This window comes from Sphingomonas sp. OK281, from assembly GCF_900115295.1.
GTDB lineage: Bacteria > Pseudomonadota > Alphaproteobacteria > Sphingomonadales > Sphingomonadaceae > Sphingomonas.
Window position 1 is genome coordinate 1 of sequence record NZ_FOVZ01000004.1, and the last position, 56519, is coordinate 56519.

Consider the following 56519-nt stretch of genomic DNA (forward strand, 5'->3'; position numbering starts at 1 on the left):
TCTTAACCTACAATGTCAAAGAGCCGACAAAAATACCGACACTCGCATAACCTCTTCGCTAGAAGAAGCTTGGAGCATCTGGTTTTTTGCGACCGTAGCAACCAGACCGTGTGGCCGTTCGCTGCGGTGACACCCCTCTAGGGCCACCTCCCCACACCGTCAAACACTATTTTACAGTTTGAGGTCACTTTTCGGAAAAATTACCCAGAAGCGCCCAGCGAGGCTCGGCGCCATGCCTCGTATGGTATTGTCGCAGCGCCCGATCGATACCGCCTCTCCCTGGAAGTAGCGAAGAGCTGGTCCTCGCAACGGGGACCGGCCAACCACCAGGCTACCTCGGGACGGAACTCAACGGCCGCCAAGCTACAGTTGGTAGAAAGGTGAACTGGGAAAGACGGCAGCGGCGACGACACCTCAACCGAGGGTGCATCAGCTCGGGGATGGCGTACCCACCAGCGCTTCGAACGCAGCGGCCGGAAGGGGTGTCTGGAACTTGCAGCCCGCGGTGTAGTCGTCGGCCCACATCACTTCGGCGACGACCTGCCCGATCTGCGGAAGGTTGAGCCAGATGCTGGTGCCGCGCTTGAGCGCCGAATAGGTTTGGAGTCGTGCGCCGTGGATCGAAATGTCGACCACTCGGCACAGGGTGCGGCCGGTCTTGCCGATCCGGACATCGAGCGAAACGGGAGCGCGTGGTGCACTTCGCCGGGACTTGCGCTCTGCGGGTTCGAAGTCGGCGGCGAACATGGGGTCCTCGTCCTTGCGAGCCCAAAATCTAGCCGTCGATACCTAACGCCATCTTAATTAAAGCACCCGGAATGGATTAGTATCAATCCATTCCGGGACTTAGGCTTACTTGCGGAGCGTGAGACCGCCACCGAAACGCTTGTTGAAGCGCGCGACCTGGCCGCCGGTGTCGAGCATCGTGCCGCGGCCGCCGGTCCATGCCGGATGCGCGAGCGGATCGATCTCGAGCGTCATCACGTCGCCTTCCTTACCCCAGGTGGTGCGAGTCTGGTACTTGCTGCCATCGGTCATCTGGACGGTGATCATGTGGTAATCGGGGTGCGTATCGGCCTTCATGGGATGTCTCCGGTATGTGGCTGGTTCCAACCAGCCTGAAAAGGAAGGCGCGCCCGTACACGGACGCGCCCGAATTTACAAGATTGCCGGGCCTTGAGCCCCGCCTTCAGGCTTTCGGCGGATCGGCGATCATCGCTGTGAAGTTCGCCTCGGCTACCAGTTGTCCGTCCACCAGCGCGCGGCCGGCAAACTTGCAGACCGAACTGCGCTTCTGGACGAACGTCACCTCGAGCTTGAGCAAGACGCCCGGCTCGACCGGCTTGCGGAACTTCGCCCCGTCGATCGCCATGAAATAGACGAGCTTGCCCGAGCCCGCGAGCCCGAGCGACTCGACGGCGAGGATCCCCGCCGCCTGCGCCATCGCCTCGACGATCAGCACGCCCGGCATGATCGGGCGCCCGGGGAAATGCCCCTGGAAGAACTGCTCGTTCATCGACACCGCCTTGATCGCGGTGATCGACGTGTCGAGGATCAGATCCTCGACACGGTCGACCAGCAGCAACGGGTAGCGATGCGGCAGCGCAGCCATCACGCGCCCGATATCGAGCGGACCCATCCCGGTCTTCACAGTATCGATCTCGCTCATCGGTGCGACTTAGCGACCCTGCGGGGTGCGAGTCGCGGCAGGCGCACGACCGGCTGGAGCCGGAGCGGCACCCTGCTGCTGGCCACCCTGCTGGTTCGGCTGCCAGTTCGCCGGAACGGCGGTGCTGACCGAGGGCACCAGACGGTCGAGCTCGGTCGTGATTGCCGCGGTGATGTCCGCCGCCGGCTGTGCGAACAGCGCAGCCTCGGGACGCAGCAACAGGCTGACATTCTTGGCACGAACCGCGGCCGTCACGGCGTCGCTGAGCTTCGCCTGGATCTGCTCGATCGCGTATTGCTGCGCGCGCTGCGCAGGCTGCGTCAGGCGGGCGAGTTCCTGGTTGGCGGCGTTTTCACGCGCCTGGATCGCCTGGGCCTGCGGACGCAACGCCGCGTCGGTCGCGCCAGGTGCACGCTGTGCGGTCTGGAACGCGGTGACCAAAGGCTGAAGCTCGCGCGCGACGGCCTGGCGACGCGTCTCGGCCTGGTCGAGCTGAGCCTTGTAGGTCGTCTCGATCTGGACCCGGGCGGCGTTCCAGGCCTTCGAGTTGGCGATCGCACCCTGCGCGTCCGCGACGGCGATACCCGAAACCTGCGCATCGGCAGCGGTCGCGGTCATGGCAGCCGGCGCAACGAGCGCAGCGGCGAGGAGAAGCGTCTTGAACGTCGTCATCAGAACTGTGTCCCTACGTTGAAAGTAATGAGTTTGGGGTCGTCACCCTTCTGGGTGAGCAAGGCTTTGGCGAGATCGATACGAAGCGGACCGAACGGCGAGTTCCAGTTCACGCCGACACCCACCGACAGACGCGGCTTGGCCGAGTTGCCGAGGAAGCTTTCGACGAACGGGGTCTGCTCGTTCAGGGCCCGTGGATTGGCGGCCGTCCCGACACAGGCACCGGTCGTATCGGGCGTACCGGCTGCGCAGGTCGTGTTCGCGGTTACCGTCGCACCGGTCGTATCCACCGTCGAGTAGGTATAGAGCGCCGCACCCGCGGAGTTGCTCGCCGGCGTGAAGGTCGAACCGACATACTCCTTGCCGGTCGTCGGATCGATCAACGTCGGGAAGGTTGCCGACGGCCCCGGCTTGGTGATCCCGAACAGGCTGCCGACCTGCGCATAGATCGACGGGCGCAGGCCAAGCTCGCGAGCGCCGGAGCCCAGCGGAATCTCGATTTCCGCCCGCGCAAGGTAATAGGCGCGCCCACCAAGTGCGTCGTCCTGGATCGTATTGCGGTCGGTCGCCAGAACCTGGGTCGGCGTTCCGTTGCTGTAGGCAGCGCGCAGAATGCGGGGCCCGACGCCGCGGATATCGAAACCGCGGAACTGCGGCTCGCCGAGATAGAAGCGATCGGTGATCCGGACTGCGTCGGACCCTGCCCGCGGCGACTTCTCGAGCGCGTGGATATAGCCGCCTTCCGCGACGATCGAACCGATAAAGCCGCTGCCGAGGTTCTGATACTTCGACCCTTCGAAGCGCGTGCGGATATACTTCACGTCGCCGCCCAGCCCGGCAAAGTCCTGGCTGAACGAGAAGCGCGAGCCGGCCGTGGGACGAAGGCGGCTGTTCAGCGTGTCGCGACTGAGCGAATATCCGACCGAAGACGTCCAGCGATTACCGATCGCGTCGCACAGATACCGCCCGGCAACGAGCGTGTTGCACGTCCCGTCGGCGTTCAGATACTGGGAGTCGAGCGTCACCTGGTCATATGACAGACCGTATCGGCCCGACAGCGACCAGAATTCGGTCAGCGGCACGCCCGTGCGCAGCTGGAAGCCGGTCGATACCTGCGAATAGTTGGTCTGGCGATCGTTGCCGACATAGTTGAACGAGTTGTAGTCGCGGCGGAAGATGTCGCCGCCGAGCGCGATGTTCTTGTCGAACAGGTAAGGCTCGGTGAAGCCAAGCTCGACCGACTTCGAATAGCTCGAGTAATTCACGCCGGCGCGCAGTTCCTGGCCCTTGCCGCGGAAGTTGCGCTGCGTGATGTTCGCCTGGATGATGAAGCGCTCGAGGCTCGAATAGCCAGCCGACAGCTGAAGCTCGCCGGTCGACTTCTCTTCGAGGTTGGTCTCGAGGATCACGCGATCGGGCGCCGATCCCGGCAGCTGCTTGATCTCCATCTTGTCCTGGAAATAGCCGAGCGAGTTGATGCGATCCTGCGAACGCTTCACCTGGAAGCTGTTGAACGCATCGCCCTCCGCCAGGCGGATCTCGCGACGCACGACCTTGTCCTGCGTCTGCGTGTTACCGTTGATCTCGATCCGCTCGACATAGGTACGCTTGGCTTCGGCGATGTTGAAATTAATCCCCATCGTCAGCGTTTCGGCGTCCTTGGCGAACTCCGGGTTCACCTCGGTGAAGGCGTATCCGAACAGGCCTGCGGTCTGGCTCAGATTGTCGACCGAATCCTCGACCAGCTTGGCATTGTACCAGTCACCCTTCTTCAGGGGCAGCGAGGCGGCGAGCTTGTTGTTGTCGAAATCGCGGATCTGGCTGTCGACGGTGACGTCGCCGAACTTGTAGCGCTTACCCTCTTCCACCACGTACGTGATGATGAAGTCCTTCTTGTCCGGCGTCAGCTCGGCGACGGCCGACGTCACGCGGAAATCGGCATAGCCCTGCGTCAGGTAGAACTGGCGGAGCTTCTGCTGATCGTAGGACAGGCGATCCTGGTCGTAACTGGTGGCCGACGACAGCAGGCGGAACAGCCGCGACTGCTTGGTCGCCATCTGGCCGCGGATCTGGTCGTCGGAGAACACCTCGTTACCGAGTATATTGATCTGGCGGACCTTCGACTTCGGACCTTCGCTGATCTCGAACACCACGTCGACGCGGTTCTGGTCGAGATTGACCATCTTCGGATCGATCACCGCGGCGAAGCGCCCCTGGCGACGATACAGCTCGATGATCCGAGCGATGTCCTGCCGGACCGCGGTACGCGTGAAAATCTGGCGCGGCGCGAGCTTGATCTCTTTCGTGATCTTGTCGCTCTTGAGCGCCTTGTTGCCCTCGATGATCACGCGGTTGATGATCGGATTCTCCCGCACGCGGAGAACGATGTTGCCGTCCTCGACGCCCGCGATCGAATAATCCGCGAACAGGTCGCTCGCCTGGAGATCCTTCAGCGCCTGATCGAGCGTCTCAGCCGTATAGGGGATGCCGATGCGGAGCTTGGTGTAGCTCAGCACGGTCTCGGGTTCGATGCGCTGCGACCCCTCGACTCGCAAAGTCTTGATCGTCCGCACGGATACGGGTGCCGCTACGGACGTTACAGCCTTCGCAGTCGTCCCCAGCGGTGCATTGACCGCGTTTACGGTAGGCCGCGACGGTGCCGGGTTCGTCTGGGCAAAGCCCGACGTGCTCGACAGTATCGTGCCGGCTAGCAGCAGCGCGCCCTTGCCCGCGAAATCGTAACCGTTGATCGCTGTCACCAAACCCACCCTAAAAACGTGCACATACAAGGCGCGCCCGCCCTGCCCTATCGCCGTCAACCGATCAAGCCGGCGAGATTCTTCCAGAGCCCGAAATTGCCGAGGTCGTTGAAGGTCACGAGCAGCATCAGCGCCAAGATCGCCGCCAGCCCACCACGGAACGCCCATTCCCGAACCTGCGGCTCGACCGGACGCCTGCGTACCGCTTCGATCGCGTAGAAGAACAGGTGACCGCCATCGAGCATCGGCACTGGCAGCAGGTTGATGAACCCGAGATTGATCGAGACCAGGGCGATCAGGAAGACATACGCGTCGAGCCCGAGCGACATTTGCTCACCCGACACCTTCGCGATGCTCAGCGGGCCGCCAAGCTCCTTGACCGAACGGCGGCCCGTGATGACCTGCCCCAGCGTCTCGACCATCATCGACACGATCTCGCCGGTGCGCTTCACCGCGACGACCGGCGCTTCGATCAGGCTGACCGGGACGATGATCGGCTTGGCTCCAGCAATACCGAGGCGGCCGATCCGGTATTCGTTGCCGAAGCGATCGCGCTGCAATTCGGTGCCGATGACGACGTCGCGCGATACCGTCTGACCGCCGCGGACGGCATCGATCCGCGTGCTTTCGCCGGCGCGGATACGCGCGAAGCGCGAGAGATCGTCGAATGTCTCGACCGAGCGTCCGCCGATCGCGACGATCCGGTCGCCTGCCTGCAACCCAGCCGCAGCGGCCGCACTACCCGGCACCGTGCCGCCAACGATCGCCGGCATGCGGATGTCGCCATAGGCAAAGGCGAAGCCCGCGAGGATCAGGATCGCGACGACGAAATTCACGACAGGGCCTGCCGCGACGACGATCGCGCGCTGCCAGACCGGTTTCGACTGGAAGGTGCGCTGGCGCTCGTCGGCAGGTAGCGACAGCCATTCGGCCGACGGCTGGCTGGCCGGGTTCATGTCGCCAGCGAACTTCACGTAACCGCCGAGCGGGAGCCAACCGAATTTCCACCGCGTGCCGCGCTTGTCGGTGAAGCCTGCGATCTCGTGGCCGAAGCCGATCGCGAAGGCGTCCGCCTTGATCCCGAAAAAGCGTCCGGCGAGGTAATGTCCCATCTCGTGCACGAACACGAGGGGGCCGATCACCGCGGCGAACGACAATATGGTCAGCAGGACACCGGGTGTTTCGATCAAACCGCGTAATCCTTCACACGCTCGCCCGCCAGGATCCGCGCCTCGGCATCGATCGCCAGCACGGCATCGACGCTGTCCGGCGCGGCGGGGTCATAACATGATAACGTATGTTCCACGATTGCGGCAATTTCGAGGAAGCCGATGCGTCGTTGCAGGAACGCCTCGACCGCTACCTCGTTGGCCGCGTTGAGAATTGCCGGCCGCGCACCGCCTGCGTCGAGCGCCTCGCGGGCCAGCCGCAACGCGGGGAAGCGGACCGGATCGGGGGCCTCGAAGTCGAGTCGGCCGATCGCGACGAGATCGAGCGGTGCCATCGGCGTCGCCATCCGGTCCGGCCAGGCGAGCGTGTGCGCGATCGGCGTCCGCATGTCGGGGGGCCCGAGCTGCGCCAGCACCGACCCGTCGACATGATCGACGAGGCTGTGGATCACCGATTGCGGATGGATAACGATCTCGATCCGGTCGTGCGCAATCGGGAACAGCCGTGCGGCCTCGATCAGCTCAAGGCCCTTGTTCATGCAGGTCGCCGAATCGACCGAGATCTTCGCGCCCATCGACCAGTTGGGATGCTTCACCGCCTGTTCGAGCGTCACGCCGCGCATCTGCTCGGTCGTCCAGTCGCGGAACGGTCCGCCGCTGCACGTCAGGATGATCCGACGGACACGTTCGGGCCGAGTCGCGTCAAAGCACTGGAAGATCGCGTTATGCTCGGAGTCTGCTGGTAGCAGCGCCGCGCCAGTCCGCTTGGCGGCGGCGAGGATGACGTCGCCGGCGGAGACCAGCGGCTCCTTGTTGGCGATCACGACGGTACCGCCCTGCTCGATCGCAGCCATCACCGGCTTCAGCCCTGCGCAGCCGACGATCGCGCCCATCGTCCAGTCCGCGCCCGATGCGGCGGCTTCGGCGATCGCCTCGGCACCACCGCCCGCGCGGATCGCCGTACCGGCAAGCGCCTCACGCAGCTCCGGCAGGCATTTTTCGTCGGCGACTACGGCGAACTCGGCGTTGGTCCGGATTGCGGCGGCGGCAAGCTTGGTTACATCGCAATTGGCGGTCAACGCGACGACGCGGAAGCGATCGGGCTCCCGCTCGATCAGGTCGAGCGTCGAGGTGCCGACCGAGCCGGTAGCCCCCAGAATCGTAACGCTCTTCATGCGTAGAAATGCGGCAACAGGACGAGGAACGCCGCGACCGGCGCGACCGGGACCAGCCCGTCGAGCCGATCCATCACGCCGCCATGCCCCGGCAGGATATTGCCACTGTCCTTCACCCCCGCCACGCGCTTCAGCCAGCTCTCGTAGAGATCGCCCATCTGCGCGAGCATCGCGAGCACCGGCGTCGCCAGCGTCATCCGCAGCGGCAGGCCGTATTGCATGTGGAGCACCGCCGCGACCGCACTCGCGAGCACGACGCCACCGATCAACCCCGACCACGTCTTGTTCGGGCTGATCACCGGCGCGAGCTTCGGCCCGCCCAAGCTCCGTCCGGTGAAGAACGCGCCGATATCGCACGCCCACACCAGCGACAGCGCCCACAGCGTGAAGAGGATGCCCTCCTCCTGCCGCCGGATGATCATCAGTGCGAACACGGGGAGACCGCAATAGATGATACCCAACGCCAGCTTGGGTTTGCGCGTGGTGATGACGACGAAGAACGCGGCGCCCGCAAGCAGCCCCAGCGTGAAGAAATCATGGATCACGAGGATCAGCGACGCCGGCGCCATCAGCGCGAGCGGCACCGACAGCGCGAACTGCGTCATCCGCTTGGTCTTGGCGTCGACGCCCTGGAGCATCGACCATTCCGCCATCATGAACAGCGCGGCGACCACGCCGAGCACCCAGAACGCGATCCCGCCAAGCGTCAGCGCAAGGCTCGCCACCGCGATCATGCCGACGCTGGCGATCATCCGGAGCTGGAGATTGGACGGCGTACGCAAAGCCTGGTCGGGCGCCTTTTCAGGGTCGGTAAGGCTCACAGACCACCGTAGCGGCGCTGACGCTGACCGAACGCCGCGACCGCATCGGCGAGCGCGGCCGCATCGAAGTCGGGCCAGAGCGTGTCGACGAACAGGAGCTCCGCATACGCCGCCTGCCACAACAGGAAGTTCGAAAGACGCTGCTCGCCCGACGTCCGGATCATCAGATCCAGCGGCGGCAGGTCATGCGTATCGAGCTCCGCCTCGATCGTCGCCTCGTCGATGCTGGCAGGGTCGAGTGCACCATCGCGCGCGCGTTCCGCCAGTCGCCGTGCGGCGGTCACCAACTCGGCATGGGCGCCATAATTCAGTGCGATCGCGAGGATCGGACCGCTATTCCCCGCAGTCCGCGCAATGGCGTCGTCGACCATCGCGACCAGATCGGGTGAGAAGCTGTGGTAATCGCCGATCACCCGCAGCCGGACGTTCTCGCGCGCGAGTTCGTCCAGGTCGCTGCGGATGAAATGCCGCAGCAGCCCCATCAGGTCGCTGACCTCTTCGGCCGGACGCCGCCAGTTCTCCGACGAGAACGCATATAGCGTCAGCGCCTCGATCCCCATCGCGCGCGCCGCGCGCGTCACCTTGCGCACCGCCTCGACGCCGGCCTTGTGCCCGGCGAAGCGCGGGAGGAACCGCTTCTTCGCCCAGCGGCCATTGCCGTCCATGATGATCGCGACATGACGCGGCACCGCGCCGCCCGCAGGAACGGCGACCAGCGGCGCGGCAGAGGTAGCCCCGGCCGAAGCCCCCGCCGATGCAGCGCCGAATGCCCTCACTTGCCCAGGATTTCCTTTTCCTTGGCGGTCGCGGTCGCGTCGAGCTCGGCGATGATGCTGTCGGTCAGCTTCTGGACTTCGGTCTCGTGACGCTTGCGTTCGTCCTCGCCAAACACGCCCTTCTTCTCGTCGACCTTGAGCGAATCCATCCCGTCGCGGCGGACGTTGCGGACCGCGATGCGCGCCTTCTCGGCGTACTGGCCGGCGAGCTTGGCGAGCTCCTTGCGGCGTTCCTCGGTCAGGTCGGGGATCGGCAGGCGCAGCGTCTGGCCGTCGACGATCGGGTTGAGCCCGAGGCCGGCCGAGCGGATCGCCTTGTCGGTCGGGCCGACGTTCGACTTGTCCCAGACCTGCACCGACAGCATCCGCGGCTCGGGCGCCGAGACGGTCGCAACCTGGTTCAGCGGCATCGACGAGCCGTACACCGTCACCATCACCGGATCGAGCAGCGCGGTCGACGCGCGACCCGTGCGAAGCCCTGCGAGATCGCTCTTCAGCGCTTCGACGGCACCCGCCATGCGGCGTTCCAGGTCGGTCTTGTCGTATGCGGCCATCTTAAAGCTCCTGCTCGTTCTGGACGATCGTCGACACGCCATTACCGCTAAGCACCGCGGCAAGATTGCCGGGTTCGCGGATGTTGAAGACGACGATCGGGATGTTGTTGTCACGGCACAGCGCGATCGCGCTCGCGTCCATGACCTTGAGGTCGTCGGACAGCACGCGGCTGTACGTGACCGTTTCGTAGCGCACCGCGTCGGGGTGCGTCTTCGGGTCGGCGTTATACACGCCGTCGACCGAGGTGCCCTTGAACAGTGCATCGCACTTCATCTCGGCAGCCCGCAGCGCGGCGCCCGAATCGGTGGTGAAATAGGGGCTGCCGACGCCCGCCGCAAAGATCACGACGCGGCCCTTCTCCAGGTGGCGCTCGGCGCGACGACGGATGAACGGCTCGCACACCGACGCCATCGGGATCGCCGACTGGACACGCGTGTCAACGCCGATCTGCTCGAGCGCGTTCTGCACCGCGAGCGCGTTCATCACGGTCGCGAGCATGCCCATGTAATCGCCGGTCGCGCGGTCCATGCCGCGAGCGGCCCCCGCCATGCCGCGGAAGATGTTGCCACCACCGACGACGATGCAGATCTCATAGCCCTTCGCTTTGATGTCCGCGATCTCCTGCGCGACGCGCGCGGTGACGGTCGGATCGATCGAAAGACCCGACGGCCCCATCAGGACTTCGCCCGACAGTTTCAGCAGGATACGTTTGTAGCGCGGAGGCGTCATAAATCTCGAATTGTGATTGGCGGGGCGGCGCGGACCTTAGGCGGCGAGGCCCGGGATGTGAAGCGCTGTGCGGCGCGTGCATCGAAACTGGATGGAGATGAGACGGAAAATCGTCGGTCGCAGAAGCGCGCAACGGATAATTACCGTCATTCCCGCGGAAGCGGGAACCCATACTGGCTAATGCCTCGATGGATAACCGGCTCCGGAGTATATGGATCCCCGCCTGCGCGAGGATGACGGAGCAGCACCAAGGCTGCCCCGCGATCCTTCTCCCCTCGGGGAGAAGGTGGCCCGGTAGGGCCGGATGAGGGGGAGTGAGGTTCAAGACCTAGCCACTCCCCTCACCCTTCCCACCGCAAGCGCGGCGGGCCCCTTCCCTCTCCCCGGAGGGGCGAGGGAGAGAAGGTCAGCTTACGCCTGTGGCACGCCGCTCGCAGCAGCAACCTCGGCTGCGAAGTCGGACTGTTCCTTCTCGATGCCCTCGCCGAGCTGGAAGCGGACATAGTCCACCAGCTTGATCTCGGCGCCCGCATCCTTGCCGGCCTTGGCGACGACGTCGGAGATCTTGGTCTTGCCGTCCATCACGAACAGCTGGCTGACCAGAGCATGCTCCTTGCGGTACTTGGCGATACCGCCCTCGACCATCTTGGCGATGATGTCGGCAGGCTTGCCCGACTCGGCGGCCTTCTCGGTCGCGATGGCGCGCTCGCGCTCGATCTCGGACTCGTCGAGGTCGGCTTCGTTCAGCGCCTTCGGGAATGCCGCTGCGATGTGCATCGCGAGCTGCTTGCCGAGCGCCTGGAGAACCTCGTCCGAAGCCTCCGACTCAAGCGCGACGAGCACGCCGATCTTGCCGAGGCCGGGAGCCGCTGCATTGTGGATGTACGGAACGACCGCACCCTTGCTGACTTCCAGCGTACGCGACCGGCGCAGCGACTGATTCTCGCCGATCGTCGCGACGTTGTTCGTCAGGACTTCCTCGACGGTCTTGCCCGATGGCATCGCCTGCGACTTCAGCGCCTCGACGTCGCCGCCGGTTGCCAGAGCGATCTGCGTGACGTCACGGACGAACGACTGGAACTGGTCGTTCTTCGCGACGAAATCGGTCTCCGAATTGACTTCGACCGCTGCACCCTTGGTGCCCGACACGGCGACGCCGACCAGGCCCTCGGCCGCGGTACGGCTCGACTTCTTGGCGGCGGCTGCGAGCCCCTTGGTGCGCAGCCAATCCATTGCCTGCTCCATGTCGCCCGCGGTCTCGCTCAGCGCCTTCTTGCAATCCATCATGCCCGCGCCGCTCTTCTCGCGCAGATCCTTGACCATCGCTGCCGTGATATCGGCCATGTTTCTAATCCTTTTTAGGTCTGAATATGGTTGCGGGCGAGGCAGAGCTTTCGCCCTACCCCGCCCGCATGACGGTTCGGCGACGACGCTTATGCGTCGATCTGGCGCTCACCCTCGGCTGCGAATTCCGCAGCGGTATCGGCATTCGCGGTTGCCTGTGCCGTGTCAGCCGTGGCTTCGACGGTCGGCTCTGCGCTCAATGCTTCTTCCTTCGGCGGCTCGACCATCGCGCCGATGTCGGCACCGGTGCGGCGCTGCTGCTCCTGGCCGCCGCGCGTCGCTGCGATCGCGATCGCCTCGCAGTACAGGCGGATGGCGCGGGCTGCGTCGTCGTTCGCGGGGACCGGGAAGGCGATGCCGTCCGGCGACACGTTCGAATCGAGGATCGCGACGACGGGAATACCCAGCGTGTTCGCTTCCTTGATCGCCAGCTCTTCCTTGTTCGCGTCGATCACAAACATCACGTCGGGAATGCCGCCCATGTCGCGGATGCCGCCGAGCGAAAGCTCGAGCTTGTCCTTCTCGCGGGTAAGCTGAAGGACTTCCTTCTTGGTCAGGCCGACGGTGTCGCCCGACAGCATTTCCTCGAGCGTCTTGAGACGCTTGATCGAACCCGAGATGGTCTTCCAGTTGGTGAGCATGCCGCCCAACCAGCGATGGTTGACGAAGTGCTGGCCCGAACGACGCGCTGCGTCCGCGACGGGCTCCTGCGCCTGGCGCTTGGTGCCGACGAACAGGACCTTGCCACCACCGGCAACCGCCGACGAGACGAATTCGAGCGCGCGCGCGAACAGCGGCACGGTCTGCGAAAGGTCGAGGATATGGACGCCGTTACGGTCACCGAAGATGTAAGGCTTCATCTTGGGGTTCCACCGATGCGTCTGGTGGCCGAAATGCGCGCCCGTTTCGATGAGCTGCTGCATGGAGACGACTGGAGCCGCCATAGGGATATATCCTTCCGGTTGTGCCTCTGGGAAGCGGATGACGTCGTGGCCGAATGACCGTGACGCACCGGGCTATGATGCCTCCCATGCGGGGTTAGAGGCGCGGCCCTTAGCGTGACCTTGCGCGAATAGCAATTGCACAACGTCCGCTTGACTCAAGGAACGCAATGAGAACATAAAGGGCTCAGAGGGGAACAGATGTTCGACTCGGCGCGGAATCACCCCGGCATGACGGGATTCGAAATGCGACGAATGGAACGATGTTTCTGACCAAGTGTTTGCGGATATTAGGAATTTGTTCGCAACTCATAGGAAGGCGGACGTGATGTTGGTTCTGAGCTTCATGGTTTTTGCTGGTGCATTCGCGGTCGCGGGCATGATGATCGTCTCGTCGGTCGCGCCGCAGTGGGACCGTATCGTCCGTCTCGCGATGGGCAACGTCGAATCCGCGTTCCAGCCGCTCCGCACGCTGGCCGTTGCGGAGCGCCGGATTGCGGTCAGGCGCTGGGCTTCGACGTCGGCTCCGGTGCCCGCCCGCCGTTGGAACGCTGCCGCCTGATCTTTGCGTAACTCGCGATGCTGAACGGCATCGAGAGCAGGTAGAGCACGCAGATGATGCTGAGCGTATGCCATGGCGCGCTCACGATGGCGGCGCCGAGCAATACGACGAACGCGATGGCCTCGAACCGGATGTTGCTGCGGAGTTTTACCGAACTCCACGAATAGGTCGCGATACTCGACACCATCAGCAGCGCGACGAACGCGACCCAAGGCGCCACGAAATACGGCGACGCGAATTTGGGTTCATCGGTCCAGAACCAAAAGAACATCGGCATCAGCGCGAGTCCCGCGCCGGCTGGAGCCGGAACGCCGGTAAGGAAACCCGCGGACTTGTGCGGCTGGTGGCTCTCGTCGATCTTGGCGTTGAAGCGCGCGAGGCGCAGCGCGCAGAACACGGCGAGGATTAGCGAGCAGATCCAGCCGATGCGCGGCAACGCCGTGAGCGACCAGAGATAGACGATCAACGCAGGCGCGACGCCGAACGAGATCGCGTCGGACAGCGAATCGAGTTCGGCACCGAACCGGCTCTCACCGTGCAGCATCCGGGCAATCCGACCATCCAGGCCGTCAAGCACGCCCGCGACCATGATCATCGCGACGGCGCTTTCCCATTGTCCACCGATCGCGAACCGAACGCCGCTCAGGCCCGAACACAGGGCCAGCGCGGTAACGGCGTTGGGGGCGACAGCGCGCAATGGGAGCCCGCGCGGTGCCCGACGCGTGCGACCGAACCGCCCACGGCCTCGCTCTTCGATCGAGTCGTCGTCGATCCCGTCGCGATCGATCACTGGGCGATACCACCGACCGGAACGCCACCGACGCGACCGAGTACGGTCTCGCCCGCAATGCTGCGCTGGCCGAGGCAGACCTGCGGCACGACATGATCGGGTAGGTACACGTCGACCCGGCTGCCGAACCGGATCAGGCCGATGCGCTGGCCGACCGCGACCATGTCACCGGCCTTCACGAAGCCGAGGATGCGACGCGCCACGAGACCGGCGATCTGCGTGAAGCCGATCCGCATGCCGTGACGGTCCTCTACCACGAAGTGCTGGCGCTCGTTCTCGTCGCTAGCCTTGTCGAGGTCGGCGTTGAGAAACTTGCCGGAGATATAGACGACTTGCCGGATCGTGCCCGCGATCGGCGTGCGATTGATGTGCACATCAAACACCGACATGAAGATCGACACGCGCACCAGCGGCGCGTCGCCGAGGCCGTTTTCGCCGGCGAGCTCGCGCGGGATCGGCACGCGCTGGATCATCGTGATCAGTCCGTCGGCAGGGGCGACGATCAGGCCTTCGCCTTGGGGGGTGGTGCGGACCGGATCGCGGAAGAACGTCGCGACCCAGATCACGACGCCGACCATCGGCCAGAACAGCACATGGCTGACGATCGTCAGCAGCAGCGTGATGCCGGCCGCGATCGCGACGTATTTGTGGCCCTCCGGATGGACTGCGGGAAATCGCCATTTGACCGTGGAGGTCGTGACGGGCGGCTTGTCGAGCGATGCCATAACCTGCGGGTCTATCCGTGCAGGACGCGCGATACAACGATGAACCGGCTTTTCCTTGCGGGACCAGTGGTTGATCGTGGCGGCATGCTCCCCTAGACGCTCCCCAAACCCCTCCCCCGAAGGACCCGGATATGGCGAAGATCAAGGTAAAGAATCCGATCGTGGAGATCGACGGCGACGAAATGACCCGGATCATCTGGGAATGGATCCGCGAGCGCCTGATCAAGCCGTATCTCGACATCCAGCTCGATTACTATGATCTCGGCGTCGAGCATCGCGACGCGACCGACGACCAGGTCACGATCGATAGCGCGCTCGCCACGCAGAAGCACGGCGTCGCGGTGAAGTGCGCGACGATCACGCCCGACGAGCAGCGCGTGACCGAGTTCGGCCTGAAGAAGATGTGGAAGTCGCCGAACGGCACGATCCGCAACATCCTCGGCGGCACCATCTTCCGCGAGCCGATCGTGATCAAGAACGTGCCACGCCTGATCCCGGGCTGGACGCACCCGATCGTCGTCGGCCGTCATGCATTCGGCGATCAGTACCGCGCGACCGACTATCTGGTCCCCGGCCCCGGCAAGCTGCGCCTCGTCTTCGAAGGCGACGACGGCACGGTCATCGACCGTGAGGTATTCCAGTTCCCGTCGGCAGGCGTCGCGATGGCGATGTACAACCTCGACGATTCGATCCGCGATTTCGCGCGCGCATCGATGCATTACGGCCTCAACCTGAAGTGGCCGGTGTACCTGTCGACCAAGAACACGATCCTCAAGGCCTATGACGGCCGCTTCAAGGACCTATTCGCCGAGGTGTTCGAGGCCGAGTTCAAGGACAAGTTCAAGGAAGCCGGCATCGTCTACGAGCATCGCCTGATCGACGACATGGTCGCATCGGCGCTGAAGTGGAACGGCGAGTTCGTCTGGGCCTGCAAGAACTATGACGGCGACGTCCAGTCGGACCAGGTCGCACAGGGCTTCGGGTCGCTCGGCCTGATGACCTCGATCCTGCTGACCCCGGATGGCAAGACCGTCGAGGCCGAGGCGGCGCACGGCACCGTCACGCGTCACTTCCGCATGCACGAGCAGGGCAAGGCGACCTCGACCAACCCGATCGCGTCGATCTTCGCGTGGACCGGTGGCCTGAAGTATCGCGGCAAGTTCGACGACACGCCCGACGTCACCAAGTTCGCCGAGACGCTCGAGCGCGTCTGCGTCCAGACGGTCGAGAACGGCCACATGACCAAGGATCTCGCGATCCTGATCGGCCCCGACCAGCCCTGGATGACGACCGAGCAGTTCTTCGAGCAGGTGCGGTCGAACCTCGAGACCGAGATGGCCAACTGGGCATAAGCAAGGCGTAAGGGGGCCGTTCTCTCTTGAGAGAACGGCCCCCTTACCTCCGTCATGCCGGGCATGTTCCGGCATCCACCGTGTCGCACAATCGAGAGTATCGGATTTGCGGTGCCGTGAACCCCGGAACCAGTCCGGGGTGACGGAAGGAGCGCAACGCGGCGGACGATGAGTCCGTAGGGTATGGTTCTACCACGTTCCTCCCATCTACACCGGGGAACGGCCCCCCTCGCGAACGCGCAGTATTTCTTCCTGACAAATCCGTCATGCGTCCCCTAAGGTCGCACGCATGGCATTACGGCTCGACAATCAAGGTTTCAGCGACGCGCTCGTCATTCTCGGCGCGGCCGGGCTCGTCATTCCCGCGTTCGCGCGGTTCCGGGTCAGCCCGGTCATCGGCTTCATCCTGGTCGGTCTGCTGGTCGGCCCCGCCGGCTTGGGCTCACTCACCGGCTCTGCTCCGTGGCTCTATTACCTGACCATCTCGAACCCTGAATCGATCGAACCGTTCGCCGAGTTCGGGATCATCCTGCTGTTGTTCTCGATCGGTCTCGAACTCTCGTTCAAGCGCTTGTGGTCGATGAAGCGGCTCGTGTTCGGCACCGGTGCCGCCGAACTGATCGGCTCGGCGCTGATCATCGGCACCGCGCTCCACTTCATCGGCCAGGAATGGGCCGGCGCGATGGGGCTCGGGTTCGCACTCGCGCTCTCGTCCACCGCTTTGGTCCTGCCGTTGGTAGGCACTACCGGCGCGGTCGGGCGGGGTGCGTTCGCGATGCTGTTGTTCGAGGATCTGGCGCTCGTCCCGATCATCTTCGTGCTCGGTGCGCTGGCGCCGACAGCGAGTGCGGACGGCTGGTCGAACATCGCCGGTGTCGCGCTGCGCGGCGGACTGACCGTCGTCGCAATGTATATCGGCGGGCGGGTCGTCCTGCCCCGGCTGTTCGGGCAGGCCGCGCGCACCAAGGGCCCTGAGTTGTTCCTGGCCGCGTCGCTGCTGGTGGTTATCGTCGCCAGCGTCGCGACGACCGCCGCGGGGCTGTCGCCGATCGTCGGCGCGCTGCTGGCCGGGTTGCTGATCGCCGAGACCGAATATCACAGCGAGGTCGAGGTCATCACCGCGCCGTTCAAGGGGCTCGCGCTCGGCGTATTCCTGATCACCGTCGGTATGAGCCTAGACCTACGGCTAATCGCGCAGAACTGGCCGTCGCTGCTGCTCGCGGTGTCGGGCGTGGTGGCGACCAAGGCGATCGTCACGTTCCTGTTCCTGCGCGTCGCCAATTCGCGACGCGGTGTTGCGGCGGAGACGGGCCTGCTGATGGGCAGCCCTTCCGAGACCACGCTGATCGTGCTCGCCACGGCTGCACAGGCGCAGCTGATCCTGCCGTCGACCGCGTCGTTCTGGCAGACCGTTACCGCGATCGGCCTGACGATCACGCCGTTGCTGGCGAAGCTCGGCCGCACCGTCTCGCGCCAACTCGAAAGCCGGTCGGGTGCTGATGCCGGGGATATCGAGATCGACGACGATGGGCCGGGAACGGTCGTCATCGGCTTTGGTCGCGTCGGCCGGATGGTGGCGGACATGCTGGCCGTCCACGGGCAGAAGTACGTTGCCGTGGAGGCGGATATCGATTCGGTCGAAGCCGCGCGGGCGCAGGGGCATCCGGTGCTGTTCGGCGACGTCGCGCGCGCGGAACTGGTCGACCGGCTGAAGCTTCATACCGCCAAGGCGCTGATCCTGACGATGGACGATCCGGTGCTGACGGTGCGGCTTGCACGGCGGGTGCGGGCGCTGGCGCCGGACTTGCCGATCGTGGCGCGTGCGCGGGATACGGCGCATGCTGCGGAGCTGTACCGCGCTGGCGTGACGGATGCCGTGCCGGAGACTTTGGAGAGTTCGTTGCAGTTGGCGGAGGCGGTGCTCGTCGATCTTGGGGTGGCCATGGGGCCGGTGATCGCGTCGATCCATGAGAAGCGTGATGAGCTTCGGCAGGAGATCAAGGCGGCGGCGGATATGATTGCCGAGCCGCGGATTCGCAGGGCCAAGCGGACGCCTCGGGCGGCCTAACCCCCCTTCCCGCGCGGCGTTTGTTCTCCCGCGAAGGCGGGAGACCAGTCTGGGCCCCCGCCTTCGCGGGGGAACACCATTGGCTCAGGCAACCTTACCCCAAATCCTGCCCCCCCGGCGAAGGCCGGGGCCCAGTTGGAAGGGTGGTCGTAACGGAGGGCTGCCCTCCATTATCTTCGTTTTCCCAATTGGGCCCCGGCCTTCGCCGGGGTGTGGCCATGGTGTGATAGCTCTGCGCGCGCGCTCCTCTTGCCCTCACCCTTCTCAAGGCAAAGGCGCCACGGGGCCCTTCCCTCTCCCGGTGGGAGAGGGCCAGGCAAAAGGGAGGTTGGGTAGGGCTAGGCCAACAAGCCGCTACTTCAACCTGCGACTACGGCCTCGCGACTCTTCATCAGCGGCTGGATACGCGTCCCGAATGCTTCAACGCCTTCCAAAAAGTCGTCGAACGTCAGCAACACGCCGCCGGTGTTGGGAACCGCGGCCATCTCGTCGAGCATCCGCGCGACGCTTTCGTACGAGCCGACCAGCGTGCCCATGTTGATGTTGACCGCGCCTTCGGGGGCGGCGAGCTGGCGGACGTTGGTGTCCGTGTTGTGCGTGTCCTTCGCGCCCTGATCGATCAGCCAGGCGATCGCGTCGACGTCGACGCCGGCGTTATAGTGCTGCCACTTCGCCATCGCGTCGTCGTCGGTTTCGGCTGCGATAATCATGATCAGGACGAAGATCTGCACATCGCGGCCGGTTTTCGCGGTCGCTGCGGCTAGCCGCTCGTTGTTAAAGGCGAAGGCGGTCGGGGTGTTGACGCCCTTCCCCAGACAGAACGCGTAGTCGGCCCATTTCGCCGAGAACGCCAAGCCGTCCTCAGACGAACCCGCGCAGATGATCTTCATGTCGCCGGTCGGCTTGGGCCAGACGCGGCAGTCGGTCATCTGGTAATAGTCGCCCTTGAAGTCGGACGTCCCCTCCCCCCACAGCTCGCGGAGGATGTGGGCGTATTCGTCGAGCATCTTGTAGCGATTGCGGAAATGCTCGTCGCCGGGCCACATGCCCATCTGCGTATATTCGGGCGGCTGCCAGCCGGTGATGAGGTTGAGGCCGAACCGCCCGCGGCTGATCGAATCGATCGTGTTGCACATGCGCGCAGCGTAGGCAGGCGGGACGAGCAGCGTAGCGCAGGTGGCGTAGATCTTGATCTTCTCGGTGACGGCGGCGAGCCCGGCCATCAGCGTGAAGCTCTCAAGGCCGTAATCCCAGAACTCGGTCTTGCCGCCGAAACCGCGCAGCTTGATCATCGAGAGCAGGAAGTCGAGGCCGTGCTTCTCGGCGGCCTGCGCGATCGCCTTGTTGAGGTCGAAACTCGGTTTGTATTGCGGCGCGTTCTCGCTGATCAGCCAGCCGTTGTTGTTGATGGGCACGAAGACGCCGACCTGCATATGCCGCTCCTATTCGCCGTCGAGCCAGTCGAGCAGCCACATGTTGAAATGCTCCGCGCGCGTCACGTTGCAGGCGTGCGCCCCCGCCGCCATCCGCGCAAGCTGCGCGCCGGGGATGCCGGCGGCAAGCTTCTCGGACGCGGACGGCGGCACAAGCATGTCGTCGTCGGAGGCCACCACGAGCGTCGGCACGCGGACTTCGTCGAGCCGACCGGCGATGTTGAACCGGCGGACCGCCGCCACGCGCCGCTGGATCATCTCGACGCCGGGGAAATGCGCCAGCATCGCCTCCTCCTCGTCCTGAATCCGGTCATGGTGATCCGATATCCATTGCGGAGGGTATAGGAACAGCGGTTGCGCATGGAGATACGCGCGGGGGCCGCTATCGCGCAGCAACGCGAGACGCGTGTCGAAGCAACGCGCGGTGTGCGGGTCGAGCTTGGCCCAGCCGTTGATGACGACGAGGCGTTCGAGCCGTTCGGGTGCGGCCAACGCCAGGGCCAGGCCGATATGGCCGCCGAGCGCGTGGCCGATGAAGGTGCACGTCTCGAGGCCGATCGTGTCCATCAGCGCGACGACGTCGGCGGCCATCGCCTCCACGGTCAGGTCGCCGGGAACATCGCGGTCGGAACGCCCGGTACCCCGGTGGTCGTAGGTAATGACGCGATGGCGCGTGCCCAGCGCTGCCAGATTAAATTGCCAGTAGCTGCCCAAGCCGCCGAGGCCGCTCGACAAGAGGATCGCCGGGCCGTCGGGCTGGCCGTGCTGCTCCCAGTGGATGCCGCCTGCGATCCCCATCAGGCGAGGTGCGCGATGCTGGCGATCTCAACGAGGCAGTCTGGTTTCACCAGCTCGGTCTTGATGCAGTAGCGCGCGGGCTTGGGGCCGGGGAAATACTCGGCGTAGACCGTGTTGAAGGCGGCGTAGTCGGCGAGGTCCTTCAGGAAGATGTGGTTGAAGGCGACGTCGGCCAGCGTCGCGCCGGCGCCCTCGAGCGTGGTCTTGATGGTGTCGAGGACGGCACGGGTCTGGGCGGCAGCGTCACCGACGTGGAGGACCGTGCCGCCTTCGCCCAACGCCAGCACACCCGACACGTAGACCGTGTTGCCGGCCTTCGCAGCTGCGGAATACGGGGCGATCGGGGTCGGGAACTGGGGTGGGTTGATGGCTTCGAACGGCATCTAATTTCCTTTCACGTCATCGCCGTTCCCCCGCGGAGGCGGGAGTCCAGGGTTGCGGGCGGTATCGTTCGCGATGCCTGGGCCCCCGCGTTTGCGAGAGAACCAGGAAGATTCACTTCGGCAACTGCCCGAACGAGCCGCAGAAATCGCCAACGGTGCTGACCCAGCCGAAGAACTTCTCGACATTGTAGACGGTGGCCGCCTGCATCTCGGGCGGCCCGAGATGGTGCGTCGCGTCCTCCAGCATCACGCCGAAATATTCGAGGTGGAAGCCGTCGCGCAGCGTGCTCTCGACGCAGACGTTGGTAGCGATGCCGACGAAGACGATATTGCGGATGCCGCGCGAGCGCAGGATGCTGTCGAGCTGCGAGTTGAAGAACGCGCTGTAGCGGGTTTTCTGCACGCGGATGTCACCGGGTTGGGGCGCGAGCGCGTCGACGATCTCGTAGTCCCAGCCGCCGCGGGCGAGGAACTGGCCTTGGAGTTCGGGACGAGCGCGCATGGTCTTGAGCGCGTTGGACTTGTGCCAGTTGGGCGAGCCCGGGCCGCCGGCCTCGACATAGTCTGGGTCCCAGCCGTTCTGGAGGAACACGACCGGCATTTTCGCCGCGCGGGCGGTGTCGAGGACCTTGGCGATCTGGGCGATCGTGCCGGCCGAGCCTGCGATGTCGAAGCCCGCCGTGTCGACGTAGCCGCCGGGGGAGGCGTAGGCGTTCTGCATGTCGATGACGACGACCGCGGTTTCGGCGGGATCGAGGCGGAGCGCTTCCGGCCGTGCAGGCAACGTGACGGCGTTCGCCTCGTTTGCGCCGGTACGGATGATCGGGGGGGCGGCTGTCATGGGCACAAGCTGCCGGATCGTGGGAATTGTGCAAGTGCGAAATGAAGGGTGCGGTGTGGAGCATTCTCCCTTTCCCTGGAAGGGAGGGGTTGGGGGTGGGTCGGGTTCCGTATCAGGAGACATTGCACCATGAGCGGGCCGACCCACCCCCGGCCCCTCCCTTCCAGGGAGGGGGGAAGTCAGGCGGCCGCCAGTGCGAAATCCTTGAAGCGTTCGCGCAGGGCGGTCTTCAGCAGCTTGCCCGTCGCGGTGTGTGGCAGGTCGTCGACGAACACGATCGCGTCGGGTAGCCACCATTTGGCGACGTGCTTTGCCAGGTGGTCGCGGATCTCGGCTTCTCCGACGTCGCTGCCGGGTTTGCGCACTACAAGCAACAGCGGGCGCTCGTCCCACTTCGGGTGGTGGATGCCGATCGCTGCAGCCTCCGCGACGCCCTGACAGCCGACCGCGGCGTTCTCCAGGTCGACCGAGCTGATCCATTCGCCGCCGGACTTAATGACGTCCTTCGAGCGGTCGGTGATCTGCATTGTGCCATCCGCGTGAAGCATCGCGACGTCGCCGGTGTCGAACCAGCCGTCCGCATCCACCGCATCTTCGTCGGCGCCAAAATAGCGTTGGACTACCCAAGGGCCGCGGACCTGCAACCGGCCGGCGACCTTGCCGTCACGGGCCAGGACAGTGCCCTCGTCATCGATGATGCGGAGTTCGATGCCGAAGGGGATACTCCCCTGCTTGCCGACGAGGTCGAGTTTCTCGTCGTGGGTCATGTCGTCCCAGTGTGGCGGCGCGAAGCCGGCGGTGCCGATCGGCGAGGTTTCGGTCATGCCCCAGAGGTGCTTGACGGTGGCGCCCATGCCCATGATCCGCTCGATCATCGCGCGGGGGGCCGCCGAGCCGCCGATCGTTACCTGCTTAAGATGGCGCGGGGCATCGCCGGATGCTTCCATGTGGCCGAACATCGCGAGCCAGACGGTCGGCACGCCGGCGGAGTGCGTGACCTTCTCGTCGTTCATCAGCCGGCACAGCACGGCCGGATCGTTGACCGCGGAATAGACGACCTTCGCGCCCGACAGCGCGCAGGCGAACGGCAGGCCCCAGGCTGCAGCGTGGAACATCGGCACGACCGGGAGCACGACGGCGTTGGGCGAGAGATCGAACACCCACGGCGCGACCTCGGCCATCGCGTGGATCATGGTCGAGCGGTGGGTGTAAAGGACGCCCTTCGGATTGCCGGTGGTGCCGCTGGTGTAGCAGAGCATGCAAGGCTCGCGCTCGGGGCCTTCGACCCACGCGTAGTCGCCGTCCTGGGCGTCGAGCAGCGCCTGGAAGCCGTCAGGTCCCAGGTCGTCGAAGCAGATGTAGTGGCGGATGCTGCCCCATTGCCCGCGGAGGCGATCGACGAGCGGCTGGAATGCCTTGTCGTAGAGCATCACGCGGTCTTCGGCGTGGTTGGCGATGTAGACGAGTTGTTCGTCGAACAGCCGCGGATTGATCGTTTGTATCACGCCGCCCATGCCGATCGTGCCGTACCAGGCGACGAGGTGATGCGCGTGGTTCATCGCCAGCGTCGCGACCCGGTCGCCGGGCACCACCCCGAGTTTTTCAAGCGCTTGGGCCAGTTTGCGGGCGTCGCGCGCGATACCGGCCCAGTTGGTGCGCGTCTCGCGACCATCGGCCCAGTAGCTGACCAGCTCCCGCGCGCCATGCTCGCGCGCGGCGTGATCGATCAGCCTGGGAACACGAAGCTCGAAATCCTGCATTCCACCCAGCATTCATGCTCTCCCAAGCAGTTAACCGACCAGAGCGAGCCTCGTTTCCGAGGTCTTCATCTCCACCTTGGCGACACCGTGCAACGACTCGATGTGCTCGACAAGCTCTCCGTCGAGCAGGAAGTCGCGACCCAGCAGGATGCAGACCTCGCCGTCGGGCAGCTTCGCACGGACGCGAACCTCGCCGCGCGCGCCGCGATGCTCCGCGAGCAGCGAGGCGAGGCCGGCAAACGCGCTCATCTCGGAGATCGTCACGACCACCTGGAAGCGCGCGAGGTTGGCGAGGCCTTCGAACGGCTGGATACGCTTGATACTGACGCGCGGCGTGTCCTCGCCGGGCTTGCGATCGAGCTCGACGGTGATGAGCCCGCAGCCGCCGGCCTTTGCTGCCTCTTCGAGATCCTTCGATACCTGGTCGTCGAAGCAGGTCGCCATGAACTGGCCGCTGGCGTCGGAGCATTGCGCCATCATGAAGCGCTTGCCGCGTGCGGACGTGCGATAGCGCGCGTCCTCGACCAGCACCGCCATCGTCGCGCCGGCGCGGCTGCCGTCGTCGGGGATGTTGAGCTCGGACAGTGCGGTGTAGGCGCGGGCGCCATGGCTGACCGCGATGTGGCGATGCCGATCGACCGGGTGTGCCGAGAAATAGAAGCCAAACGCCTCCTTCTCCTGGTCCATGCGCTGGCTTAGCGTCCAGCGGACCGACGGCGGCAGCTTGATCGCGTCGCCTGCGGGCTCGGCGTCACCGAACAGGCCGCCCTGCCCGCTGGTCTTCTGTTCGTGCGTGCGGGCGGCGATCGCGAGGATCGTCTCGGCGGTGGCGTGGATGCCGGCGCGGTTCTGGTCGAGACCGTCGAAGGCACCGGCGGCGGCGAGAGTTTCGAGCTGGCGCTTGTTGAGTAGGCGCGGGTCGACTCGCTTGGCGAGGTCGTCGAGGCCCGCGAACGGGCCGTTCTGGACGCGCTCGACGATGAGCTTCTCCATCGCGCCTTCGCCGACGCTCTTGAGGGCGCCTAGCGCGTAGCGAACAGCAAGATTGTTTCCCCGCGAAGGCGGGGACCCAGTCTGGGCACCCGCCTTCGCGGGTGAACACTCTGCTGGTTGGGCGTCAGCATCCGCCAAGACCTCGACGTCGAACTCGGCTTGGCTCGCGTTGATGCAGGGCGGCAATGCGGTGATCCCGAGACGGCGCATGTCATCGGTGAAGATCGCGAGCTTGTCGGTCTGGTGCAGGTCGTAGCACATCGAGGCGGCGAAGAATTCGTGCGGGTGGTGCGCTTTCAGCCACGCGGTCTGGTAGGCGAGCAGCGCGTAAGCCGCCGCGTGGCTCTTGTTGAAGCCATAGCCGGCGAACTTGTCGATCAAGTCGAACAGCGCGTTCGCCTCGGCCTTCTTGATGCCGTTGACGCTCAGGCAACCCTCGACGAACCCCGCGCGCTGCGCGTCCATCTCGGCCTTAACCTTCTTGCCCATCGCGCGCCGCAACAGATCCGCGCCGCCGAGCGAGAAGCCGGCCAGCACCTGCGCGGCCTGCATGACCTGCTCCTGATAGACGAAGATCCCGTAGGTCTCGGACAGGATCGGTTCGAGCAGCGGGTGGGGGTAGTCGATCGCCTCGGTGCCGTTCTTGCGGCGGCCGAACGACGGGATGTTGTCCATCGGGCCCGGTCGATAGAGCGACACGAGCGCGATGATGTCGCCGAAATTGGATGGGCGGACGGCCGACAGCGTGCGGCGCATGCCCTCCGACTCGAGCTGGAACACGCCGACCGTGTCGCCCTTTTGCAGGAGCGCGTAGACACCCGCATCGTCCCATTCGAGCGCCTCGAGATCGACCGTAACGCCGCGCTTGGCGAGCAGTTGCACCGCCTTCTGAAGCACCGACAGCGTCTTCAGCCCGAGGAAATCGAACTTCACGAGGCCGGCGCCCTCGACATATTTCATGTCGAACTGCGTGACTGGCATGTCGGACCGCGGATCGCGGTAGAGCGGGACGAGCTGTGCAAGCGGTCGATCGCCAATCACGACGCCGGCGGCGTGCGTCGACGAGTGACGCGGCAGGCCCTCCAGCTTCATCGCCAAGTCGAGCAGCTTCCGCACGCCGTTGTCGTTGGCGTATTCCTTCGCCAGTTCGCCGACGCCGTTGAGCGCGCGTTCCAGCGTCCAGGGATCGGTCGGGTGGTTCGGGACCAGTTTGGCGAGACGATCGATCTGGCCGTAGCTCATCTGCAGCACGCGACCGGTGTCCTTGAGCACCGCGCGCGCCTTCAGTTTTCCGAAGGTGATGATCTGCGCGACCTGATCGCGGCCGTATTTCTCCTGGACGTAGCGGATCACCTCCACGCGGCGGGTTTCGCAGAAATCGATGTCGAAATCGGGCATCGACACGCGTTCCGGGTTCAGGAAGCGCTCGAACAGCAGGCCGAGCTTGATCGGGTCGAGATCGGTGATCGTCAGCGACCAGGCGACGACCGAGCCTGCGCCCGAGCCACGGCCCGGGCCGACCGGGATGTCGTGATCCTTCGCCCATTTGATGAAGTCGGCGACGATCAGGAAATAGCCGGGGAAGCCCATCTGGACGATCACGTCGACCTCGAACGCGAGCCGCTTGCGGTAGACATCGCGCCAGCCGTCCTCACCCTCACCGTGGAGTTCGGTGATGCGGGCTAGGCGTGCTTCGAGACCGGCTTCGGCGTCGTCGCGGAGGAGCTTGGCCTCGCCCTCGATATCGCCGGCGAGGCTGGGGAGGATCGGCTTGCGGTACGGTGCCATCACCGCGCAGCGCTGGGCGACGACGAGCGTGTTCGCGATCGCCTCGGGCAGGTCGGCGAACATCTCGTGCATCACCGGCGCGGGCTTCATCCACGCTTCGGGGCAACTGCGGATGCGGTCCTCGGTCTCGACATAGGTCGAGTGCGCGATGCAGAGCATGGCGTCGTGCGCGTCGCCGAACGCGCTCTCGGTGAAGCAGCACGGGTTGGTCGCGACAAGCGGCAGGTTGCGCTCATAGGCGATGTCGATGAGGTCGGTTTCGGCCGCCATCTCGATCGCGTCGTTGCGGCGCGAGAGTTCGATGTAGAGGCGGTCGCCGAACAGGCCTTGCAGGCGGTCGAGATAGGCGCGGGCGCGGTCGGGCTGGCCTTCCGCGAAGAGGCGGGCGAGGCCGCCTTCGCCGCCTGCGGTGAGCGCGATCAGGCCGTCGGTGTGGCGTTCGAGCGCGGCGAAGTCGACATGCGCGGGCATCTCGATCGGGCGGTCGAGATGCGCCATCGAGACGAGTGCGCAGAGGTTGTCGTAGCCGGTCATGTTCTGCGCGTAGAGCGCGAGCCAGTCGAACTGCGTCGCGACGCCGTCGGGCATATCGGGGCGACCGACGCCGAGCATGACTCCGATGATCGGCTGGACGCCGTCCTTCTTGGCGGCGTCCGAATACGCCATCGCGGCGTAGAGCCCGTTGCGATCGGTCAGCGCGGCGGCGGGGAAGCCCAGCGCGCGCGCCTGCTTGGCGATCGCTTTCGGATCGATGGCGCCGTCGAGCATGGTGTAGCAGGAGAAAACGCGGAGGGGGACGTAACCGGAATGCATCGACCGGAGGTAGGCGCTGCGGCGTGATTCGACCAGCCGGGATGAGTCCGATCGGAACCGAGGACACGACGAGCCGTTGCGGCGGGGACTTCTGGGAGCACTCTTCATGACCGATCCACGCGGGCGTTTTGCCGATACCGAAACCACAGCTGCAGGAACGCCGCGCGCTGGCGCCGGCTGGGGGTGGATGCTGGCTTACGGCGTGCTGTCGGTGGTACTCGGGATCATGGCGTTCGCGTCGCCGTTTTCCGCGACCTATGCCGCGACTTTGGTGATCGGGGCGTTCCTGATTGCCGCCGGGATCGTGTCGATCGTGTCGGGGTTTGCCGGCAGGGGGCATGAGGGACGCGGCTATGCGATCGGGTTTGGGCTGGTGTCGCTGGTGATCGGGCTGATCATGGCGTTCGAGCCGGCGACGGGGGCTATTTCGCTGACGTTGCTGATCGCGGTTTGGCTAGGTGTTCGCGGGGCGCTGGAGATCGGGCTTGGGGCGCGGTTTCGGCGTGGCAAGTGGCTGATGATCGCGCTGGGTGTTGTGAACATCGTATTGGCGGTGATCGTGCTGGCGACGCTGCCTTGGTCGGCGTTGACCTTGCCGGGGTATGTGCTGGGGATCAGTTTCTTGTTTGGTGGGGTTACCTCGGTTGCTTCGGCACTCGCGCACAAGAAGGGCGCGCCGGCGTTTTCGGTTTGACGCCTAGTGTGTTCTCCCGCGAAGGCGGGAGTCCAGTCTGGGCCCCCGCCTTCGCGGGGGAACATGCTTGCTTCGGGATACGCCAGCTTATCCCCTTACACACTACCCCGGCGAAGGCCGGGGCCCAGTTGGGAGACATTGCTAACTGAAGTCTGCGCTTCGTTACTGCGACCTTTCCAACTGGGCCCCGGCCTTCGCCGGGGTGGTGCCGGGTGTGGGGTGGGCTTCTACAGCAGCTTCTCGATATCCTTGCGGATGTCCTCGGGCTTGGTGGTTGGGGCGTAGCGGTCGACGACCTCCCCATCGCGCCCAACCAGGAACTTGGTGAAGTTCCACTTGATCGCCTTCGATCCCAGCACGCCCGGCGCATCCGACTTCAACCGCTCGAACAGCGGGTCCGCCCCTGCCCCGTTGACGTCGATCTTCGCGAAGACCGGAAACGTCACGTCGTAGGTCAGCGTGCAAAAATTGGCGATCTCGGCCGCGTCACCCGGCTCCTGCCCGCCGAACTGGTTGCACGGGAACGCGAGCACTTCGAAACCTCGATCGGCATAATCGCGATGGAGTGCTTCGAGTCCGTCATATTGGGGGGTGAAGCCGCATTTCGACGCAGTGTTTACGATCAGTAGCACCTTGCCATGATAGGGTTCGAGCGAAGCCGTGGTCCCGTCGGCGGTCTTCACGGTGAAGTCGGTGATCGCTGTCATGGGCGGTCCTCCAGTTAGGCGGGATGTCGGGCCAGCAGATACGCCAGGTTCTGACGCACGCCGGGCCATTCGTGGCGGAGGATGCTGTAGACGACGGTGTCGCGCAAGCGGCCGTTGGCCATCACCTGATGCCCGCGCAGCACGCCGTCGCGCTTAGCGCCCAAGCGTTCGATCGCGCGCTGGGAGTTCTTGTTGAGCGAATCGGTGCGGATCTGAACGCATTCGCAGCCGAGGGCATCGAAGGCGTGCGTCAGCAGCATGAGCTTGGCCTCGGTATTGACGCCGGTGCGCTGTACGGATTTGGCGTAGAAGGTGCCGCCGATCTCAAGCCGCTTGTTGCCCTCGTTCATCCGCATGAAGCGCGTAGTGCCGATAACGGTCCCGCCAGCCACTACCGCGAACAACCGCGCCCGCCCGAAATCCTGCTCACGCAACGCTGCGGCGAGCCAGCGGTCGGGCGCCTTCATCATCGCGACGTTGGCGTAGAATGTGTCCCAGAGGTTGTCCGCCGACGCCGCCGCGACCAGCGCGTCCATGTCGTCGGCGACCAGCGGGCGGAGCGTGACGTGACGCCCGGTGAGCGTCGGCGTCTCGCCCCAGGTCACGCCAGCCGTCCCTCGTGCAGTCGCAGCACGCGGTCCATGCGCGCCGCGAGCCGCTCGTTGTGCGTCGCGACCACGGCGGCCGTTCCCTGTTCGCGGACAAGCCGGATGAACTCGGCGAAGACGATGTCGGCGGTATGTTCGTCGAGATTGCCGGTCGGCTCGTCCGCCAGCACCAGCGCGGGCTTGTTGGCGAGGGCGCGGGCGACCGCGACGCGCTGTTGCTCGCCGCCGGAGAGCTGGCTCGGACGGTGCGTCAGGCGGTGGCCGAGCCCGAGCTGGGTCAGCAATTCCGCTGCTCGCCGGTCCGCCTCGACCCGAGTGGCGCCGTGGACGAGTTGCGGGAGGACGACGTTCTCCGTCGCGTTGAAGTCCGGCAGCAGGTGATGGAACTGGTAGACGAAGCCGAGGCTGTCGCGGCGTACCACGGTGCGCTCATGCGCGTTGAGCTTGGCCGCCTCGGTACCCGCGATCCGGATCGATCCCTGGAAGCCACCCTCGAGCAGGCCGACGGCTTGCAACAGCGTCGACTTGCCCGACCCCGACGGCCCGAGCAGCGCGACGATCTCGCCCGGCGCGATCGCGAGGTCGACGCCGCGCAGGACGTCGATGGTCGCGCCACCCTGCGTGAAGCTCTTGGTCAGTCCGCTGGTCTGGAGGACATAATCGTCGAACTTCTCGATCTGGCGATCGATTTTGAGGCCTTCATTCATAACGCAGCACCTGCACGGGGTCGGTACTCGCCGCTTTCCAGGCCGGATAGAGCGTTGCGAGGAAGCTGAAGACGAGCGCCATCAGCGCGATCACGACGATCTCGACGGGGTCGGTCTTCGACGGGAGTTCGGTGAGGTAGCGGATCGACGGATCCCACAGATTCTGGCCGGTGAGGAGCTGGACGAAATTCACCACGCCCTGTCGGTAGAACAGGAAGATAAAGCCGAGCACGAGCCCCGCGACCGTCCCGAGCGCGCCGATGGTGGTGCCGACGACGATGAAGATCCGCATCATCGAGCCGCGCGTCGCGCCCATCGTGCGTAAAATCGCGATGTCGCGCGTCTTGGCGCGGACCAGCATGATCAGCGACGAGAGGATGTTGAACACCGCGACCAGGATGATGATCGACAGCACGGTGAACATCGCGACGCGCTCGACCGCGAGTGCCTCGAACAGCTGCGCGTTCATCGTCCGCCAGTCGGCGATCACCGCGTTGCCGCCGATCTTGTCCGCGAGCGGCTTCAGGATCTCGCCGACGCGGTCCGCATCGACCGTCTTTAGCTCGACCATGCCGGCCGCGTCGCCCATCAGGAGCAGCGTCTGCGCATCCTCGATCGGCATGATGATGTACGCCTTGTCATAGTCGTACACACCGATCTCGAAGATCGCGCCGACCGTGTAGCTGACGATCCGCGGGACGGTGCCGAACGGCGTGGTCTGGCCTTGCGGGCTGAACAGCGAGATCTCCGAGCCGACCTGCGCACCGAGCGACTCGGCGAGGCGCGAACCGATCGCGATGCGCCCGGACCCCTGCGTGATCGACTGGAGCGAGCCCATGATCACCTTGTTGCTGATCGTCGAATTGCGCCGGATGTCGTCGACGCGCATGCCGCGCACCAGCACCGCCTCGGCACGGCCGTTATAGGTGGCGGCAAGCGGCTGTTCGATCAGCGGCAGCGCGCTGGTAACGCCCGGCGTCTTCTGCGCCTGCGCGACGATCTCGCGCCAGTCGGGCAACTTGCCGCCGACGCCCTGCACCACCGCATGGCCGTTGAGCCCGACGATCTTGTCGAAGAGCTCGGCGCGGAAGCCGTTCATCACGCTCATCACGATCACCAGCGCGGCGACGCCGAGCATCACCGCGACCAGGCTGATCGAGGCGACGAGGAAGATGAAGGCCTCGCCCTTGCCCGGCAGCAGATAGCGGCGGGCTATCATCCGTTCGTAGCGGGACAGGATCATGGGCGGCCAGGTTCGATCGTTAGGGATAGAGTGCAGCGGCTCTAGGACGCGGCCCGTTGCGAGGCAACCGTCGGGCCTGCGCGTCAGGCGCGTACGCGGGGAGCGGCGGTCGCCTCGTATCGGACCGGATAGTCCCGATCCGGAAGTGTCTAGATTGGTCTGTTGCGTAATCGCCACAGGCGCAGTTCAATCGTGAGCCGCCCCACGCAAAGACCGTGACAAAATCAACGGACATAACTAGCAACAAACTCGCTGAGACACAGGCAACGGCCGTGGTTCGGGGACTGCTTTTCCGCTCCGTCGCAAGACGAGATGCGAGAGCAAAAAAATGGGGGCTGACGAGCGATCGTCACGCAGGCGCCCGGATCGGCAACGGTCCGGGCGTTTGCTTGTCCGGCATGGTTCACCGCAGCGATCTATACTTTGCGACATCTTCCGCAGCAGTGATCCACGCCGATATCACGCCGTTATTCCGGTGAAAGTCGGGACCTGAAACCAAACAGATCCGCTGGTCTTTCTGGATTTCGACATTCGTTCGCGTGGAGGGAGCGTGAAGTTTGCGCCAAACGCCGTGCAGCGAACTGCGGCGCCCCGTAACGACAGCACCACGAGCGAGCGCCCAGAGGGGCGATTATCCAGCGATGTCAGAAAGTAATGGCGGAGAGGGTGGGATTCGAACCCACGGTACCCTCGCGGGTACGCCGCATTTCGAGTGCGGTACGTTCGACCACTCTGCCACCTCTCCGCAGGTCATCCGAAGCTCTGCGAACAGCGCCTCCGATCGGTCGAAGCGCGGCCTCTAATGAAGTGCTCCTGGCGATGCAAGAGGGTTTTGGGGCCTCATGCACTGCTCGACGCGTTTTCCTTGTGCAGCGCAAAACACACCTTAGATTGGGAGATATGCCCCGACACGACAGTATCGCTCACGACATCACCCGCCCGATCGTGCCCGCCGAGGTGGTCGCACCGCCGGTCTCGCATGCGAATTTCTCGATCGGTGACGTCGTGCGGCACCGGCTGTTCGACTTTCGCGGCGTGATCTTCGACGTCGACCCGGTGTTTGCGAACAGCGACGAGTGGTATGCGGCGATTCCCGAGGACATTCGCCCTCGGAAGGATCAACCCTTCTATCACCTGCTCGCCGAGAACATGGAGTCGAGCTACGTCGCGTATGTGAGCCAACAGAACTTGGTGCCCGACGACAGCGACGAGCCAGTCGACCATCCGGCGATCGATGGGCTGTTCAGCGAATATGCGGATGGGCGGTACTCGCTGCGGCAGGTTCATCGGCACTAAGGACGAATCGCTTTAATCCAGTGAAGTTCGTTCTCCCGCGAAGGGGGAGTCCAGTCTGGGTCCCCGCCTTCGCGGGGAAACAATCTTGTGGCGTTGTGGTAGACGACCCTACGCGCCCCCCTCTTTACCACCCATTCCCGCCCCTTCGCGGTTGACAACTCTCCCCCCCTCGCCTAGCTGCCCGGCTTCTCCCGGCGGACCCTGCGTCCGTGGGGTACATGTATTTGGAAAGTGACAAGGGCCATGTTCGCAGTCGTGCGCACGGGCGGCAAGCAGTATCGCGTCGCCGCCGGAGATAAGATCGTCATCGAGAAGATCGAGGGCGATGCAGGTGCGTCGGTGACGCTGGGTGACGTTCTGCTGGCGGGCGAAGGCTCGGAGCTGCGGTCCGTCGAGGGCTTCGTTGTCGCTGCAGAGATCATCGCGCAGGCGAAGGCGGACAAGGTCATCGTTTTCAAGAAGCGTCGTCGTCATAACTATCGTCGCAAGAACGGCCATCGCCAGCAGCACACGATCCTGAAGATCGTCAGCGTTGGTGGCCAGACCGCCAAGCAGACCGAGGCTGATGCCCCGGCCGCTCAGGCATAAGGAGTAGCTTCAGATGGCACATAAGAAAGCAGGCGGCTCTTCGCGCAACGGTCGCGATTCGGCCGGTCGTCGCCTCGGCGTTAAGAAGTTCGGTGGCCAGGCGTGCGTCGCCGGCAACATCCTCGTGCGTCAGCGCGGGACGAAGTTCTATCCGGGCACGAACGTCGGTATCGGTACCGACCATACGCTGTTCGCGCTGGTCGATGGCCGCGTCGTGTTCAGCCAGGGCAAACTCGGGCGCAAGTTCTGCTCGGTCGAGCTGGCAGCGAACGACGTCGGCCAAGACGCTGGCGACATGGCTGCAGCAGCCGAATAACATCGGGTAACCATCCGGGTTGCCCACCAGGGTGACCCGGGTCGCGAAAGCGAACCTGAACAAGGGAGACGGGTCACCCCGGCTCCCTTTTTTTATTGCTCCCTCCCCTTGGCTGTCGCGCTCCCGTCATCCCGACGTGGCATGCGCGCAGGCAATGACGCGATAGGAGAGAGCTGTGTTCGCGCGCACCAAGAGACTGACATTGCGGCCGGGTTGGCCGGAGGATGCGCCTGCACTGGCGCGGGCGATCGGCCATGAGTCGGTGGTCGCCAAGCTGGCACGGGCGCCCTGGCCGTATGCGCTGGGGGATGCCGAGGCGTTTCTGGCGGCGCCGCGTGGGCCGCACGACCCACATTTCATGATCGAGACGATGGAAGCGGGGACGCCGCGACTCGTCGGCGGTATCGGTATCCGGGCGGCGGATGCAGGCCATGAACTGGGCTATTGGCTGACACCCGAGGCGTGGGGTCGCGGCTATGCGACCGAGGCTGGTGAGGCGGTGGTGGCGATGGCGCGGCATGCGCTCGGCCTGCACCGGCTGGATGCGTTTCATTTCGTGGACAACCCGGCGTCGGGGCGCGTGCTGGCGAAGCTTGGGTTTCGGCCGACAGGGCGGGTTGAGGCGCGGACGTCGCGGGGGCGTGGGGGTGAGGCTCCTGCGGTTATGTTCGAGCTGGATCTGGATGACGACCGATGTGCGCCGATGCCTTTGGCTGCGTGACTCGGGCAGCCGTTTCCTCAGCACTTACCACCACCCCGGCGAAGGCCGGGGCCCAATTGGAAAGGTCGAGGTAACGGAGCGCTGCCCTCTGTTAGCAACGTCCCCCAATTGGGCCCCGGCCTCCGCCGGGGTGGTACGCTTGGTGACGTTGCGCCCCACTCCTACCCGTTCCCCCGCGAAGGCGGGGGTCCAGAAATCACGGGCGGTGGCGTTTGGTATCCTGGGCTCCCGCCTTCGCGGGAGAACTAGCAAATGAGCGGTCCGTGCTGGTTCGGCAACGGCTTAAGCCACCGCTACCGCCCGCTTGGCAACCGGCAGCACCGCCGCCTCATACTCGCTCTCCGCCAACCCAATCAGCGCGCGATCGTCATGCTTCCACGGATGAAACCCTGGCAGGAAATACGCGGCCCAGACGCCGGCGATCTTGCGGGCCATTCCCGGATTACCGAACGCGTACCACGCCATCCGCGCCCACACTCGAGGCCCGGTCAGCCCGTCCTGCCGCAACAGTTCCGCCATCCCCCGTGCGCGTCCCGTGAAGAAGCGCCATGTCGTGATCAGCATCACCAGCGACTTCACCCGCCAGCGCGTGAAGCGTGGCCAGTCGCGAGTCGCGTGCAGCCACGTATCGTACGCGACACCCTTGTGCTCGATCTCCTCGGCCGCATGCCACAGCCAGAGCGCCGCCGCCTGCTGGTCCCCACCCGCGAGGTGCTTCGGATTCGCGATCAGTTCATGCGCCAGCATCGCAGTGAAATGCTCGAGCGCGGTGGTGGCGGCGAGGCTCGCGATCTCCGGACGCCCCTTGGTCAGCGCCAGCGCCGCGTCGACATCCACGATCAGCGGCGCGACGTCGTAGCCCTGGTCGGTGACGTGGCGGTTGAACGCGACGTGCTCGCGGGTGTGGATCACCTCCTGCTTGATGAAGGCGTTGATCTCGGCGTGGAGTTTCGGCGGCGTGCCCTCGCGGAACTTCCGCACGCTGTCGACGAAATAGCCTTCGCCCTTTGGAAACGTCACCGACAGCGCATTGTAGAACGCCGTCGCTACGGAATCGTCGTTCAGCCACCAGCGGCGAATCGTAGCACCGCGGCCGAAGCGGCGGTCGCGCGGGGTGATCGTCAGATCGGCAGGCGTGGTTGCTTTCGCCACGGAAACCTCCAAACAGGAATGAACGTTCATTACTTACATTGATGTAAATAGGTTTCCCAGTCCGTGACGTCAACTCCGCGCAAGCGACTCTCCCCCACCGAATCGCGTGAAGCCGCCGTCGAGGCTGCGCGGGCCCTGCTTGTCGAGAGCGGCCCCAGCGCAGTGACGTTGAAGGCCGTGGCAGGCCGCGTCGGGCGGACGCACGCCAATTTGCTCCACCATTTCGGCTCGGCGGAAGCGCTGCACACTGCGCTGATCACGCGGATGGCGGCGGACATCGTCGGGACGATCGGCGCCGCGGTGCTGCGCGTGCGGGCGGGCGAGCTTGATCCGCGCGAGGTCGTGGAGATGACCTTCGACGCGTTCGGCAAGGGCGGCGCGGGGGCGCTGGCGAGCTGGATGATCCTGTCGGGCAATACCAACGCGCTCGATCCGATCCTGACCGCGATCCACGACCTCGTCGACGAGCTGGCGGAGGGCGACATGCCCGGCGACCAGCCGATCCAGGAGCAGACGTTGACGCTGGTGCTGATGGCGCTCGGCGATGCGCTGATGGGGGCACCGATGGCGCGCGCGCTCGGGCTGCCGGTCGGCAAGGCGCGCGAACTCGCGCTCGACGCGCTGCTCGCCAGCAAGGACGCCGCCGCCCCTGCCCGCTGCTGAGCGCACCGGATCGGGGGGCAAATCGCGAGACGAATCGCAGAGGGTGGAGATTTTCGCCAATTTCGCTATGGGGCGGCGATGCATTTTCTAGACCAAGCCAAGATCTACGTACGTTCGGGTGAGGGCGGCCCCGGTGCCGTCAGCTTCCGCCGCGAGAAATATATCGAATATGGCGGCCCCGACGGCGGCAATGGCGGCAAGGGCGGCGACATCGTGTTCGAATGCATCGCCGGCCTGAACACGCTGATCGACTTCCGCTATACGCAGCATTTCCGCGCGCCGCGCGGCTCGGGCGGGTCGGGATCGAACCGCACCGGCGCGGGCGGCAAGGACCTCGTCATCCGCGTTCCGCTCGGCACGCAGGTGCTGTCGGAGGACAAGGAAGAGGTGCTGATCGACTTCACCGAAGTCGGCCAGCGCGAAGTGCTGTTCCGTGGCGGCGATGGCGGGCGCGGCAATGCGAGCTACAAGACCTCGACCAACCGCACCCCGCGACAGCACGGCACGGGCTGGCCGTTCGGCGAGGCGTGGGTCTGGCTGCGGCTGAAGCTGCTCGCCGACGCGGGCCTCGTGGGCTTGCCGAATGCGGGCAAGTCGACCTTCATCAACCAAGTGACGAACGCGCAGGCCAAGGTCGGCGAATATGCTTTTACCACCACCCGCCCGCAGCTGGGCGTGGTGCGCCACAAGCAGCGCGAGTTTGTGGTCGCGGATATTCCGGGGCTGATCCAGGGCGCTGCCGAAGGTGCGGGGATCGGCGACCGGTTCCTCGGGCATATCGAGCGGTGCCGGGTGCTGCTGCATCTGGTCGATGCGAACGACCGTGACGTGGCCGAATCGTACCGGATCGTGCGCGACGAGCTGGAGAATTACGGCGAGGGGCTCACCGACAAGAAGGTGATCGTCGCGCTGAACAAGATTGACATGCTTGATCCCGAGCTGATCGCGGCGTTGTCGGCGGAACTGGCGGAAGCCAGCGGTGCCGAGGTGATGGCGATTTCTGGTGCGAGTGGCGCTGGGATCGAGGCGGTGCTCGACCAGTTGATCGAGGCAATCGGGCCGGCGGCGGGCGCGGCGAAGGAACTGGAAGAAGGCGAAGTGCCGGTCGCATGGTCGCCGCTCTAACGTCATGCTTAGCCTTCTCCCCTCCGGGGAGAGGGTTGGGTGAGGGGCTGTTCCAGGTGGAGCACTGCTTTGCGGCCCCTCACCCCGACCCTCTCCCCGACGGGGAGAGGGAGCAGTGATGTTTCCACCTTCGTCCTGTGCGCGGCTGATCGTGAAGATCGGGTCGGCGTTGCTGGTCGATCCTGATGGGAGCGTTCGGCGGGAGTGGCTGACCGGTCTCGTTGCCGACATTGCTGCTCGGACTGGTGAAGGCCAGCAGGTGGCGATCGTGTCGTCTGGTGCGATTGCCTTGGGCGCACGTCGACTTGGTCTCGCAAAAGGCGGCCGCGCAAGTCTTGAAGACGCGCAGGCTGCGGCGGCCACTGGCCAGATCGCGCTCAGCCAGGTCTGGGCCGAACTCCTCGCCGCCCAAGGGCTGAACGCCGCGCAGATTCTTGTCACGCTCGACGATCTCGAAGACCGCCGCCGCTATCTCAACGCCGCCGCGACGCTCAACCGACTGTTGTCGCTGAAGGTCGTGCCGGTCATCAACGAGAACGACAGCGTCGCGACCGAGGAAATCCGGTTCGGCGACAATGACCGCCTAGCCGCTCGCGTCGCGCAAGCCGCCGGCGCACATGGCGTAATCCTGTTGTCCGACGTCGACGGGCTCTACACCGCGAACCCGCATACCGATCCGTCCGCGACTCATATCGCCAGCGTGCCGCGGATCGATGCGGTTGCGGGGATGGCGGACGACGGTTCGGGCTCGGGGATGGGTTCGGGCGGGATGGCCTCGAAGATCGCCGCGGCGCGGATCGCGACGGGTGCGGGTATTCCGCTCGCGATCGCGTCGGGGCGGATCGAGCATCCGCTGTCCACCCCTGCCCGTCATACGATCTTCACCGCCGAAAGGACCGCATCTGCGCGGAAGGCCTGGCTTGCTGGTGGGCTGACCGCGAAGGGGGCGATCCATATCGATGCGGGGGCTGCGGCTGCGCTTGCCCAGGGGCGGAGTTTGCTGGCGGCCGGCGCGACGCGGATCGACGGGGGTTTCACGCGGGGCGATCTGGTGACGATCGAAGGGCCTGCCGGGACTGTCGCTCGGGGCCTTGCGGAGTATGATGCGGCGGATACCGCGCGCCTGCTTGGTCGACATAGCGACGATCATGCGGCCATCCTCGGCTACGCTCCAAGATCCGCACTCGTGCACCGCAATCATCTGGCGCTCGTATGACCGGCCGCGCCTTGTTCACCCGCGAAGGCGGGTGCCCAGTCTGGGCACCCGCCTTCGCGGGTGAACAATCTTCTTATGCTACCTCGGGAGCGCGGTCATGATCCTGGCTATCACCGGCGGCACTGGGTTCGTCGGCAGCCACCTGATCGACCATGCGCTTGAGACCGGGCACACCGTCCGCGCGCTCGCGCGGAAGCCGCAGGCCAAGCGTATCGGCGTGACCTGGATCGAAGGTGCGCTCGATCGTCCCAAGAGCCTTGCGACCTTGGTGGAAGGCGCGGACGTGGTGATCCACGTCGCCGGTGTCGTCAACGCGGCCAACCGTGCGGGCTTTGCCGAGGGCAACGTCGCCGGCACCGAAGGCATTCTCCAGGCGACGCGGGCGGCCGGCATCCGCCGCTTCGTCCATGTCTCCTCGCTCGCCGCGCGCGAGCCGACGCTGTCGAACTATGGCTGGTCGAAAGCCGAGGCGGAGACGCGTGTCCAGACGTCGGGGCTGGACTGGACGATCGTCCGCCCGCCCGCGATCTTCGGTCCGCGCGATCTTGATATCCTCGATCTCTTTAAGGCAGCACGGTCGGGTTATGTGCCAATGCCGCCGGCCGGCACGCGCGTCTCGTTGCTGTACGTCGAGGATCTGACCGCGCTGCTGCTCGCGCTCGCCGAGAGTGCCGATGCGCCGTCGATCATGGAGCCCGACGACGGGGTGCCGAACGGCTGGGACAATCGCGATTTCGCGCGCGCGATCGGCGTGGCCGTGGGCAAGTCGGTCAAGGTGTTCTCGACACCCCGCGCGCTGCTCAAACTCGCCTCCGCCGCCGACCGGCTCGTCCGGCGACGCAAGGCCAAGCTCACGCGCGACAGGGTGAGCTATTTCTGCCACCCCGACTGGGTCTCGCACAAGCCGCCGCCGGCCGCGCTGTGGACGCCGTCCGTCCCGACACCGCAGGCGCTCGCGCAAACCGCGGCGTGGTATCGCGCCGCCGGGCTGCTATAGCGCCGAAAAGCCGCCGCAATTTCCTGTCAGGGATGTGTGCGACACCGAAGGGAACAGCATGAGCGACCGTCAGCAGATCTACGACACCGTCACCGCGCAGATCGAGCCGTTCAACAAGAAGGGCGTCGCGCTGAGCGATGCGACGACGTTCCAGGGCGACCTGGAGTGGGACAGCCTGACCGTGATGGATTTCGTCGCGGCGATCGAGGACGAATTCGACATCATCATCACGATGAACATGCAGGCCGAGATCGAGACGGTCGGCCAGCTGGTCGACGCGGTCGCGAAACTGAAGCAGGACTAATTCAAAATATCCCGTTCGTGGTGAGTAGGGACTGAGCGTGGCGAAGGCCCGTATCGAACCACCTGCCCTTCGATACGCGTCTTCGGCTTCGCTCAGCCGCTACTCAGGACGAACGGAAATTTTCAAGGCCGAATGACGATGACCGAAGCCGCCACCACTGCCCACGCCCTCCCCGTCGACGCCCCCGAGGTCGCCCCCGAACGCGACCTGATGTCGAAATTCGACGCGCTGATCGCCGAACGCGAGGCGCTGATCGCCAGTGGCGTGCGCAATCCGTTCGCGATCGTGATGGACGAGGTGAAGGGCCCAACGCAGGCGGTGATCCGCGGCAAGGACACGATCCTGCTCGGCACGTACAACTACATGGGCATGACGTTCGACCCCGACGTCATCCAGGCGGGCAAGGACGCGCTCGACGCGTTCGGGTCGGGCACCAACGGCAGCCGGATGCTCAACGGCACGTTCCACGATCATATCGACGTCGAGCAGGCACTCCGCGAATTCTACGACATGACCGGCGCGATCGTGTTCTCGACCGGGTACATGGCGAACCTCGGGATCATCTCGACGCTCGCCGGCAAGGGCGAATACGTCATCCTCGACGCCGACAGCCACGCGTCGATTTACGACGGCTGCAAGCAGGGCAATGCCGAAATCGTCCGCTTCCGCCACAACGACGTTACCGATCTCGACAAGCGGCTCGGCCGCCTGCCGAAGGAGGCCGGAAAGCTGGTGGTGCTCGAAGGCGTCTATTCGATGCTCGGCGACATCGCCCCACTGAAGGAGATGGTCGCGGTCGCCAAGAAGCATGGCTGCATGGTGCTGGTCGACGAGGCGCATTCGATGGGATTCTTCGGCCCCAATGGCCGCGGCGTGTACGAGGAGATGGGCCTCACCGACGAGGTCGATTTCGTCGTCGGCACCTTCTCGAAGTCGGTCGGCACGGTCGGCGGGTTCGTCGTGTCGAACCACCCGAAGTTCGAGATGGTGCGGTTCGCGTGCCGTCCGTACATCTTCACCGCCTCGCTGCCGCCATCGGTGGTCGCGACCGCCGCGACGTCGATCCGCAAGCTGATGACCGCACACGACAAGCGCGCGCAGCTTTGGAAGAACGCGCGTCGGCTGCATGGCGGGCTGAAAGCGATGGGGTTCAAGCTCGGCACCGAGACGTCCGATTCGGCGATCATCGCGGTTATCCTCACCGACCAGGAACAGGCGATCGCGATCTGGCAGTCGCTGCTCGAGGGCGGTCTCTACGTCAACATGGCGCGACCGCCGGCGACGCCCGCGGGAACGTTCCTACTGCGATGCTCGCTGTGCGCGGAGCATACCGACGAGCAGATCACGACGATCCTGGCGATGTTCGAGACCGCTGGGCGCGCCGTTGGCGTGATCGGCTGACGGTTTCCTCCTCCTGCGGGGGGGGGGAGGAAACATCCGTGAAATGTTCGATCCGTACCGGCATTCCAGGTCATTGCGTGTGGGCAACGACGCGTTAGGATGCCGGCCGTGACGCAAGACGAGGTCGAGACTGCGGCCCAGGGGGGCGGGGCGAAGTGGCGGCTGGCCATGCTCGTCGTGATGGGCCTGCTCGGCGCGGCTGTGCTCGTCGCGCTGATCGTGACGCTCGGCCACGCCAATCGCCAGCGCGATCGGGCACTCGAACTCCAGGCTCACAGCTATGATGTTATGATCCTCGCGCGCACGCTGTCGGGGACGATCGCGCGGTCGGAGGCGTCGCTGGGGCGCTATGTCATCAGCGGCGACAAGCAACTGGGGCAGCTGTATTTCGACGAATGGCTGCTCGCCGGGACGCAGATCGACCGGCTCGACCGGATCACCAACGACAATGCCGAGCAGCAACCGCGGGTCGACCGGCTCCGGGCCGCCTATGATTCGCGCGGCCGGGAGCTGTCGCTGACCGCGCTCAACACGAGCTACGGGAAGAATGGCCAAGCCTTCGCGCGCTATTATCAGGCGCGGAAATCGCCGACGCTCGCCGAGATCAACACGACTCTCGACACGTTGATCGCAGGCGAGCGCGCGTTGCTCGACGACCGGACGGCAGCAGCGATGGGCTCGGTCGAGCGGTCGAGCTGGGTCGCGGGGGTGCTCGCGATATTCGGCGTGCTGATCGTGCTGGGCGCGATCGTGCTTGGCTGGTTCACGATCCGCGCGGTCGGCGAGCGTGCGACCGCGCTCGCCGATGCCGAGCTGGAACGCGAGCGCGCGGACGAGCTCACCACCGCGGTCGCCGCCGCCACCGCCGAACTGCGCGTGCAGGAGGCGAAGCTGCGCCAGATCCAGAAGATGGAGGCGGTCGGGCAGTTGACCGGCGGGATCGCGCACGACTTCAACAACATGCTGGCGGTGGTGCTGGGCGGTCTCGAACTCGCGCGGCGCAACCTTGCGAGTGATCCGGCCAGCGTCCGCCGGCATATCGACAGCGCAACCGAGGGTGCGAACCGTGCCGCCGCACTGACGCGCCGGCTACTCGCCTTCAGCCGCGAGGATTCGTTGAAGGCCGAGACGATCGACGCCGCCGCGCTGGTCGCCGGGATGTCGGACCTGCTCGACCGCACCTTGGGCGATGCGATCACCGTCATCGTGCGCGACGATGCGGCCGGGGGATGCGTACGCGCCGACCGCGTCCAGCTAGAGAATGCGGTGCTGAACCTGGCGGTCAACGCGCGCGACGCGATGAACGGGCGCGGCACGCTGACCGTCGCAACCGGCACGACGATTCTGGCGGCGGAACAGGTCGGGCGGTGCGCGGCGGGCGACTACGTCACGATCACGGTCGGCGACGATGGCTGCGGGATGGCGCCGGATATCGCCGAACGCGTGTTCGAGCCATTCTTCACCACCAAGGAGGTCGGCAAGGGCACCGGGCTGGGGCTCAGCCAGATCTTCGCGCTGGTCCAGCAGTTGCATGGCGAAGTCGGCATCGTCTCCGCGCCGGGCGAAGGCACGACCGTCACGCTGTATTTCCCGCGCGCCGCCGAACTGGTCGCGGTTCCCCTGCCGACCGTCCCGATCGCGATGGTCGAGCCATCCGCGCCGACGATGCCCGAGACGTTGCAGATCCTGGTGGTCGAGGACGATCCCCGCGTGCTGGCGGCGACGACCGGCGCGCTGGAGGAGATCGGGCATCATCCGATCGCGTGCGACGATCCGCTCGCCGCGCCAGCGCTGCTGGCCGCGAACCCGGCGATCGGGCTGATCATCTCCGACGTGCTGATGCCGCGCCAGACCGGCCCCGAGATGATCGCCGCGCTCTCCCCGCTCTATCCGCACGTCGCGGTGCTGTTCGTCACCGGCTTTGCCGGCGAAGTGAACGTCGCGCAGTTCGGTGGGCACGAGGTGTTGCGTAAACCCTTCACGCTCAACGGGCTGGAGCGCGCGGTCTTGACGGCGATGGCCGCGGAGCGTCGCGAGACGAACCACCCGATCGCGGCGGAATGATCGTTCACTGATGCGTTGCGATTGAGGATGACGCCTAGCGCGTGCGCCCCTATACCCGCGCGACCCAGCATACCGAGCCCAACCCGCGCATGAAATCCATCGACCGCTACATGGCCCGGCTGATCGCGGTGCCGCTCTTTTCGACGTTGCTGATCGCCGTCATGCTGTTCGTGCTCGATCGCATGCTCGGGCTGTTCAATTTCGTCGCGACGCAAGGCGGCCCGATCAGCGTCGTGTGGCGGATGCTCGCCAATCTGCTGCCCGAATATCTGGGCTTGGGCATACCGATCGGGTTGATGCTCGGCATCCTGCTCGCGTTCCGTCGGCTTTCGACCTCGTCAGAGCTGGACGTGCTGCGCGGTGTCGGCATGAGCTACAACCGGCTGCTGCGCGTGCCGTACATGTATACGATCGCGCTGGCGCTGCTGAACCTCGCGATCGTCGGCTATGTCCAGCCGATCGCGCGCTATTACTACGAAGGCCTGCGGTTCGAGCTGCGCACGGGTGCGCTCGGCGCGTCGATCAAGGTCGGCGAGTTCACCAATCTCGGCGATCGCATGACGCTGCGCATCGAGGAGAGCAAGGACAAGGGCCGCGAGCTGTCCGGGATCTTCGTCCATGCGTCGAGCCAGAATGGCGACTGGCTGGGGGTGACCGCGGAGAAGGGCAAGTTCCTCGCGACCGACGATCCCAACGTCATCATCTTCCGCCTTGCGAACGGTACGCTGATCCACAACCGGCCCGAGTTCAAGACGCCGCGCGTGCTGACCTTCAGCAGCCACGATCTGCCGATCAACCTGCCCAAGTTCGAAAGCTTCCGCAGTCGCGGCGGGCGTAATCTCGAATACACGTTGCCCGAACTCGCCAAGCAGGGCCAGCGCGGTGCGACGCTGGAGCAACGCGACGGCAGCCGGTCCGAATTCCACTTCCGCCTTGCCGAAGTCGCGACCATGTTCCTGTTGCCGCTGCTCGCGCTCGCGTTGGGCGTGCCGCCCAAGCGATCCTCGTCCGCGCTCGGCGTGTTCCTGTCGATCGTGATGATCGTCACCTATCACAAGGTGAACCAGTACGCTGCCGACGTGGGCGAACTCGGGCGGATCGATCCGATCATCGCGCTGTGGGTGCCGTTCACGATTTTCGCCGGGCTGATTCTGTGGATGTACTACACGATCGCCTATGTCCCCGGCGGGCAACCGATCGGTGCGCTGGAACGCGTCTTCTCGAAGACGTTCAAGGCGATCACCAAGCGTATCCCGGGCTTCCGTAAGAGCAAAGCCGCATGAAACTCGTCAGCTTCTTCCCGTCGCGCACCGTCGCGATCTACATGGGACGGATGTTCCTGGTGCGGACGTTCGCGGTACTCGCGGCGCTGGTGCTGGTGCTCCAGGCGCTCGACCTGCTGAGCAACTCCGGCGACATTCTCGCCTTTCCCGGCAATGGCGATGCGCAGGTCTGGCAGTACGTGTCGCTGCGCGCGCCACAGATCGTCTCGCGCTTCCTGCCGTTCTCGGTCCTGCTCGGCACCATCCTGACGCTGATCACGATGAACCAGAACAGCGAGATCGTCGCGCTGAAGGGCTCCGGCCTGTCCGCGCACCAGGTGCTCGCGCCGTTGCTGGTCGCGAGCCTCGGTGTCGCGGTGATTAGCTTCGTGTTCAACGACCGCGTGGTGGCGCGCGCCACGGCGACGCTGAACCAGTGGCAGAAGGTCAATTACGGCAAGCTGCCGATCGATCGCGGCGATCGGGCCAACGTCTGGGTGCGCGATGGCGACGACCTGATCGAGGTTGCGCAGATCCGCGGGCGAGGCGATGCCACGCGGCTCGGCGGCATCACGCTGTACGATCGCACCGGCGGCAACCTTGTCGCGATCCTGCGGGCGGATCACGGCAAGCGAGTCGCGAACGGCTGGCTGGTGAGCCCGGCGAACCGGTTCGACGTCAAGAGTGGCACCGTCCGCCCGCTGGGCGCCGTGGTGATCGCGAAGGACGTGCGGCCCGACCAGTTCACGCTGGCGAGCGTCGATGCGGACGGGCTGTCGTTCGGCGCACTGAAGGCGGCGATCGCCGACCTGTCCGATGCCGGGCGGCCGACCAAGGCGCTCGAAGGCTCGTTGTGGCACAAGCTGTCGGGGCCGCTGTCGTCGGTGCTGATGCCGCTTCTCGGCGCGGTCGCGGCGTTCGGGATCGCGCGATCGGGCAAGCTGTTCGTGCGCGCGGTGATCGGTATGGGTCTCGGCTTCGCGTTCTTCGTCGCGGACAATTTTGCGCTCGCAATGGGCAATCTCGGCGCCTACCCGCCGTTCCTAGCCGCTTGGGCGCCGTTCCTGCTGTTCTTCCTGATCGGCGAGGCCGTGCTCATCCGCTCCGAGGAATGAGCCGGCGGTATCGCGCTGGATCGTTCTCTCGCAAGAACGGGAGCCCAGCCTGGGTCCCCGCCTTCATGCGGAACAGGGGTTAGCGAGGCGTCAACGTGCTGCGCATGATCTTGCTGACCAGACCCGGCAGACCGGGGTAGCTCGCCTTGTGATACGGCGAGAGCGCATCGAGTTCCGCGGTGATACGCCGGTGCGCCTCGCCGAGCGCGTGATAGGGAAGCCCGGGCAACAGGTGGTGCAGTGCATGGTAGCGCAGGCCCACCGGCGCCCACAACGCCGGCAGCAATGCCGGAGGCGGCACATTGACCGTATCCAGATACTGTGCGGTCACCGTCATCGGCTCGCCGTCATTCTCCCACAGATGCGCGACCAGCGTGCGGACCTGGTTGAGCACGGCGAACGCCGACGCGACGACTAGGATCGTCACGAACGCACGCAGCGGCAGCACGCCGGTTGCCGTGATCGCGATCAGCGTAATCGCCCACAGGCTCGCGGCAATCTCCAGCCGATCCCAATAGGCCTTCGCCTCGCCTTCGGGCGCGCGGCGACGAAACTGCGGATTGATCGCAAGTGCCGAGTAGCGCTCGACCACCATCGTCCGCAGCTTCGGCGACAGCAGCGAGATCGGGGACAGGATCGCGAACCGGATCAGCAGCGCGATCGGTGCGAGCGCCGACACGACGACGAACAGCGGCAGTGTCCACGGCTTCATCAGCGCGAGCGGGAGATATTCGGGATCCTCGACCGTACCGTACCGCGTCTTGGCGTGGTGGAGATTGTGGACCCCCTCGTACATGAACGACGGTGTCATCAGCGGCACGCCGACAAGCACGTTCCAGCCGAGCCGGAAGTTCGGGACGGACGCGTGCTTCATATGGCTGACTTCATGGATGAAGCTCAGACCGCGATACAGTCCCAGCATCGCCATGATGCCCGCGACGATCACCACCGGCGTTGACGTCGCTGTTGCCGCCACCGCCAGTGCGCCATAGCCGACAACCACCGACCCGATCAGGTCGGCCCAGTAGATCGCCGGGCGCGGCTTCACCAGATCGCGCGTCAGATCCGCCGCGGCACGCAGCATCGCCTTGTCGTCGGCGACGCGCTCCGTTGCGCCTGCGCGGGCCGAACCCGCGGCGATGGGGGCTGGAGCGGCCGTGCCGCGAGCGAGGCTGAGCGATGTGTCCATGGGCATATCCATTGCCCGAAGATAGTGGCGGTAGCGTGGCATTTACAGGTTGCGCGGGGCCGTCGTGCCGGAGGAAACCCGATCACTCTGACAGCGCCTCGCGATGACGCAGGTGTCGCTCGCCTTTACCCGCTGCGCTGGGTAGATACGCTCGACTGCGTATTTGGGAACGACACATGGCCAATCTGATCATCCGACCGGTCGAGACCAAGAAGGACCGCAAGATCTTCATCGATCTGCCGTTCCGTCTTTACGCCGACGATCCCCACTGGGTGCCGCCTTTGAAGTCGGAAGCGCTGGGGCTGATCACCCCCGAGAAGAATGGCTGGTTCAGCCATGCCAAGGCGCAGCTGTTCCTCGCCGAGGAGGACGGCCGGGTGGTCGGGCGGATCTCCGCGCACATCGATACGCTGGCGCTGACGATGCCGCCCGAGCAGGGCTTCGGCCCTGGCGTCGGCCAATGGGGGCTGATGGAAGCGGAGCGTCAGGACATCTTCCAGGCGCTGCTCGCGCGCGCGGAAAGCTGGCTGCGCGAGCAGGGCATGACGCGCGCGATGGGCCCGATCAGCATGTCGATCTGGGAGGAGCCGGGCCTGCTGATCGACGGTTACGATCATCCGCCGACGATCATGATGGGCCACGCCAAGCGCGAGTATCGCGGCTGGATCGAATGGGCGAACTATCGTCCGATCAAGCAGCTGATGACCTACGAGGTCGACGTCACCAAGCAGTTCCCGCCGATCGTCCAGCGCATCATCAAGTCGGGCGAGAAGAACCCGCGGATCACCGTCCGCAACGTCGACAAGACCAAGTTCGAGGAGGAGGCGGCGATCATCCTCGCGATCCTGAACGACGCGTGGCGCGACAATTGGGGGTTCGTGCCGCTGACCCCGCCCGAGATCAAGGACGTCGGCGTGAAGCTGAAGCCGATCGTCTTCAACGACCTGATCCGCATCGCCGAACTGGACGGCAAGCCCGTAGCGTTCATGATCACGCTCCCCGACCTAAACGAGGCGATCAAGCCGCTCAACGGGACCCTGCTGCCGTTCGGCTGGGCCAAGCTGTTGTGGTGGTTGCGCAAGCCCAAGGTGCGGACGGTACGCGTCCCGCTGATGGGCGTGGTGAAGGAGTTGCAGGCGTCGCGGATGGCGAGCCAGCTGGCCTTCATGATGATCGAATATATCCGTCGGGCGTCGGTCGAGCATTACGGTGCGCAACGTGCGGAGATCGGCTGGATCCTGGACGACAACCAGGGGATGCGGTCGATCGCGGAGACGATCGAGAGCCGGGTGAACAAGGTGTACCAGGTGTACGAGCGGACGCTGTAGGGGCGACGCGTTCGGTCAGGTTTCCCCCTTCGATACCGGAGCAGCGTGTTCTCCCGGTGAAGGCGAAGATGACGCCTCTATTGCCGCTTCCTTTTGCCGAACGGCATCTTGAGCGTCACCGCAGCCCCCTGCCCGCTCGCGCCGGGCAGTTCGGTGCGGATCGCGTGGACATTCCCGGTGCCGCCACCGGGGAGGCGAAACGACAGCGGGTCGCCGCAGGGCGACCGGACCGGTTCGGGGATGGTGGCGCGGCGCCGGTCGGTCGGCCGGGCGCAGACGACGATCTCGCCGCCGGCGTCGACCTGAGCCGGGCACGGCATCGTCGTTCGGGGTGTGCGCTTGCGGAGTTCGGGAGGGAGCGGCGGGCCTGCCACGGCCTGAAGCAGGAGCAGCCCGGCCAGCATCTAGAACCTCCGCGAAATTCCCGCATAGACCCGCGCATCGGGCGTATGATCGTTGAGGCCGGCGGCGCCGAGCACGTCGAACTGGAGATCGTCGCTCGCCGACCACGCCAGCGACAGGGCCGCGACGGCCTGCGTCGCGTGCTCCTCGGGATCGTCGTCGCGCAGCGCCTGCATCTCGCCGGTGAGCGTGAAATCCTTGTTCAGCTTCACCGCCAGGCCAGCCGCCGCGCTGTAGGCAAGATGCCGGCCATCGCCGTCCTGATCGACCGCAGCATCGATCTCGGGCGTGAGATCGAGCGACAGCGTGTCGGAGAGTTCGTACGTCACCGGGACGAGGAACCCCGCGCCCCAATCGCCCGCGCCGATCGACGAGCGTCCGACCGGCAACGTCACGAACGGTAGTACCGAGACCGACAGCCCCGCGCCGTCCGGATTGTGCAGGTTCGCCTTCATCCCGAGCGACACGTCGCCGACCCCGTTGACGGAATCGACGCCCGTCGAATCGCGCAGCCGGTCATGCCCGAACGGCGTCCAGCCGATCCGCGCCTCGATCGTGTCGCTGACCCCGACGCGGACCAGCGTGTCGCCGAACAGGATGCTGTCCTCGCGCGAACCGGGCTGATCGTCGCGCGTCCAGTCCGCGATCGACGTCTCGACCGAAATCTTGCCGGGCGCGATCGTGCAGGCGGGCGTATCCAGACCCGGCCGTTCGGGGCAATATTCGCGGTCCTGCGCGCGGGCGCTGGTCGCATACAGTGCCGCGAACGACATTAGGGCAACGGCCAACGGCTTCATCGCAACCGGACCCATGTCGGCGCGTGATCGCTGGCCTTTTCGCGGCCGCGATACGCCTTGTCGACGCCGGCATCAATCATACGGTCGGCCGCCTGCGGGCTGAGCAGCAGGTGGTCGATCCGGAACCCGGCGTCGCGCTGCCATGCGCCGGCCTGGTAATCCCAGAACGTCCAGACGCCGCCTTTGGGAAATTGCGTGCGCAGCGAATCGGTCCAGCCCTGTGCGACGAGCGCGCGGTAATGCTCGCGGCTTTCCGGCTGCATCAGCGCGTCGTCCTGCATCGCTCGGACCGAGAAGGTGTCGTCGTCGTTGGCGATCACGTTGTAGTCGCCGGCGAGGATGGCCGGCTTTTCCTCCGCCAGCAGGACGCGCGCGCGCGCTGCGAGGCGGTCCATCCAGCGGAGCTTGTAGTCGAACTTTGGACCGGGCTGCGGGTTGCCGTTGGGCAGATAGAGCGCGGCGACGATCAGGCCGTCGATCTCGGCCTCGATATAGCGGCTGTGCTCGTCCTCGGGTTCGCCGTCGAGACCGCGCTGGCGGACGACGGGCGTGCCGCTCTTGGCGAGGATCGCGACGCCGTTCCAGGCCTTCTGGCCATGCCAGACCGCGCCGTAGCCGGCGGCTTCGATATCGGCGATCGGGAAGGTGTCGTCGCTCGACTTCAGTTCCTGGAGACAGACGATGTCGGGCTGATCTTCGGTGAGATACTCGATCAGCCGCGGCAACCGCGCCTTGATGCCGTTGACGTTGTACGTGACGATTTTCATGGTGGCGTCAGACCGAGAAGCTGGAGCCGCAGCCGCAACCCGACGCGGCATTGGGGTTCTCGACCTTGAACGCGGCGCCCGCGAGCGACTCGACGTAATCGACCGCGCACCCGCGGACGAGATCGATGCTGACGCTGTCGACGACGAGCTTAACGCCATCATGCTCGGCGATCACGTCGTCGGATTCGACCGAATCGGCGAACCCGAACTTGTACTGGAACCCGGAGCAGCCGCCGCCGTCGACCGAGAGACGCAGGATCGCCGGCTTCCCCTGCTTGGTGGCGATCGCCGCGACGCGCGCCGCGGCGGAAGGGGTGAGGGTGATGTCTTGAACCAGCGTTGCCATGCGTCGGAGATAGGAGGTTGCGCTATCCGCGGCAACCTTGGGCGCGACGGTACGCATAAGGCCTGTCGACGTTCCGCGGCCTCCGCCTCACTCGTCATCCCAGCGAAAGCTGGGATCTCATGCAGAGGGTCCGTCCCCGTGGATCAAGGTCCCGGCTGTCGCCGGGATGACGGGGGTGTGGCTTACAGTGTCGCCTGCGCCTGCGTCTGCAGGTCAGTCCTGTGCGGCGGGGCCGCCCGTCGAAACTGGGATCGCGTTGACCGAGCGGTCCTGCGCGGCGAGCAGGTAATCCGCCGTGGTGAGGAACGGCACCGGGTTGACGGCGTGGCCGTCGATGCGGACTTCATAGTGAAGATGCGAGCCGGTCGAGCGGCCGGTCGAGCCCATCAGCGCGATCAGCTGGCCGCGGACGACGCGGGCGTTGTCGGCGACGAGGATCTTCGAGAGATGGCCGTAGCGCGTCGCGATGCCCTTGCCATGGCTGATCTCGACCATGTTGCCATAGCCGCCCTGGCGACCGGCGTGCGCGATGATGCCATCGGCGGTGGCGTAGATCGGCGTGCCGATCGGGCCGGGGATGTCGACGCCGGCGTGCATCGCCGCGGTGCCGCGGAACGGATCGGAGCGGATGCCGAAATTGCTCGTGAACGACAGCGAATGCACCGGCTGGACCGACGGGATCGCGATCACGCCCTGCTGCGTCGCGTCGAGCTTCTTCCAGGTCTGGAACAGCGTGCGGAACTGCGCGTCGGCACGGAGATCTGCGGTGGCTTCCTCGGTGTTCGCGGCGATCATCGGACCGCCGGTTGCGGCAACGTGGTGCGCAACCTTCACGCTCTGGGCAGAAGCGACGACCTGCGCCTCGGCGGTCGCGCCGAAAGCGGTCATCCCCATTACGGTCGCGGCGATCGCCAACCAGCGAAACGTGAACGACGTGTACACCACGGACACGGCCTTGAGGCGCGTCACGATGGCTGCTGCGGTAATTTCGACCATTGGTCCCCGACACAAAAATGCAGGGCCGTTCGCTTCAAGGCGGACGGCTCCGAAACTCTGTCCTGACTCGCAGCCCCTCCGCGCACCAGACGCTTTGGGTTAGGCCGGATACCGCCGTTCCGGGCAATAGCACCACGCGGCCGGCGCGGCGGAGCGGCAGGTTGATGCGGCGAGTTGATGCAAATCGAGACGATCGTCGTGGAACAGGACGCACGGCACGATATCCGCCGAGAAATGTCGGCGAATCTCCTGTCCTTACCGCCGGCTCCTCAGAGTGTCTTTGCGGCAGCCAGAACCGCCTCCGCATGGCCCGGCACGCGGACCTTCCGCCAAGCCTTGGCCAGCGTCTCGTCGGCGCCGAACAGGAAGGTCGCCCGTTCGATCCCCATATACTTGCGGCCGTACATCGCCTTCTCAACCCACACCCCGAACGCCTCGCAGGCGACGCCGTCGACGTCGCTGCCGAGACGGACCGACAGACCGTGCTTGGTCGCGAACTTGGCGTGCGACGCCGGCGTATCCTTCGAGATGCCGACGACCGTCACGCCGGACGCTGCGAACGCATCGGCGAGCGCGGAAAAGTCCTTTGCTTCGGTCGTGCAGCCCGCCGTGTCGTCCTTCGGGTAGAAATACACTACCAGCGGCGCGCCAAGGCTGGTCAGCGAGACGACCGCGTCGTCGATCGTGACCGCCACATCGGGAATCGTAGATCCCTCATCCATCCTGCTCTCCCGTCGCTCGCGTCCAAAATCCGCGAACCTCCTGCCGGGTCGATTCGAGCGTGGCAACAACTGCGTCCCAGTCGGCGACGCCGATCGCGCGCGCGATCAAGGCTTCGGTAGCAAGCCCCGGCGGCGTCGCGTCCGGTGCGACGAGGCGCAACGTGACCAGCAGTCGGGTCAGCACGTCATGCGCATCGCGCAGTTCAGCCGGCGCGAGCCCCTCCGCGACCAGACGATCGATCGCGATGCCCAGATCGGGATCGAACCCGGTGCGGTTGACCAGCTGCACGACATGGACCGCGAATTCGAGATCGACCAAGCCACCCGGGAGCAGCTTGGCGTCGAGTGGCCCCTTGGGTGGCTTGTGCGCGGCCATCTCGGCACGCATTCTCGTCGCATCGGCCACCACATTGCGCGCCGGCCGATCGCCTTCGAGGACGCGGCGGATGATCGCCGCCACTGCGTTCCGGGCACCGATCGCCCCGAACACCGGACGGGCACGGGTGAGCGCCATGTGCTCCCACGTCCAGGCATCCTCGCGCTGGTAGCGTGCGAAGCTGTCGAGCGTGACGACCAGCGGTCCCTGCCCGCCCGACGGCCGCAACCGGGTATCGATCTGATACAGCGGGCCCGCGGCGGTCGCGACCGACAGCGCGGCGGTCACGCGCTGCGCCAACCGATTGTAGTACAGCGTTGCGCCCAGCGGTTTGGGACCGTTCGATTCGGCCGTAAAATCCCCCGTGAACAGGTAGATAAGGTCGAGATCGGAAGCGTGGGTAAGCATCCCCCCGCCCATCCGCCCCAGCGCGAGGATGACGAGTTCGCTGTTCGGCACGCGGCCGTGCGCCGCCGCAAACGCCTCGATCGTCGCGCGAGCCAAGACACCGATCGCGGCTTCTGCGACCCGCGCATACCCGGCGGCGACATCGAGGGGATCGGTGGCGCCCGCGACGATCTGCGTACCCAGCGCGAACCGGTGCTCGCCGACGACACGACGGACGTGATCGAGCCTCGCCTGATAATCCCCGCCAGCGTCGCCCGCCGACATCGCTGCCTTGAGCATCGCGACATCGCCAACCGGCGCGAACGCGGTCGCGTCGATCAGCCCGTCGAGCAGGTTCGGCCGCCGTCCGAGATCGTCGGCAAGAGTCGGCGCATGGCTGAGGATCGTCGCGAGCAACGTCGCCAACCCCGGCCGCGCCTCCAGCAGGCGAAAGATGTTGATCGCGCTGGGCAGGCGTTCGAGCAGCGCATCGAGCCGCAGCAACGCGGCTTGCGGAACCGGCGCGGTCGCGAGCGCGGTGACGAGCGTCGGCAGCACCGCCTCCAGCGCCTCGCGTGCGGCGGGACTGCGGAGAGCGGGATACGCTCCGCCACGCCACGCCTCGATTCGCTGCCTCGCCGGCTCGGGCGCATCGAACCCTGCGGCAGCAAGGTCCGCCTCCAAGTTTACCAGATCGTGCGAGAAGGCTGGCCGGGCGGTATCGTCGAGCGCATCGTAAATCCGGCCGGTCGCCACCACCCGCGGCCGCAGCAGCGCCAGCAACGCATCCGCATCCTCCAGCCCGTGCAGCTTTGCAACGCGGTCGAGCGCATCTCCGGTCGGCAGCGCGTGGGTCTGGCGATCGTCGATCATCTGGACGCGGTGTTCGATCGTCCGGAGCAGCGTGTAGCCGTCGGTCAACGCGCGCGCCTCGTCGCTGCCGATCCATCCCGCCGCCGCCAACCGGGCGAGCGCGTCGCGGGTCGCCGGCGCGCGGACGCTCTGATCGCGCCCGCCATGGATGAGCTGGTGGATCTGGGCGAAGAACTCCGCCTCGCGGATCCCGCCGCGTCCGCGCTTCAGGTCATAGCCGGGGCCGAATGCCTGGCCCTGCAAATGATGATCGCGGATCCGCGCGGAGATGCCACGAATCTCACGGATCGCACCGAAATCGAGCGCCCGGCGCCACACGAACGGCCGGATCGTATCGAGAAACCCCTGCCCAAGCGCAATGTCGCCCGCCGCCGCGCGTGCCCGGATGAACGCCGCACGCTCCCACGGCAGCGCCTGCGCCTCGTAATAGCCGATCGCCGCCTCGACCGGCAGGACGATCGGCGTGATCTCGGGCGATGGCCGCAACCGCAGGTCGACGCGTAGGACATAGCCGTCGCCATCACGCGCCTGGAGCAGTTCGACGACACGCTTGCCGATCCGCACCGCCGCCTGCTCTGGCTCTTCGCGTGGCTTCAGCGGCAGCGTCGCGGGATCGAACAGCAGGATCGGATCGATGTCCGACGAATAATTGAGCTCGCCGCTGCCCTGCTTGCCGAGCGCGATCGCGACGAAGCCCAGCGGCTCCGCGCCGGGCGTCCGCTCCTCGATCGCGGCGCGGATCGCAGTGTCGAGCGCATGGTCGGCAAATCGAGTCAGCGCGCCCGTCACCGCGGTCAGATCGAGCATGCCTGCGAGGTCGCCGATCGCGACGTTGAGCGCCATCGCCCGCCGTTCCAGCCGAAGCCGCTTGGCGACGGGCATGTCGGGCTCGGCGCTTGACAGGGAAAGATCCAGCCGGCCCTCCGCGAGAGACCGGGCAAGCACCGGCTCGCGGTCGAGCACCATTGCCAGGAACGGAGACCATAGCCTGGCCCGCCCCAGCGCGTCGTTTATCGCAAGTTCAGGGTCGATATCGTGCATGGCTTGGCGCTACACAAAGTAGTTAGCTCTTGACATCGGAAAGCAACGAAATCCGCAGCGTGTCGTTATGACGATATGACTTACGTACACGCCATGATCAATCGAAACGAGAACGCTCCACAGATCGTGCGTCGTCCTCGAGTGACCGACATCGTCGGAAACGCACTGTGCGACGCGTTTGCGGAGCCGAGAGGCCTGCCGGATGACATGATGCGGATGCTACGCCGGATCGACGGCTATCGGCACTGACATTGACCGAAGCCGACGCAGTCACAACTGCGACAGGCCTGTTATATCGGGTCAACGACCCCGACTTAGTTCCTCGACATCGCCCATGATCGTATCGAGCGCTGTCTTGCTGGTATCCGTTTCATGATCGCGACGTGAGGGCAACGACCCGTCCGTCAAAATCGTCTCCAGAGCTACTCGTCCCCGTGCAACACGGCTTTTGATCGTACCAACGGCGACGTTGCAGATTTCCGCTGCTTCCTCATACGCGAAACCGCCCGCTCCAACCAGGATCAGCGCCTCGCGCTGTGGCTGGGGGAGATGCATCAACGCGCGTTGCATATCACCGAGTTCGACATGCCGGTCCTGGCTCGCAGGAGCGGCAAGAATGCGATCGGCGACGAGATCATCCCACTCGCCCTTGAAGCGTGCGCGACGCATCTGCGAAAGATACAGATTGCGTAGGATGATGAACGTCCATGCCCGCATATTCGTGCCTGCCTGAAAACGCAGGCGCGCAGCCCATGCCTTCAGCAGGGTTTCCTGTACGAGATCGTCGGCCAGGTCGCGGCTGCCCGACAAGGAGCGACCGAACGCCCGCAGATGCGGTATTACTTGAGCAAGCTGGACCTTGAACTCGGAGTCCGAAAGCGAGACGTGCTCGACCGGAACGATGGCCTCGTCGATATCGTCAGTGATGTCTGCACGGGGCGCAGGCTGGGTCATGGTAATCCAATCAATCCCGATAGAAACTGCCGAGCGAATACGACAGACATAGGCGCAGGTTACCAGCATTGCCAGTGACCTACGCGGAATTCAGATTAGCGAAGGACCAGGAAACCAAAGATCACGATGACCAGCACCAGCGATATCGCCAGTATGTAACGGGTCATGTGAGGGGTGGATCCCGCCCTCGCGTCGTCGGTCTCGATATGGATCGGTTCGTTAGGATCAGCCATGACCCATAAACCCGCGAGAACCGTTTTGGGTCCGTAACCGTTTATCGAAAACGGACCCATTTCGGTGCCTCGTTATGCGGTGGGAACGGTCGCTTGATCGAAGAACAATGCCTGGCTGATCGCAGCCTTCACGGTCGAACGCTGGAACGGCTTGGTGATCAGGAACGTGGGCTCGGGACGCTCGCCGGTGAGCAGACGCTCCGGGAATGCGGTGATGAAGATCACCGGGACTTCGAACTCGGCGAGGATGTCCTTGACCGCGTCGATACCCGAGCTGTCGTCGGCCAACTGGATGTCCGCCAGGACGAGGCCGGGCCGCGTCTCCATCGCCAGTGCGACCGCTTCGTCACGGGTGACCGCGACGCCCGTGACGTCATGACCGAGATCGCGAACGATCGTCTCGATGTCCATCGCGATGATCGGCTCGTCCTCGATGATCAACACCTTGGCGCGAGTCTGGTTCTCGATTTCCGACAAGGCCTCGGCGACGAGATCGTCCACCTCGCTTGCGTCGACTTCGATCAGGTACGCCGCATCTTCGGGCGTGAACCCTTCCATTGCGGTCAGCAGCAACGCCTGGCGCGACAGAGGCGTCATGCGAGCGAGACGCGCGCGTGCCACGGCTTCATGCCCTTCGGCTTCGCCAAAACTCTCGTCGCCGACTTCGTCGAAATTGGCCGAATTCCAGATCGCCTGGAACATGCGATACAGGCCGAGACGCGGATCAACGTCGCGGGGAAACTCTTCCGGCGCAGCAACGATCGCCTCGAGCGTGGCACGAACGTACTTGTCGCCATGCATCTGGCTGCCGGTCAAAGCCCGGCCATAGCGCCGCAGGAAAGGAAGGTGCGGTGCGAGTTGCTGTCCTAAAGACATGGGTAACGAATACTCCCTGATCCTATGCGGCCCCTCATGTGTCGGGCGGCTCGCGTCATTGCAATGGCGTCGGTCGAAAATGCTGCCAATCCGTTCGTTTCATGCCCATCCGCGCCGGACGTGCGGAACGGATAACG

General features: G+C 65.2%; 54 protein-coding genes, 1 tRNA gene and 1 pseudogene. 18 read left to right on the forward strand and 38 right to left on the reverse strand.

Annotated features, from left to right (window positions below):
- Positions 1 to 429: 429 nt before the first annotated feature.
- The 13 genes from BM244_RS14235 to rpsB all read right to left on the reverse strand — a co-directional run bounded on the left by BM244_RS14235 (position 430) and on the right by rpsB (position 12613).
- Positions 430 to 747 carry a PilZ domain-containing protein gene (locus tag BM244_RS14235; protein ID WP_093399605.1) on the reverse strand — a complete coding sequence of 106 codons (318 nt, stop codon included), beginning with the start codon at positions 745 to 747 and terminating at the stop codon, positions 430 to 432.
- Between the two features lie 105 nt (positions 748 to 852).
- A complete protein-coding gene (gene rpmE, locus BM244_RS14240; RefSeq protein ID WP_055880673.1) occupies positions 853 to 1083 on the reverse strand; it encodes a 50S ribosomal protein L31 in 231 nt (76 codons plus the stop codon).
- 106 nt (positions 1084 to 1189) lie between these two features.
- The gene (gene fabZ / locus BM244_RS14245; RefSeq protein ID WP_093399606.1) at positions 1190 to 1669 is read right to left on the reverse strand and encodes a 3-hydroxyacyl-ACP dehydratase FabZ; all 480 of its coding nucleotides are present in this window, start codon (positions 1667 to 1669) and stop codon (positions 1190 to 1192) included.
- A 9-nt stretch (positions 1670 to 1678) separates the two neighbouring features.
- Complete coding sequence (locus BM244_RS14250) at positions 1679 to 2341, reverse strand: OmpH family outer membrane protein (RefSeq protein WP_093399607.1); 663 nt, start codon at positions 2339 to 2341, stop codon at positions 1679 to 1681.
- The gene (gene bamA, locus BM244_RS14255) at positions 2341 to 4962 is read right to left on the reverse strand and encodes an outer membrane protein assembly factor BamA (RefSeq protein ID WP_254784500.1); all 2622 of its coding nucleotides are present in this window, start codon (positions 4960 to 4962) and stop codon (positions 2341 to 2343) included. Before bamA ends, BM244_RS14250 begins: the two co-directional genes overlap by 1 nt.
- A gap of 194 nt (positions 4963 to 5156) precedes the next feature.
- On the reverse strand, positions 5157 to 6290 hold the full coding sequence (rseP, locus tag BM244_RS14260) for an RIP metalloprotease RseP (RefSeq protein ID WP_093399609.1): 1134 nt from the start codon (positions 6288 to 6290) through the stop codon (positions 5157 to 5159).
- Positions 6287 to 7444, reverse strand: a complete 1158-nt coding sequence (locus BM244_RS14265) for a 1-deoxy-D-xylulose-5-phosphate reductoisomerase (protein WP_093399610.1) — start codon at positions 7442 to 7444, stop codon at positions 6287 to 6289. The genes rseP and BM244_RS14265 overlap by 4 nt, the downstream gene beginning before the upstream one ends.
- Positions 7441 to 8196 (reverse strand): phosphatidate cytidylyltransferase, encoded by a 756-nt coding sequence (locus BM244_RS14270; RefSeq protein ID WP_093400023.1) that lies wholly within the window; start codon positions 8194 to 8196, stop codon positions 7441 to 7443. The genes BM244_RS14265 and BM244_RS14270 overlap by 4 nt, the downstream gene beginning before the upstream one ends.
- A 65-nt stretch (positions 8197 to 8261) precedes the next feature.
- The gene (locus BM244_RS14275; protein ID WP_093400024.1) at positions 8262 to 8981 is read right to left on the reverse strand and encodes an isoprenyl transferase; all 720 of its coding nucleotides are present in this window, start codon (positions 8979 to 8981) and stop codon (positions 8262 to 8264) included.
- 56 nt (positions 8982 to 9037) lie between these two features.
- A complete protein-coding gene (frr, locus tag BM244_RS14280; RefSeq protein ID WP_056055952.1) occupies positions 9038 to 9595 on the reverse strand; it encodes a ribosome recycling factor in 558 nt (185 codons plus the stop codon).
- Between the two features lies 1 nt (position 9596).
- Positions 9597 to 10325 carry a UMP kinase gene (pyrH, locus tag BM244_RS14285; protein WP_093399611.1) on the reverse strand — a complete coding sequence of 243 codons (729 nt, stop codon included), beginning with the start codon at positions 10323 to 10325 and terminating at the stop codon, positions 9597 to 9599.
- Positions 10326 to 10736: 411 nt separating this feature from the next.
- On the reverse strand, positions 10737 to 11669 hold the full coding sequence (tsf, locus tag BM244_RS14290) for a translation elongation factor Ts (protein ID WP_093399612.1): 933 nt from the start codon (positions 11667 to 11669) through the stop codon (positions 10737 to 10739).
- A gap of 89 nt (positions 11670 to 11758) precedes the next feature.
- Positions 11759 to 12613, reverse strand: a complete 855-nt coding sequence (rpsB, locus tag BM244_RS14295) for a 30S ribosomal protein S2 (RefSeq protein ID WP_056055944.1) — start codon at positions 12611 to 12613, stop codon at positions 11759 to 11761.
- A gap of 325 nt (positions 12614 to 12938) precedes the next feature.
- Between rpsB and BM244_RS14300 the strand changes: the two genes are divergently transcribed.
- Positions 12939 to 13172: a hypothetical protein gene (locus BM244_RS14300; RefSeq protein ID WP_254784502.1), complete on the forward strand. Its 234-nt coding sequence runs from the start codon at positions 12939 to 12941 to the stop codon at positions 13170 to 13172.
- Here BM244_RS14300 and BM244_RS14305 read toward each other — a convergent pair.
- Together BM244_RS14305 and BM244_RS14310 are read right to left on the reverse strand one after the other, a co-directional pair.
- On the reverse strand, positions 13111 to 13929 hold the full coding sequence (locus BM244_RS14305) for a CDP-alcohol phosphatidyltransferase family protein (RefSeq protein ID WP_254784503.1): 819 nt from the start codon (positions 13927 to 13929) through the stop codon (positions 13111 to 13113). The two genes, BM244_RS14300 and BM244_RS14305, sit on opposite strands and share 62 nt — an antisense overlap.
- 29 nt (positions 13930 to 13958) lie before the next feature.
- Positions 13959 to 14687 carry a phosphatidylserine decarboxylase gene (locus tag BM244_RS14310; protein WP_093399614.1) on the reverse strand — a complete coding sequence of 243 codons (729 nt, stop codon included), beginning with the start codon at positions 14685 to 14687 and terminating at the stop codon, positions 13959 to 13961.
- Between the two features lie 131 nt (positions 14688 to 14818).
- Here BM244_RS14310 and BM244_RS14315 point away from each other — a divergent pair, with 131 nt between their 5' ends.
- Both BM244_RS14315 and BM244_RS14320 read left to right on the forward strand, forming a co-directional pair.
- Complete coding sequence (locus BM244_RS14315; RefSeq protein WP_056055940.1) at positions 14819 to 16039, forward strand: NADP-dependent isocitrate dehydrogenase; 1221 nt, start codon at positions 14819 to 14821, stop codon at positions 16037 to 16039.
- A 289-nt stretch (positions 16040 to 16328) separates the two neighbouring features.
- Entirely contained in the window at positions 16329 to 18107 is a 1779-nt protein-coding gene (locus BM244_RS14320) for a cation:proton antiporter domain-containing protein (RefSeq protein WP_093399615.1), read from the forward strand.
- Positions 18108 to 18466: 359 nt separating this feature from the next.
- Here the strand turns inward: BM244_RS14320 and rutA are convergent, their stop codons facing one another.
- The 6 genes from rutA to dnaE all read right to left on the reverse strand — a co-directional run bounded on the left by rutA (position 18467) and on the right by dnaE (position 26916).
- Entirely contained in the window at positions 18467 to 19540 is a 1074-nt protein-coding gene (gene rutA / locus BM244_RS14325) for a pyrimidine utilization protein A (RefSeq protein ID WP_093399616.1), read from the reverse strand.
- Between the two features lie 9 nt (positions 19541 to 19549).
- Positions 19550 to 20338, reverse strand: coding sequence for a pyrimidine utilization protein D (gene rutD / locus BM244_RS14330; RefSeq protein WP_093399617.1), 789 nt, complete (start codon positions 20336 to 20338; stop codon positions 19550 to 19552).
- Complete coding sequence (gene rutC / locus BM244_RS14335; protein ID WP_093399618.1) at positions 20338 to 20721, reverse strand: pyrimidine utilization protein C; 384 nt, start codon at positions 20719 to 20721, stop codon at positions 20338 to 20340. Before rutC ends, rutD begins: the two co-directional genes overlap by 1 nt.
- A 112-nt stretch (positions 20722 to 20833) precedes the next feature.
- Positions 20834 to 21562: a pyrimidine utilization protein B gene (gene rutB, locus BM244_RS14340; protein WP_093399619.1), complete on the reverse strand. Its 729-nt coding sequence runs from the start codon at positions 21560 to 21562 to the stop codon at positions 20834 to 20836.
- 179 nt (positions 21563 to 21741) lie between these two features.
- Positions 21742 to 23334 (reverse strand): long-chain fatty acid--CoA ligase, encoded by a 1593-nt coding sequence (locus tag BM244_RS14345; protein ID WP_093399620.1) that lies wholly within the window; start codon positions 23332 to 23334, stop codon positions 21742 to 21744.
- A gap of 18 nt (positions 23335 to 23352) precedes the next feature.
- The gene (gene dnaE, locus BM244_RS14350) at positions 23353 to 26916 is read right to left on the reverse strand and encodes a DNA polymerase III subunit alpha (protein WP_093399621.1); all 3564 of its coding nucleotides are present in this window, start codon (positions 26914 to 26916) and stop codon (positions 23353 to 23355) included.
- Positions 26917 to 27022: 106 nt separating this feature from the next.
- Here dnaE and BM244_RS14355 point away from each other — a divergent pair, with 106 nt between their 5' ends.
- Positions 27023 to 27610: an HdeD family acid-resistance protein gene (locus tag BM244_RS14355; RefSeq protein ID WP_093399622.1), complete on the forward strand. Its 588-nt coding sequence runs from the start codon at positions 27023 to 27025 to the stop codon at positions 27608 to 27610.
- A gap of 227 nt (positions 27611 to 27837) precedes the next feature.
- Here BM244_RS14355 and BM244_RS14360 read toward each other — a convergent pair whose 3' ends face one another.
- The 5 genes from BM244_RS14360 to BM244_RS14380 form a co-directional block, all read right to left on the reverse strand.
- A complete protein-coding gene (locus BM244_RS14360) occupies positions 27838 to 28317 on the reverse strand; it encodes a glutathione peroxidase (RefSeq protein ID WP_093399623.1) in 480 nt (159 codons plus the stop codon).
- Positions 28318 to 28331: 14 nt separating this feature from the next.
- The gene (locus tag BM244_RS14365) at positions 28332 to 28922 is read right to left on the reverse strand and encodes a GNAT family N-acetyltransferase (RefSeq protein WP_093399624.1); all 591 of its coding nucleotides are present in this window, start codon (positions 28920 to 28922) and stop codon (positions 28332 to 28334) included.
- Positions 28919 to 29632 (reverse strand): ABC transporter ATP-binding protein, encoded by a 714-nt coding sequence (locus tag BM244_RS14370; RefSeq protein ID WP_093399625.1) that lies wholly within the window; start codon positions 29630 to 29632, stop codon positions 28919 to 28921. The genes BM244_RS14365 and BM244_RS14370 overlap by 4 nt, the downstream gene beginning before the upstream one ends.
- Positions 29625 to 30875 (reverse strand): lipoprotein-releasing ABC transporter permease subunit, encoded by a 1251-nt coding sequence (locus BM244_RS14375; RefSeq protein ID WP_093399626.1) that lies wholly within the window; start codon positions 30873 to 30875, stop codon positions 29625 to 29627. Before BM244_RS14375 ends, BM244_RS14370 begins: the two co-directional genes overlap by 8 nt.
- A 655-nt stretch (positions 30876 to 31530) precedes the next feature.
- Positions 31531 to 31620: transfer RNA gene (locus tag BM244_RS14380), tRNA-Ser, on the reverse strand.
- A 155-nt stretch (positions 31621 to 31775) separates the two neighbouring features.
- Here BM244_RS14380 and hspQ point away from each other — a divergent pair.
- The 4 genes from hspQ (at position 31776) to BM244_RS14400 (ending at position 33796) form a co-directional block, all read left to right on the forward strand.
- Complete coding sequence (gene hspQ, locus BM244_RS14385; protein ID WP_093399627.1) at positions 31776 to 32171, forward strand: heat shock protein HspQ; 396 nt, start codon at positions 31776 to 31778, stop codon at positions 32169 to 32171.
- 243 nt (positions 32172 to 32414) lie between these two features.
- The gene (gene rplU / locus BM244_RS14390) at positions 32415 to 32759 is read left to right on the forward strand and encodes a 50S ribosomal protein L21 (RefSeq protein ID WP_056065957.1); all 345 of its coding nucleotides are present in this window, start codon (positions 32415 to 32417) and stop codon (positions 32757 to 32759) included.
- Between the two features lie 13 nt (positions 32760 to 32772).
- Complete coding sequence (rpmA, locus tag BM244_RS14395) at positions 32773 to 33075, forward strand: 50S ribosomal protein L27 (protein ID WP_060527420.1); 303 nt, start codon at positions 32773 to 32775, stop codon at positions 33073 to 33075.
- Between the two features lie 175 nt (positions 33076 to 33250).
- Positions 33251 to 33796, forward strand: coding sequence for a GNAT family N-acetyltransferase (locus BM244_RS14400; RefSeq protein WP_254784460.1), 546 nt, complete (start codon positions 33251 to 33253; stop codon positions 33794 to 33796).
- Positions 33797 to 34078: 282 nt separating this feature from the next.
- Here BM244_RS14400 and BM244_RS14405 read toward each other — a convergent pair whose 3' ends face one another.
- Positions 34079 to 34948, reverse strand: coding sequence for a metal-dependent hydrolase (locus BM244_RS14405; RefSeq protein ID WP_093399628.1), 870 nt, complete (start codon positions 34946 to 34948; stop codon positions 34079 to 34081).
- Positions 34949 to 35011: 63 nt separating this feature from the next.
- On the opposite strand from BM244_RS14405, the gene BM244_RS14410 reads away from it, so the two are divergent.
- From BM244_RS14410 to lptG, 9 genes are all read left to right on the forward strand, one after another.
- Positions 35012 to 35611: a TetR/AcrR family transcriptional regulator gene (locus BM244_RS14410; protein WP_056055838.1), complete on the forward strand. Its 600-nt coding sequence runs from the start codon at positions 35012 to 35014 to the stop codon at positions 35609 to 35611.
- Between the two features lie 78 nt (positions 35612 to 35689).
- Positions 35690 to 36736: a GTPase ObgE gene (gene obgE / locus BM244_RS14415; protein WP_093399629.1), complete on the forward strand. Its 1047-nt coding sequence runs from the start codon at positions 35690 to 35692 to the stop codon at positions 36734 to 36736.
- Between the two features lie 118 nt (positions 36737 to 36854).
- Positions 36855 to 37952, forward strand: a complete 1098-nt coding sequence (proB, locus tag BM244_RS14420; protein ID WP_093399630.1) for a glutamate 5-kinase — start codon at positions 36855 to 36857, stop codon at positions 37950 to 37952.
- A gap of 97 nt (positions 37953 to 38049) precedes the next feature.
- On the forward strand, positions 38050 to 38949 hold the full coding sequence (locus BM244_RS14425) for an NAD-dependent epimerase/dehydratase family protein (protein ID WP_093399631.1): 900 nt from the start codon (positions 38050 to 38052) through the stop codon (positions 38947 to 38949).
- A 58-nt stretch (positions 38950 to 39007) separates the two neighbouring features.
- The gene (locus tag BM244_RS14430; protein ID WP_037527622.1) at positions 39008 to 39253 is read left to right on the forward strand and encodes an acyl carrier protein; all 246 of its coding nucleotides are present in this window, start codon (positions 39008 to 39010) and stop codon (positions 39251 to 39253) included.
- A gap of 138 nt (positions 39254 to 39391) precedes the next feature.
- Positions 39392 to 40654 carry a serine palmitoyltransferase gene (locus BM244_RS14435; protein WP_093400027.1) on the forward strand — a complete coding sequence of 421 codons (1263 nt, stop codon included), beginning with the start codon at positions 39392 to 39394 and terminating at the stop codon, positions 40652 to 40654.
- 168 nt (positions 40655 to 40822) lie between these two features.
- The gene (locus BM244_RS14440) at positions 40823 to 42718 is read left to right on the forward strand and encodes an ATP-binding protein (RefSeq protein WP_093400028.1); all 1896 of its coding nucleotides are present in this window, start codon (positions 40823 to 40825) and stop codon (positions 42716 to 42718) included.
- A gap of 89 nt (positions 42719 to 42807) precedes the next feature.
- Positions 42808 to 44001, forward strand: a complete 1194-nt coding sequence (gene lptF / locus BM244_RS14445) for an LPS export ABC transporter permease LptF (protein ID WP_175518216.1) — start codon at positions 42808 to 42810, stop codon at positions 43999 to 44001.
- Positions 43998 to 45095 carry an LPS export ABC transporter permease LptG gene (lptG, locus tag BM244_RS14450; RefSeq protein ID WP_093399632.1) on the forward strand — a complete coding sequence of 366 codons (1098 nt, stop codon included), beginning with the start codon at positions 43998 to 44000 and terminating at the stop codon, positions 45093 to 45095. The genes lptF and lptG overlap by 4 nt, the downstream gene beginning before the upstream one ends.
- A 79-nt stretch (positions 45096 to 45174) precedes the next feature.
- Here the strand turns inward: lptG and BM244_RS14455 are convergent, their stop codons facing one another.
- Complete coding sequence (locus BM244_RS14455) at positions 45175 to 46296, reverse strand: fatty acid desaturase family protein (protein ID WP_254784461.1); 1122 nt, start codon at positions 46294 to 46296, stop codon at positions 45175 to 45177.
- A gap of 164 nt (positions 46297 to 46460) precedes the next feature.
- On the opposite strand from BM244_RS14455, the gene BM244_RS14460 reads away from it, so the two are divergent.
- Positions 46461 to 47612 carry an N-acetyltransferase gene (locus BM244_RS14460; protein WP_093399634.1) on the forward strand — a complete coding sequence of 384 codons (1152 nt, stop codon included), beginning with the start codon at positions 46461 to 46463 and terminating at the stop codon, positions 47610 to 47612.
- Between the two features lie 77 nt (positions 47613 to 47689).
- Here the strand turns inward: BM244_RS14460 and BM244_RS14465 are convergent, their stop codons facing one another.
- The 10 genes and pseudogenes from BM244_RS14465 to BM244_RS14510 form a co-directional block, all read right to left on the reverse strand.
- Positions 47690 to 47932, reverse strand: a complete 243-nt coding sequence (locus BM244_RS14465) for a hypothetical protein (RefSeq protein WP_139226942.1) — start codon at positions 47930 to 47932, stop codon at positions 47690 to 47692.
- A gap of 84 nt (positions 47933 to 48016) precedes the next feature.
- On the reverse strand, positions 48017 to 48826 hold the full coding sequence (locus BM244_RS14470; protein ID WP_254784462.1) for a transporter: 810 nt from the start codon (positions 48824 to 48826) through the stop codon (positions 48017 to 48019).
- Positions 48808 to 49578 (reverse strand): exodeoxyribonuclease III, encoded by a 771-nt coding sequence (xth, locus tag BM244_RS14475; RefSeq protein ID WP_093399636.1) that lies wholly within the window; start codon positions 49576 to 49578, stop codon positions 48808 to 48810. Before xth ends, BM244_RS14470 begins: the two co-directional genes overlap by 19 nt.
- 7 nt (positions 49579 to 49585) lie before the next feature.
- Positions 49586 to 49924, reverse strand: a complete 339-nt coding sequence (gene erpA, locus BM244_RS14480; RefSeq protein ID WP_093400030.1) for an iron-sulfur cluster insertion protein ErpA — start codon at positions 49922 to 49924, stop codon at positions 49586 to 49588.
- Between the two features lie 213 nt (positions 49925 to 50137).
- Positions 50138 to 50734: pseudogene (locus BM244_RS14485) on the reverse strand (M23 family metallopeptidase); the annotation flags it as partial.
- Between the two features lie 455 nt (positions 50735 to 51189).
- Positions 51190 to 51642 carry a peroxiredoxin gene (locus BM244_RS14490; protein WP_093399637.1) on the reverse strand — a complete coding sequence of 151 codons (453 nt, stop codon included), beginning with the start codon at positions 51640 to 51642 and terminating at the stop codon, positions 51190 to 51192.
- Complete coding sequence (locus BM244_RS14495; RefSeq protein ID WP_093399638.1) at positions 51635 to 54319, reverse strand: bifunctional [glutamine synthetase] adenylyltransferase/[glutamine synthetase]-adenylyl-L-tyrosine phosphorylase; 2685 nt, start codon at positions 54317 to 54319, stop codon at positions 51635 to 51637. Before BM244_RS14495 ends, BM244_RS14490 begins: the two co-directional genes overlap by 8 nt.
- Positions 54320 to 54619: 300 nt before the next feature.
- Positions 54620 to 55273, reverse strand: a complete 654-nt coding sequence (locus BM244_RS14500) for a sigma-70 family RNA polymerase sigma factor (RefSeq protein ID WP_093399639.1) — start codon at positions 55271 to 55273, stop codon at positions 54620 to 54622.
- A 95-nt stretch (positions 55274 to 55368) separates the two neighbouring features.
- Complete coding sequence (locus BM244_RS23130) at positions 55369 to 55506, reverse strand: hypothetical protein (RefSeq protein WP_175518217.1); 138 nt, start codon at positions 55504 to 55506, stop codon at positions 55369 to 55371.
- A 72-nt stretch (positions 55507 to 55578) separates the two neighbouring features.
- Positions 55579 to 56382, reverse strand: a complete 804-nt coding sequence (locus tag BM244_RS14510) for a response regulator (protein WP_093399641.1) — start codon at positions 56380 to 56382, stop codon at positions 55579 to 55581.
- Positions 56383 to 56519: the final 137 nt, after the last annotated feature.

Excerpts from the sequence above, each read along its gene's own strand:
- BM244_RS14235 (WP_093399605.1), bottom strand. The coding sequence starts at position 747 with ATGTTCGCCGCCGACTTCGAACCCGCAGAGCGCAAGTCCCGGCGAAGT.
- rpmE (WP_055880673.1), bottom strand. The coding sequence starts at position 1,083 with ATGAAGGCCGATACGCACCCCGATTACCACATGATCACCGTCCAGATG.
- fabZ (WP_093399606.1), bottom strand. The coding sequence starts at position 1,669 with ATGAGCGAGATCGATACTGTGAAGACCGGGATGGGTCCGCTCGATATC.
- BM244_RS14250 (WP_093399607.1), bottom strand. The coding sequence starts at position 2,341 with ATGACGACGTTCAAGACGCTTCTCCTCGCCGCTGCGCTCGTTGCGCCG.
- BM244_RS14265 (WP_093399610.1), bottom strand. The coding sequence starts at position 7,444 with ATGAAGAGCGTTACGATTCTGGGGGCTACCGGCTCGGTCGGCACCTCG.
- BM244_RS14270 (WP_093400023.1), bottom strand. The coding sequence starts at position 8,196 with ATGATCGCCAGCGTCGGCATGATCGCGGTGGCGAGCCTTGCGCTGACG.
- frr (WP_056055952.1), bottom strand. The coding sequence starts at position 9,595 with ATGGCCGCATACGACAAGACCGACCTGGAACGCCGCATGGCGGGTGCC.
- pyrH (WP_093399611.1), bottom strand. The coding sequence starts at position 10,325 with ATGACGCCTCCGCGCTACAAACGTATCCTGCTGAAACTGTCGGGCGAA.
- tsf (WP_093399612.1), bottom strand. The coding sequence starts at position 11,669 with ATGGCCGATATCACGGCAGCGATGGTCAAGGATCTGCGCGAGAAGAGC.
- rpsB (WP_056055944.1), bottom strand. The coding sequence starts at position 12,613 with ATGGCGGCTCCAGTCGTCTCCATGCAGCAGCTCATCGAAACGGGCGCG.
- BM244_RS14300 (WP_254784502.1), top strand. The coding sequence starts at position 12,939 with ATGTTGGTTCTGAGCTTCATGGTTTTTGCTGGTGCATTCGCGGTCGCG.
- BM244_RS14310 (WP_093399614.1), bottom strand. The coding sequence starts at position 14,687 with ATGGCATCGCTCGACAAGCCGCCCGTCACGACCTCCACGGTCAAATGG.
- BM244_RS14315 (WP_056055940.1), top strand. The coding sequence starts at position 14,819 with ATGGCGAAGATCAAGGTAAAGAATCCGATCGTGGAGATCGACGGCGAC.
- BM244_RS14320 (WP_093399615.1), top strand. The coding sequence starts at position 16,329 with ATGGCATTACGGCTCGACAATCAAGGTTTCAGCGACGCGCTCGTCATT.
- rutA (WP_093399616.1), bottom strand. The coding sequence starts at position 19,540 with ATGCAGGTCGGCGTCTTCGTGCCCATCAACAACAACGGCTGGCTGATC.
- rutD (WP_093399617.1), bottom strand. The coding sequence starts at position 20,338 with ATGGGGATCGCAGGCGGCATCCACTGGGAGCAGCACGGCCAGCCCGAC.
- rutC (WP_093399618.1), bottom strand. The coding sequence starts at position 20,721 with ATGCCGTTCGAAGCCATCAACCCACCCCAGTTCCCGACCCCGATCGCC.
- rutB (WP_093399619.1), bottom strand. The coding sequence starts at position 21,562 with ATGACAGCCGCCCCCCCGATCATCCGTACCGGCGCAAACGAGGCGAAC.
- BM244_RS14345 (WP_093399620.1), bottom strand. The coding sequence starts at position 23,334 with ATGCTGGGTGGAATGCAGGATTTCGAGCTTCGTGTTCCCAGGCTGATC.
- dnaE (WP_093399621.1), bottom strand. The coding sequence starts at position 26,916 with ATGCATTCCGGTTACGTCCCCCTCCGCGTTTTCTCCTGCTACACCATG.
- BM244_RS14355 (WP_093399622.1), top strand. The coding sequence starts at position 27,023 with ATGACCGATCCACGCGGGCGTTTTGCCGATACCGAAACCACAGCTGCA.
- BM244_RS14360 (WP_093399623.1), bottom strand. The coding sequence starts at position 28,317 with ATGACAGCGATCACCGACTTCACCGTGAAGACCGCCGACGGGACCACG.
- BM244_RS14370 (WP_093399625.1), bottom strand. The coding sequence starts at position 29,632 with ATGAATGAAGGCCTCAAAATCGATCGCCAGATCGAGAAGTTCGACGAT.
- BM244_RS14375 (WP_093399626.1), bottom strand. The coding sequence starts at position 30,875 with ATGATCCTGTCCCGCTACGAACGGATGATAGCCCGCCGCTATCTGCTG.
- hspQ (WP_093399627.1), top strand. The coding sequence starts at position 31,776 with ATGCCCCGACACGACAGTATCGCTCACGACATCACCCGCCCGATCGTG.
- rplU (WP_056065957.1), top strand. The coding sequence starts at position 32,415 with ATGTTCGCAGTCGTGCGCACGGGCGGCAAGCAGTATCGCGTCGCCGCC.
- rpmA (WP_060527420.1), top strand. The coding sequence starts at position 32,773 with ATGGCACATAAGAAAGCAGGCGGCTCTTCGCGCAACGGTCGCGATTCG.
- obgE (WP_093399629.1), top strand. The coding sequence starts at position 35,690 with ATGCATTTTCTAGACCAAGCCAAGATCTACGTACGTTCGGGTGAGGGC.
- proB (WP_093399630.1), top strand. The coding sequence starts at position 36,855 with ATGTTTCCACCTTCGTCCTGTGCGCGGCTGATCGTGAAGATCGGGTCG.
- BM244_RS14425 (WP_093399631.1), top strand. The coding sequence starts at position 38,050 with ATGATCCTGGCTATCACCGGCGGCACTGGGTTCGTCGGCAGCCACCTG.
- BM244_RS14430 (WP_037527622.1), top strand. The coding sequence starts at position 39,008 with ATGAGCGACCGTCAGCAGATCTACGACACCGTCACCGCGCAGATCGAG.
- BM244_RS14435 (WP_093400027.1), top strand. The coding sequence starts at position 39,392 with ATGACCGAAGCCGCCACCACTGCCCACGCCCTCCCCGTCGACGCCCCC.
- BM244_RS14440 (WP_093400028.1), top strand. The coding sequence starts at position 40,823 with ATGCTCGTCGTGATGGGCCTGCTCGGCGCGGCTGTGCTCGTCGCGCTG.
- lptF (WP_175518216.1), top strand. The coding sequence starts at position 42,808 with ATGAAATCCATCGACCGCTACATGGCCCGGCTGATCGCGGTGCCGCTC.
- lptG (WP_093399632.1), top strand. The coding sequence starts at position 43,998 with ATGAAACTCGTCAGCTTCTTCCCGTCGCGCACCGTCGCGATCTACATG.
- BM244_RS14455 (WP_254784461.1), bottom strand. The coding sequence starts at position 46,296 with ATGGATATGCCCATGGACACATCGCTCAGCCTCGCTCGCGGCACGGCC.
- BM244_RS14460 (WP_093399634.1), top strand. The coding sequence starts at position 46,461 with ATGGCCAATCTGATCATCCGACCGGTCGAGACCAAGAAGGACCGCAAG.
- BM244_RS14465 (WP_139226942.1), bottom strand. The coding sequence starts at position 47,932 with ATGCCGTGCCCGGCTCAGGTCGACGCCGGCGGCGAGATCGTCGTCTGC.
- BM244_RS14470 (WP_254784462.1), bottom strand. The coding sequence starts at position 48,826 with ATGGGTCCGGTTGCGATGAAGCCGTTGGCCGTTGCCCTAATGTCGTTC.
- xth (WP_093399636.1), bottom strand. The coding sequence starts at position 49,578 with ATGAAAATCGTCACGTACAACGTCAACGGCATCAAGGCGCGGTTGCCG.
- erpA (WP_093400030.1), bottom strand. The coding sequence starts at position 49,924 with ATGGCAACGCTGGTTCAAGACATCACCCTCACCCCTTCCGCCGCGGCG.
- BM244_RS14490 (WP_093399637.1), bottom strand. The coding sequence starts at position 51,642 with ATGGATGAGGGATCTACGATTCCCGATGTGGCGGTCACGATCGACGAC.
- BM244_RS14495 (WP_093399638.1), bottom strand. The coding sequence starts at position 54,319 with ATGCACGATATCGACCCTGAACTTGCGATAAACGACGCGCTGGGGCGG.
- BM244_RS14500 (WP_093399639.1), bottom strand. The coding sequence starts at position 55,273 with ATGACCCAGCCTGCGCCCCGTGCAGACATCACTGACGATATCGACGAG.
- BM244_RS23130 (WP_175518217.1), bottom strand. The coding sequence starts at position 55,506 with ATGGCTGATCCTAACGAACCGATCCATATCGAGACCGACGACGCGAGG.
- BM244_RS14510 (WP_093399641.1), bottom strand. The coding sequence starts at position 56,382 with ATGTCTTTAGGACAGCAACTCGCACCGCACCTTCCTTTCCTGCGGCGC.